Origin of the sequence: Halomonas sp. AOP13-D3-9 (assembly GCF_052379125.1) — a bacterium.
In the GTDB taxonomy this organism is placed as follows: domain Bacteria; phylum Pseudomonadota; class Gammaproteobacteria; order Pseudomonadales; family Halomonadaceae; genus Vreelandella.
This window is the reverse complement of the sequence record NZ_JBQSYH010000023.1, coordinates 1-57537: the sequence shown is the minus strand read 5'-3', so window position 1 is coordinate 57537 and position 57537 is coordinate 1. Positions and strand designations below refer to the sequence as shown.

Genomic DNA, 57537 nt, shown 5'->3' with positions numbered 1-57537 from the left:
AACACTGCTATGGTTGCTGTTACCAAGCACAGTGCACACTTAAAGAGAGTTTTCATTATTTATTGTTCCTATCAAAGTACCCGCTGGGCAATCGGTCTCTACCCCCAGCTCCACTAACGCTCGGTAGCATAGTGTTGGGTAGTGATCTGCCACCGGGTATAAGTGAGTCAAGAAAGGAATTCCACATGCTGTATTCAAACTGCTCGGTATAAGCAATGCCTGAAGTAGTCAAGAAGGTAATCCTGCCGGAATAGACAACACTTCCATTGGGTGTAATTGTCCCCTCCTTAGTGCGGTGGCCATACGTATGGTAGGCGGGAGTGCCAGGAATCACTGTCGTCGGACTGGAGCCGTCACCCCAGTCGACAACGGCTTTTTCAACACTTCTAATGTTCTGCCCACCGTGTTCAAAGGAGGAGTAAGTGAGCGATACATCAAGCTGGGTTTCTAGGCCTACATACCCATTATTGGGCGTAAACATAAAAGGCCTATGCCCTGCGTTCTGCACCACTTCTTCAGAGCCGGCTGCTCCCGATGCTAGCGCTTCAGCTTGGGCAGTGATTCGGTCTACTGGGCTCCCGAAGGAACCCGTAGATGCCAATGCCATCACCACACAAGTAGCTTGAATAAAAGCTATCTTGCCCATGTCTGGTTGAACTCCGATTGTGCTTTTTCCGACAACGTTTCCACGTACTCCGAAAAGTCCATATCGCCGAGATCAAGTGCAAGGAACTCGTCAATAGTGAACCCGGTACAGTCTGGGTGGTACTGGCGATCGTAAGTTGTGGAGGCCTTGGTCACACAGCTACCCAAAACCTTGAGCATGCACGGCTCGTACTTCTTTTCTGAGTAGGTGTACCACGGCTTAGCGGTAAGAGTGACTTCAATTGAAGCTCTAAACTCACATTCCTCAACGGAACATCCTCCTGTGAGAGTCACAGGGGGACTGTTGCTGACATAGTGTTTCAAATTGGTGATGTCATTCTGAATGTTGACTTCATTCCACGCCGATTCGGGGCGGCATTCATAAGATGACCCGATACACATCCGCAGCCCTCTGGTAGGAGAGTCGGTGCCTAGTGGATTGGTAAATGCCTCGAAGTGAACATTGTTATGCGCCCAAGAAAACTCGCCCCATCCATCATTAGGGAAGTTGATTGGCCACTTCATATCTAGGGGGATGCGCATCTGGCCACCAGCGCCAGCTTTCCAAGCGTGAACTTTGTATTCACAGCTACCATCTTCAAAACACCCGCCTTCTACAACCGAATATCGGTTGATCGCACGGGTGTGGTGATCTTCCGCTGCAAGGCGATGGGTTTCCCAGCCCGGGCTAAAACCATAAACAGGGTGATCAGGCGGAGTCCCGCATGAGGATTCAGAGCAGACCGCAGCATAAATGTCTGGGCTTGAAGGGCAGTCGTATCCAGATAACATCGAATTGGTAAACCCTTCATCGGTAGAGCACTCCTCTTTCCATTGCCAGAACCGCACTCGATTGCCGTTAACATTTAGCTCGTTCGACCATCCTCCAGCAGCATTGTAAAAAGGAAACTCAATGCGCCTGGTAACAGCTCCACCTGCGTTTTGCGAAGCCAGCTCGGCAAGCTGTTCTCGACCCTGCTCTTGGATAATTCTTGCAAGCATCGAGTCAAACTCACACCAGCGCTGGTATCTATCTACCTGAGTTTGGGTGTTTGCAATCGACCATGGCCTTGTCCAATGGGCGCAAATTTGCTTCGCGTAGGACATGTCACCTTTTGCCGGCGCGTTATAAATATAATCTGCGAACGTGCATAGAGTGTTATTGGTAGGGACAAAGCCGGGTGTAACTTGGACGGCTCGTTTTGCCATGCGTGCAGCTGCAAGCTCTACATCTTCTAGGTCGCAGTAGTCAGCTCCGATTCCCGTTGCCATTGAGATAAAGGAGCTGGTCAACACAACGTCTTCGGGGTCTTCCTGGCAGCATTGCATGTGTTCAATAGCATTCAGAATGTCTGCCGATGCAGTACCGGCTAAGACAGCCCCAAGCGGTCCACCAAAATACGTTGCCAAAACGGTTGATACGGTCGCATTGAACTCCATCATGCGACGAAAATCGCTAGTTATGGCTTTGCACTCTCGCTCCATGCCAGAAAAGATACGCATGTTGTCATCAAATCCACCCTCGGCAGCGATCATGTCCATTACCCCTGCCGCGGCTATGGCGTCTGAAAAGGCGCCTTCGTCATCGCTAACTTCAGGCATAATCTCGTAGTCGCTTGGATCGCATTTACCATCCTCCCGACATGTATACGTCTGCTCCTGCCGAACGCATAAACCATCTTGCTTGCTGGTGCAGTCGTAGCTCGTGACATTGCAGTTGGGGTCGTTATTGCAGCGTGGTGTCTCACCTATGTAACAGCGCTTAGTTACCTTCTGGCCGACAACATTCCCAGAAGCATCTTTTATATCTGTGCTGGTTATATCAGGGCCACAGCCAAAAGAAGTGTCAGCACTACATGTGGATTCACTCTTTTGCCATTCTTCGATCCAGCTGTCAGGAAGAATGCGTGAGTATTGCGAATAGGTCGCTGGATAAGTTTCTCCAAACGTGTTTACCAACTCCCAGTCATCATCGTTCTGTAGTGCTTCGAGGTTGCATGTGTGGCTATATGGATCGCCGTAACATCTATAAGTAACGGCATATTCCCAGCATTCTCGTCTGACTGTTTCACCCATTATTGTTCTAGGGGCAGAGTCAATACATGTCTCTCCGACCTTGTAGCACTCTTGATAGTCGCTTAAAGCCCCAAAGGTAACCTGAGGCATTATTAGATAAATTACTAAAGCTATTAGATGAATATATTTCATAGTTTATAACTCAGGCCGTCTGCTTTCTAAACCAGTACATTCATCGATCACCCTATCTGTGAACTCGATTCTCATTGGTATAGGGAAGCTATTTGAACCTGAATAGCTAATGTTCTTGCAGGGGTTTTCAAAGTAAGCTGTGACATTGCAGGTAGTGCCATTACAGCTCTGCTGGTAAGCTACTCGAAAGCATTTTCTTCCGCTGAAGTCCTCTATAACAGTTGTTTTAGGTACATTGGTATTTAACCCGCCACTGACGACATTTGAGTGAGGGCCTGTATGACGTGAACCATCTGACTTCTTTACCGTGTCATAGACAACTCGGTAGCCTTGGTCTTGGCAGAAAAAGTTATATCTGAGGTAATCGACGCAGCTAGGGCAGGGGTCGCTTGTTATAGTTAAAAGGTGATCGCCATTTTCACATGTAGGAATTTTAATTCCCGTCACTTCAAGTTTTCTAGCGCAGCTAAACTCTTCGGAGTCTCGTTTTACCTCACACTCCCGCGATTCAGGTTCACATGTAACGAGTCTTGTCGGTATATCGACTACGCATGAATCTGTTGTAATTTTATCCGGCTGACATTCGCCACCTGCATTGATATCAAGAAAATCAATTGTCCTTGGGTCGTTGGGGTCACATGAGACTGGAATATCACCTTCACTGAACAGTTGGTTTATCTGATTACCAAGACATTTTGAGCGATCATCAGCAAAGTTACTGCCACGCTCAAAAGTAGGGTTATCCCGAACATCGCTAATTGTATTTGATGGATGATTGGGATCTTGATTGACCCTATCATTCCCTTTCTGACGCATATCATTGCCACCCCATGCATCCCCGTGAAGTTGGTGCATAGTCATGGTGCAAGACGATGAAGAGCATTCAGCCTCGACTCGATATGCTCCGTACAAGTTGCCTCCGCTGAAGGAGGCTTCTCCTCCAGACGGTATTTCTCTTGTGACCGTATAGCGATCATCGCTACACCGTATCCCCTGAGTTAGTGCGTCACATACGGATACGCTGATCCGCTCAAGCTCACCATTGTTGCTTTGTTCACACTCTTCGATAAAAACTCGGATGCCTCCTGCCGTGAGCCGAGCCCCGTCGCGACATCTAAAGTTTCGCTGCTGTTGCTGCTTAACCTGGAGCCCCACCTCTCGTCCAAGTTCACCAGATGTTTTCGTATCCTCAAGCCCCAGATTCGATGTAGCAGAGCGGAACGCATTGCTTGGGTTGAAATCTCGAGCCCAGGCCCCCCCAGCGTTCATTCCCGCTTGGTTAGGGGTGGCCATTGCCACGTCGCTCAAGGGCACGAGGGCCGCAAAAGCGGCCCCCATGGCAAACAGTTTTAAGCAAGAGCCCTTCGGCATGTCAGTCCTCCCAGAGATGATCAGTATTCTGTCCCGCGGGACCAACAGCCGGCCCCATTGGCGTGTCGTAAACTTCGCGATCAGTGCCTTGATACCGCTCACGGAGTCGTTGTGCGTTGCGCTCAGCTAGCTCGTCGCTCAGCGACTCCCACTGAGCTGATGCAATGCCTCCCTGCTCAGGAGCACTTTCGGCGCCCTCGCCCTTGAGCGCGTTGATGTAGACCTCAGCATTGCTGGCACCGCCTTTGTTGAATTGCTCTAAGGCATATAGGGCAGTTACTGACCCTTCTGCCTTCCAGTAATCCTCTGGGTTGCCCTTAGGGCAGCCCTGGTACTCAAGCTGTTGGCCATCGATCTCGCCGATTTGGCGCTTGGCGGTCTGACACACGCCCATGGGATCTTCCTTAGCAAGGACAATCGTGGGTACGGTCTCAATCTCGTAGGTGTCGAATAGTCGCGGGTCGATCTGAATCGGTGCAGTCATGCCTCCAGGACGTAGTACCTTCAGCAAGCGTTCCATGGTGAAGTCACGGAGGGTCATACCCGGCTCCACTCCGCGCAGAACTAGCTCACCTCCAGCTCTAGCTGCATCAAGCGCATAGCCACGGATCAAGCTCTCGGGCATAGAGAATGAGATAAAAAAATACAGCCGATCCTGCTCACCAAGGTCTAATGATTCCCTCAGTGCTTGCCATTCAGCGGCCATTTTCGGGTCGGCAATTCCTCCCGTCTCGCCTTGAGCCCGGACGTTATCAAGCATATCTGTGGCGGCTGTTCGGCCTGCAGTTGAACCACCTGATCCAGTTCCCATCGCCTCGAGGATGGCCTCTGGGCTCCCCTGTCCAGTGAACAGGCCACTAGGTGCCTGTGTGCCTTGTAGAGCGGAGAAGGCGCCCTGAGCGGCCTCTACGGGTGATTGTTGGCATAACGCCGATGTGCTTATTAGCGACAGAGTAATAGCGGTCAGAGTGCGCAGCATTGCTTACCTACCCAGATTAAAAATGCGGAATCAGTACGAACGGCGGTGTTTGCGGGTGGCAGCATCCCCCAGCGGAACTCAGACATTCCAAGGACTGCGGTTTGGTTGCTGGCAACCGGCGCCACTGGATCAATACGGTATTGGCTGCGAATCATGTTCGGTAGGTAAACGGATTGGCATTCAGCCCATGGACCGGTAGTTGATAACAGGCCCGCCATGCGCGTCTTTCGCTGCATGTACTTTCCAAGGACGTGTAGATTGCCTCCTTGGGGGGAGCTGTGAGTGGTGCTTGAGCCAGTTAGGGGATACACGACGCCCTGAGAGCCCTGGCACCAGAACATCATGTCTAGGGGACGACCCGCTGCAGAAGCAACGGCGTCAGGGATGCACGAAAGAGCACCAACTGGATTCGCGAAGAGAGCAGACTCTGGAAATGCGATAGATGTCCATGTGTCATCTTGCCAAGTAGCGTCGACCTCAGTGAGGTCTGCAAGATTAAACCCGGAGGTGTTCATACACCCCAGCGAACTCATCATGTTCAGTGCGCTGAACAGAGGGTAGATATACCAATGGATCTGCATCCTGGTAACGCTGCTATCTCCACGTCCCGAGCCATACGTTTGGTTTGAGGTCAGGGAGTCGTACCCGGAAAGCACCTGCGTGCCGCCGAGAGTCGACATACAGCCAGGTGTTCGCGCCACTTCAGCCAGAAACGTTGGCTCCCAGAACGTCATGCCGATCCCTGGCATGTCGATGCCATAGGGCCCTGGACACAAGCAGATTGGGTCCATGTGCATAAGGGAAGGATTTGACCCACCGCCCATGGAAATTCCAGCTACCGTTACCGGAAACATGTTGTTCCAGTTCGGGTCGTTGATAGGATTGAAAACCTCTCCCCGACATGCGGCTGAACCCGATAACGGCGATGCACTATAAGCGCTTCCCGTTGTGAGGGCTGCAACAGTCAGAACAGAGAGTAGTAACCTCTTCATGGCAGGTGTTCCTCCAGGGTAGTGACATCGTAGGGATAGGCGAAATGGGTCACTTCGATAACGTTTGGTTGACTGTCCCGAACGCCTGCTAAAGAGGGGGTGTGCGTGATGCCCAGCCGGTTGAAATGCCACTCCTCGGCGAAGTACACGGCATGGCCAAGCTCCGAAGCCAAATTGCCAGGGTCTCCGGCTGTGACGATCACTGTTAAGTTGGCTGGGTGGCGGGCCTTTAGGGTCATGGCCAGCTCACGTTGTTCATCGGCTCTAAGGTCAACTACGAGGAGCCAGTTATCAGGCTGTATGTGCTCAAGGGGGTTGACCTTGGTGCCGGCCTCATAAATGACCCCCCACTGGTATGAACCATCGGGTTGTCGCTTCAGGGCTTCGATGTCTTCTTCCAGCGTATAGGAGGGATCTATGAAATTGGTTTCGGTGTGCTCGGCTATCGGGACGAACCAGTCAGGGATGTCTTGAGTATGACTCTGCGCCTGGCCTGTCATGCGCTCATTAATGGCCCCCCAGTCGACACCATGGGCCTCGGCCACTATCGCAAGCCGCATGTCTGGCTCTACGATTTCCCAGGTAGGACCAAGTACACCCAGATCCTGGTCGGAGGCAAATGCGTTCGCGGATAAAGCAGCTCCTGAGAGCGCTACCGATAACGCTGCAATTTTACTATACTGTACTACGATTTCCATTTTTAAGGCGTTCCAATCTGCGGTAGACGCTGCGCTCGGTCATGTTCGCTGCGGCTGCTATCTCAGCAGGCGATAGGCCTTCGCAGTGAAGAGCCAGCAGGTTTTCATGAGACAGCTCTGATCGAGCTGAGCGTTTGGGGAGGTCGATAAGATGCGCTGAAGCCATCGAAGTGGCCTCAACGTATGCCTCAGGGTCAACGTCGATTTCGTCGTTGAACTCTTCAGTGAAACCAGGAATCTGTTCAGCCATCAGATCAAACTGCTCAGCCCTGGGTTCGCTATCAGGCTGTCCAGCCTTGTGAACAGTAACTGGTAGGATGGTGTGGCGGCGCCATGTACTGACCGCCAGGAAAGCCGCCTCACCAGCATATTTCATGATCGCATCATGGGAATATGAAGGGTCATATTCCTTAGAGAACCAGGCTACATAAATTTCCTGTTTCATGTCCTCCTGCCACTGTCTGGGGATATGCAATCGGGCTGCCGTCCAACCAACAAGTCGCTGCATCTCAGAAGGCGGGTGACTTGCCAAATATTCATAGAGGTTAGTCATGCGTGACGAACTCCTGAACGATCTGATCAACACGCTTGAAAGGCATGGTTGCGAGATCAAAGTCAGCATTCCAACAACCCGAGGGCGTGTTGTACGCAGCACTACCGACAGTGATTTGGCTCGACGCATTGCGACTCTGCGAGACGATTACGGCATGACATTGGCCAAGATAGCTGAGCACTTGACGGCGAAGCTCGAATGCTCGATTTCTGTGGCATCCATACATACCTGGACAGGGGGAGCGATCCCAAGAAAGGTGGCCTATGACAAAGTGCTCAATGCCATTGATGAAATCATGGAGGAGAACGACGCCATTGAAGGCGGTGCTTGGGTGGACTCCAACGAAGTAAAAGAGACTGTGGATCGCTGGATGGAGATGATGACCCCTCGCCAGATAGCCGTAGCTGCAGACGAGGCTGTTACCTCTGTTCGCAGTTGGGCCACAGGCAATCATCGTGTTCTGCGTACCAAGTGGAAGCGGGTTGTCCCCAAGGTTGAACAGATGTGTGAGATCATCCAAGCACAGCATATCGAGACCTAGAGCCCTTATACCTGGCGTTGCTCACGCTGATGGCTTTTACCCTCAGCGTGAGTACCTGCCTCAACTTGGCCAGTTGAGGGGCTATTTTCAGAGCCACTTTGTTGCTGCTTTCCTTCCTGTTGTTTCGCCTCCAGCTTTTTCTTACGCTCTTCCTCCTTCACGAACCGTCTGAATTCGCGGTCTCTGTCCATGACATTCGTGAGCATCAGGTCTACCAGATCGTTATTGGTAACCTTCTCGCCGAAAGTCTGTTGGTACAGTTCCTTGTACTGCTCAAGTCGACCGAGCGTTGACTCTGGGAGATGCAGGGAAACTGTTTTTTTGGGATCGTGCTCGATGCGGCCGATGAGCATTGCTTACTCCTGGGTTAAGATGTACGGATGCAATCTTGCCGCTGACAAAGCGGCGCTGGATAGGCGAAAAGTATTAGAATTTGTTATCCGGTATAGTTCTATTTGACTAGAAGACATGCCAGCTGGCATATGGGGAGAGAGACTTGGATCAGGGAAATAGAGATAAAGACCTCAGTAAGGTCATCGAGGCAGGTAAACGAAAGAGTGGATCAGGCCCTAAGGACGGACAGAAGGGAAAGCCCAAAGGACCTAGATCCGACTTCCTGCAAATAGGGCCGGAAACACCCGGCTACAAGCTCGTTCAGATAATCTTTGAACGAGCCGTAGGCGAAGGACTGCCTTCTACGGACTTGGCTGACCACCTTGGCATTGCTCCGAGCACGCTTAGTCACTTGAAAACTGGGCGAAGAGTTGCCAGTAGCCTAGGGCGGGATGTAATTGAAAGATTCGCAGAGTGGCTTAACTATCCGGTTCTAGCCGTTATGATCCTGGCCGAACAGGTACATCTCGGGGATTTTTATTCACCACAAAATGATCTGGATCGCGCCATTGATCGGGCTCTCCAGTTTATGGCTGATGACCCTGAATGGGGTGGGATGATGCCCAAGGACTTAGAGGGCGCTTCCACGCACATGAAGTTATGGAGTGTGTGGATGTATGAACGCGCCACAAAGACACGGCTAATTACGGGCGGAATTGATTACCTGGACCTACTGAAGAGCATGGATGAATTCAGGGGGGAATATCCCAAACAACAATAGCTATCCCCTTTCCATGATAGCTTGCTGCTGGCGAGGCGCGTGGCGTTTGGGCCATAGAGCAGGCTTGAATGAGTTGAGGACAAGAGCGGCTGCTAGCCAGGACTAGGGAACCTCCCCCCGACTACCCTGATTTGATTATAAGGCCGTGATCCGTTCGAGTTACAGCGAGCAATTTTACTAGCTCCCTTCGGCCATCTCAATAACGGCCAATTTCCAGGCTTCCCTTTGTTTGCATATAAGCATCTAATTTTAGGCGGTATTTTAGCATTCTTGAACATCGTTTTGTGCGCATCTTTTCCGCTTTATGAATGAATAAATGTGGATCATCGCGAGTGTTATTGTTGTGTTCACCGTTGCAGTTATTCTTCAGGTCAACGAGATCACATGAGCCGCTTCGCGGCTGAAAAAGAAGCAGGCCACAACATGCCTAGTTTTGCGCAATAAGAAGGCGAAAAACCGCCCCCAAGTCACTTCGTAGAATTGGGCAAGGGGGCCTGCAGAGTTGATGATATGATCCTTGCAGATAGACCGCTCTTGCACGCCACGAAAAGCACATGGGCCGCTTCGCGGCAGAATACGAGGCAAGCCTCGAAACGCCTAGTATTTGCGTTCACTTAATCCGAAAGCCGCCCCATTTCAACTTCGTTCTTACCTTCTTTTTCCTCCTAGCGCTCACGCCTCGAAGGCGCCAGCATTGAGCGCGGTGGCAAGGCTCCCCTACTCCCCGAAAAGGACATTATCCCCGTTGCTGCTCACGCCTCGAAGGCGCCAGCATAGAGCGCGGTGGCACGGCCTCCCCACTCCCCGAAAAGGACATTATCCCCGTTGCTGCTCACGCCTCGAAGGTGCCAGCATAGAGCACGATGGCATGGCCTCCCCACTCCCCGAAAAGGACATTATCTCCGTTGCTGCTCACGCCTCGAAGGCGCCAACATCGAGCACAGTGCCACGGCTTCCCCACTCCCCGACAAGGACATTATCCCCGTTGCTGTTCACGCCTCGAAGGCGCCAGCACTGAGCGCGGTGGCATGGCTACTAAACCGCAAGATAATCGTTTACATGTCGTAATTGTGGTTGCAATCAAGCGGTTGCTCCCTGCATACCAGAACACCCCTGCCCTACCCTTCGTTGGCTCTGGCCACGGACGTTTGGTTATATCCTCCTCTAGGTACATAGATGCACATAGAGTGCTTACTTAGCACGCGGTTCTACCTCTCTGTTATGAGGGGAGAGTATATAGCGAGTGACCATTGCTACGAGTTGGAGCATCGCGGAATAGTTGCCATTGCGGTGTGCCTCTATGCACCCCCACTAGGCAAAAAAAATGGCTCATAGAGTGAACCTACGAGCCATATACAAAGGTGCTTTCGTGCGCTTAAAACAGGCGTCTAGTTATCCTCATTACGTCCTTGTTGGCCTAGCTCTGGTCTATAGTAGCGTGCAGTGCCAATGGCCTTGTTGATGCGTTTTAAATGGTCAATAAAGCGTGCTCTACGCTCAATCAGTACGAGTGCTTCAGCTATCAGTTCGCGTGCCTCCTGCGGCACGGTTTTCGCCCTTGCAGCAACCCCGGGACGCTGTATCCTGACGGCGTGCCAGGTTGAGGGTGCGTGCCGACTATGTTGTTGTCGGTTGACCCATTTACGCCATACCGGGTGGGGGCATCCCAAGCATCCATAACCACACCGGCTAACATCTAAAAGTACCGCCCCATGGGTGCGTGGCTGGGCCTGTCGGATGCGCTCAACGATGTCCAGTAACTGCCTTGTGTACTCCCCCATAATTGCCTCTATATCAGCAGTCAATGCGCCCACCATTAGCTCTGCCTCGTGAGCTAGCACCTCCCTATCTACAGTGCGACGTGATCGACGTTGATTGGTGCTCGCTTCCTGCAATTCATCGTCGTCGTGATGTGCTTCGTACATAGTGATTCCTATCGTCTTCTATGACTCTTCAGGCATGTTGCTCTGATTGAATTAAATTGGTCTGAATGGGTAGGTCTGACAGGTATTTTAATGAACGCCTTCCTTGGCGAGGGGGGCCTTGTTCGGTTCCTTTTGACGCGCACGGCCTTGAGTTATAGCCCCGTCCAAGGGGTGGCCGGGGTGCCTCTCGGCGCGGCTAGCGTGGGTGGTCGTTGAGGAACACTCGGCACTCCTGCATTGAGGTGCGGGCAGCCTCGGGTAGCGGCACTTTGTAGCGCTTCGCTGCGGACTCTGCGGCAGCTATCATTTTCGCGGTTGGGGCCTGGATCTGCATGTACTTGTCGATGAACGCTTTGCACTCCCTGAAACAGGTCAGCTCTCCGTTCAATGTCACCTCATTCTCATCAGCCAAGCGCATTGCTAAAGCCTTCATCCTGTCAGTAGGGGGCGCTGCCTGCTGCATTACCTCGTCCAGGAATGAACGACACAGATCGAAGCTATTTTCGATTCCCTCTGGTAGCGAGAGGCTGCGTGCAGCGGCTAGCTTGCGTGCAGCGGAAATCATGTTTTCTGTGGGGCCATTGGCTGTTGCCATAACTGCCTCAGGTGCATTGTCCATGATGTCGATTGCCTCTTTGATGCGGGTGGTGATGAAGTCGCGTTGAGCGGTTATGAAGGTGTCGCGGGCGTGCTTAGCCGCTGTGTCGCTGGGGGCGTTCTGGATTGCATCAAGCTGTCGCTCCCAGGCGGCTGTCACACGCACATCGGAGAGTTCTGCGGGGGTGTTGTCGATGAATGCGCGGCCTCGCAGGGTGGAGACAATTACCTGCTGTTTTCCCTGTCGCTTGGTGGCGATGTATTCGCGATCGAACAGCGTCTGGATGACCGTATCCCGGGTGGCTGGTGTGCCGATTCCTTCAGCCTTTCGTAGGGCTGCGGCATCTTCTCCATCGACATGCCGGCCTGCATTAAGCATGGCGCTCAGTAAGTCGTGAAGCGTGAACGGTTTGGGCGGCTCGGTGCGTGCCTCGTGGAGTCGTACAGCCTCGACGGGAATGTGGGCGCCGGCCACCAGTGGAGGCAGGTCATTCTGTTCTTTGTGAGCCTTGAAAGCGTTCATCCAGCCGTGGTCGATGATGCGCTTGAAGGTGCCAGTGAATAGCGCTGGCTGGCGCTCTAGCACGTCCTCAACATCAATGCTGGCGCTGACACTCAAGGACTCAACAGTTGCTGCTGGCAGGAGGGCCTGAATGAATTGCTTGGCACATGCCAGGTAGACCTTTCGTTCGGCCTCTGTGCGAGCTGTAAGGTCGGGTGTCTTGCGCGTTGGGATGATCCCGTGGTGGTTCATCGACTTGTCGGTAAAGCAGCGTGGCCGTGGCGCTTCGTTGTCCTCCATGCAGTGCCGTCGACCGGCCTGACGTGCTGGCGCCATGAGCGAGTCGTCAGCCTTTGCCGCGCCGCCCAGGATCGCCAGTAAATGGTTCCGGTTATACATGCTGGCGGGGAGTTCGCCGTGCTCTGTCCGGGGGTAGGTCAGGTAACCATCACTACGCATTGAGTCGGCCGCTTTGAGCGTCTGGGTGGCCGTGAGGCCGTGCAGTTTGGACATGTCACGCTGGAGCGCTGTGAGGCTGTATGGCAGCGGCGGATGTTTAGCCGTCTGCTTTGTCTCAGCCTCCAGAATGGCGGCAGTATCGGCAGCCTCGAGGCGCTTGGTGAACGCCAGCATGGCAGCGCGATCCAGAAACATCGGCTTGGCGTCATCCTGCAACTGGATGCCGCTGGCGCCAGCTATTGGTGGGGCTGGCGAATAGGTCAGCTCTCCCCCGCCCAGGGTGATCTTTGCCTGGTAGTGATCCACTGGAACGAAGGCTTCAATTGCGCGATCGCGGGTGACAACTAGCCCAAGGGTGGCGGACTGTACGCGGCCAGCCGACACGAGCCCAGCCTTGCCCTTGCCTTTGGCTAAATCGCTACCCATGAGGCCTACGCGAGCGGTTGCCGTGTATGCACGGACAAGGTACTGCCAGAACCCATCTGCGTTGGCGCGGGCCTGTTGAGCCCGCCAGAAAGAAATGGTTTCCGCGGCATTTCTTAGACGCTTGGCCGCGGCTTGAACATCGGCCGCTTCCATAGAGCCGGTCAGCCACATCCGCTTCACTGTACCCCTGTACTTTGCGTACTGCAGGATCTCGTACCCGATGGCTTCTCCCTCTCGATCAGGATCGGATGCTAACCATACTTCGGATATTTGAGAGAGTTCTTTTTTTAGGTTTCCCAGGTATTTTTTGCCGCGCTCGGTAGGTGTCTGGGGGAATGCGGTAGGAAGTGGCAATAGACTGCTAGGGTTGCGCCAGTTGGCCTCTGGGCTCACCACAGAAGGCTCAACAGGCCCCAGCAAATGACCAGCTGCCCAGACTAGGGTAAGGGTTACACCATTCCAGGTGCCGGTGTAAGCGTTTCCGCTGCGGGTAAGACTTAAAGCATGGGCAATTTTGTCGGCTTGGTCGGAGTGTTTCTCACACAGAATGAGTGCTCGTGATGTCATCCTGAATATCATCCTTCGGTAGAGGAAAATGAGCGGAATACGCACCGCTCAGAAGCAAGCCGACAATACGTGGTCTTACTATTCAAAAGTGTATTGCATAAATAGAAAGTGTCGTATAGTATAGCAAAACATAGGCACGAGAAATAGAGATACACCCTCTGCCAAACGAATTAAGTGGAATGCGCCCGCTATCTCCTCTCTCCCCTGACACGGCTTCGGGGATGCGCATCAGCCGTCTGGTCGTCTCGGTAACGGGGCTACCGGGGAGCCTTCTGAGTTAGCCCTGATCCGGCTTCTCTCTCTCTCTCTCAACTCAGAGAACTCAGAGAACTCAGAGGGCTCCCCAGTAGCAGATCCAGAGTTTGAAGTCGGGCACGGCCCGGGCGTGCTGACATGCCGCGCTCCCCTTTAAGAGCCTGTTTCCCTGTACCTCACCCGGCCTCCCCAGCCGGGTTTTTTTTATTTGCGAGGGCGATTCATGGACAACCTGGAGGAATTGAGCGGTGTGGTCTGCGCCGTTCGTTTCGTTGGCGAAGAGGGATTTCAGATCCTGACTGTGCGCGATGTACAGGAGCAGGAGGTGGCACTTGTGGCCGTTTGCCAGCCGCTGAACGAGGGAGAGTATGTGCAGGCTCGAGGCGTGTGGAGCACTCATCCCAAGTTCGGTAGGCAGTTCAAGGCCGAACGCCTCATAACCCAAATACCTCATGAGTCCAAAGCGCTGGGCGCTTACCTCGCAAGTGGCAAGGTAGCCGGCATTGGCCCCAAGTTCGCCGCTCGACTGGTTGCTCACTTTAGGGATGGGCTGCGTGATGTTCTCGGCGATGAGAAGGCATTGCGGGCTGTGTCGGGCATCGGGAAGAAGAAGGCAGCGGGGATCGTGGCAAGCTGGAGCGAGCATCAGGAGGCGCGTGACGCACTGATCTTCCTGCAGAGCCATGGCCTCGGTGCTTCTCGTGCGATGGCTGTCTTTCGTCAGCTGGGCCAGGAGACCATCAAAAAAGTATCCGCCAATCCCTACCGTACCTTGTTGAAGACCCGTGGCATCGGGTTTCGTATTACCGACGCAATCGCGCAGTCTCTGGGCTTCGAATTGACCCATAGGGATCGACTCATCGCGGGCCTTCGCCATGTCGTGGATGCACGGTCAGCTTCAGGGCACACCCTGGCAACCTCGGGGGAGTTGGCCTCGGAAGGCGCGCAGCTCATCGGGGTCGATGTGGCACGCATGACCTCGGTTGTTGAGCTTTTGCTGGCGCATGAAAAGCTCATCAGCGTCGAAGGTGGGCTGGTGGGCCTGCCTTCGCTGGTGGAGGCAGAGAGAACCATTGCCGCGGCGTTGCTGGCGCGGGCAGTGCTGTGGGATGGCGACAACCTGGCACGAGTCGACGGTGAGCTGTCGGATGGGCGGGTACTCAGCGAAGAGCAGCGCCAAGCCTTGGAGACCTGCCTTGCGTATGGGGTGGCTGTGCTCACGGGTGGCCCGGGGGTGGGAAAGACCACTGTGACCGAGGTGCTGGCGCAGACGCTGGATGATGCTGGCCTTGAGCTGGCGCTGTGTGCGCCGACTGGCCGTGCTGCCCGGCGAATGGCAGAGGCAACCGGACGGCCGGCGTCGACTATTCACCGTCTCCTGGGTGCTGGCGCCAGCGGCTTTGAGTTCAATGCGGGCAACCCGCTCGAAGCGGACGTGGTGATTATCGATGAAGCGTCGATGGTCGATGTGCTGCTATTCCGGGCGCTGGTGCTGGCGCTACCTGACCATTGCCGGCTCTTCATTATCGGTGACCAGGATCAGCTGGCCTCGGTAGGCCCGGGGAACGTATTGCGTGATGTGATCGCCTCGGGCGCTATCCCAGTGGCTCGGCTCCTACAGATCCGCCGCCAAGGGCCTGGCTCGCAAATCACCGTCCAGGCGCATGCGGTCAACCAGGGCAACGCCCCCCAGTCTGTGGCAGAAAGTGACTTCGAGATTGTCGAGGTGCCGGAGGGCAGTGACTCCGAGCTGGTGTGTCAGGTGGCCTTGCGCGTGGCCACGGAAGACATGCTGGCGCATGGCTTCGATCCTCTTCATGAGGTGCAGGTACTGACGCCTATGCATGGTGGGCCGGTCGGTACCCGTGCGCTCAATGAGGCACTGCGTAGCTTCCATATCCCGGGTGACCGTGGCTCGGTAACGATCCATGGCCGCCGCTGGGCGCCGGGTGACAAAATCGTGCAGACCGAGAACGACTACAACCGTGATGTCTTCAATGGCGACCTCGGCTATGTGGTGACGGCTGACCCCGAGGAAAAAACCGTGCTGGCGCGGTTTGAGGACCGCGAAGTGCTGTTCACCAGTGATGCCCTCGGCAAGCTGCAGCTGGCCTATGCGATGACCGGACATAAGGCGCAAGGGTCAGAATTCCCGGCAGTGATCATTCCGCTGGCGCGATCGCACTGGCACATGCTGGAACGGCAGTGGCTCTATACCAGTATCACTCGTGGCAAGCGCCGTGTCGTACTGGTTGGCCACCCTTCTGCCATAAGGCGAGCAGCCCGTCATGTCACCGGGCGGCGCAGGCTCACCTCGCTACCTCTTTGGCTGCGACAGCCAGCACCACCTATACAACCGATTCATAAAGGAGTGACCCATGGCCAACGGAGCGCTTGAAAGCGTGGTGCGGAAGGGATATGAGGCGCGGGACCGTGAATCCCAGCCCGGGCACACTGCTGCGATTGTGACCGGGGGTGTGGCATGACCAGTTTCCTCTCCCTCCTCTGGGTCGGCGCTCTCGTTTATGCCGTCTTCCTGACTGTAAAGCTCATCATCGGCCGGGGCGATCTCAATGATCGCCGCTTTCTAATCAGCTGGATGATCGCCTGGTCGGCGCTACTGGCGCTGACGATCAGCATCCGAATGGCCACGTCTGAAACTAAACAGCCGCCGCCCTCAGCACCGAAGCTAGGGACGCCGATGGCCGTTGTCACCTCAACAACCGGCAAATCGGCGCCCAATACGGACTAAATGAACGGAGAAATCCCAGCTCTCTTGGAGAGGGGACTAGGGAAATTAGCAGTGTGTGAGCTTTGTGGAGAGTCAACGTAATGGGCAATCAGTCGCCGACAACTCGGTTCATCGAAATGGCACTACCGCTGCTGGTGCTTGCTGGCGCGATCGCGCTACTTCAGGTTCATGCTATTCAATTCTGGACTGAATTCATCGGGCCGATGGGGTGGGCATGGGCAGTGCTCCTAGAGGTCGTTGCCTTGTGGCTTTGGTATCAGCGCCAGCTGGCACGGCGAATGCTGGCCATGGTAGCCAGCGTGCTCACACTTACTGGCCCCGTTTATATGGTTTGCGAGCCCCTTATTGAGGAATGGCAGTCGTCGTCTCACGTCGACGCCGGCCGGGAGCTGCGGATCGAGAGGCTGACGCTGGAGGCCTCGCGCCTTGAGGAGAGTATCGAGACTTTTCGCGCTAATAGTGAGGCTCGTGCTGGCTGGCTCGAACCGATACAGGACGCACAGGTCCGTCTCGCCGAGGTCGACAGCCAGTTGGCGACTCTCGTGGCAGCGCCCCCGGCCGTGGCCTCGAACTGGCGCCAGCAGGCCGTGATCGGCATGCAGACGGTGGCGCTCCTGATTTTCCAGCTGGCCGCGGTGCTCGCTATCACCACTTTATCCAATCAGCGTCAGCAAGCAATCACAGAGGGTGTCACCCCGCGCCCTACCTCCTCTTGTGACAGGTTGCGCAAGGAACCGCCCGGCATTGGGCAGAACTTGGTTGTGGCAGGTGCGCTACAGACCGAGGCCGGCACATGCAACCTCGAACCGGAGCTGGGTGTGCCCAGTATGAGTGAAGCGAATAATGACAGTGAGCTGGGAAAGGGAGGGTTCGCGCATGCCGATATTGTCGTACTGCGTAATGTCCTGGAGCAGCTGCTCGAGGACCGAGAAATGACACAGGCCGCGTTTTGTCGTGAACACGATTTCTCGCCGAGGGATCTTTCGCTGCTGCGCCGACACGAGGCGCGCTGTGCAGCGGGAGAGCGGACGATCTCCATCACAGCCTTAGATCGGCTGGCCGAGCTTCTTCGGAGTCAGACAGCCAGCTGTGCTGCAACGTAGGGTGTAGACATGGGCTCTGCACTCCATGAATCAAACAAGCAGGATTTGCTCGCAGGCAGCGCGCTTGTGGGTGAGCTTCATGAGTACCTGCGTCATCGTGCCGTTATTGAGCAGGATCTGCGGCGTGTTGGCATCACTGATACCACCCCTCTTGAATTGGCCGATCGCATCATTGCCGATGCGATGCACTCAGCTTATGCCTGCATGCTCAGCGCCCATAAGCTGACCCATGCCGGTATAGCCAAGGGGAGAGAACACAATCACAGGAGACAAAGCGATGGCGAAACCTAGTCATTGCAAGGGCGAGCTGGTCGCACTCTCAAGCGGTGGGGCGACCCATTACCAGTGCAGTGGGCTATATCGTGCGCTGGTGGACATCAACCTGGGCGAGCTTGCCGAACAGTATTGCCGGCAGGCCCCTTATCGCAAGGCGACACTGGATAGTCTCAACAAGGGCATCGTAACCATTGACGACATAAACGCGATGGAGGCTTCCGGTGCCTATGCACATCGGGACATCTCGGATATAGGCTTTGGCCAATACTTGATTCATCGCGGCTATTTACAACTTGCGATGATCAATGAGGTTCACTGTGGCGCTGGTTTTTCTCCCGTTCTTGTGCGGGAGTCAGCTAATGCACGAGCACAGACGCTGAGTCAGCTTTCGGGTGGCCATGCATGAATGCCATCGCCCCGCCCCCCATTCACTTTGATACGCCAGATAGCACTATGACCGAGCGAGCCTCATGCCCAGTTTGTGCCTGTCAGGACAGCCCAGACTATCTAAAACGAAACACCGACTGGTTTCATGCCCACTGGCTGGTGTGCCAGCGGTGTGGTTACCAGACCACCACACATTCCTCCTACGAAGCGGCCGAACGTGACTGGGACAAGGCTTCACTCGGCCGACAAGCAGAAGAAGCAGGACTGCTTGTACCGGCCATTCAGGTCTTTTCGATGCGTGACTTGGAGCTGTTGGAGTCGCTTCAGAAGGAATCCTCAGAGGGTGATTGTGCGCGTACCTATCTTGTCTCCCGTGACTCACTGGTGCGGTGGAAAGAGGTCGCCCGCCTGGGTCGTGACGAAGTAGACGAAACACTGCAACCAGCAGTCGCGTCTGTCGAGCGGGAAATAGCTGACTTACTTCAGGCTCAGTGTGACGAGGACTGATGTCACCTCGCTGTTGCAAGGAGTGAACGATGCATAATCATCCGCGGGTTCGGAAAGAGGCTACCTGCCTCGCGAGGCAGGTAAGTCAACAAATATGCCAAGTCAGAGGGCTTAACCATCTCTTTACCCACTACTCGATTTTGCAGCAGCTAACGAACGCCAATGAGTGGCTGCTTCGTTTGGCGGTCGATGATTGGAAATCGATAAATGATATTTACATTGAGTTGCCGAGACTGAGTTTCCCCGTTGCGTTTCTCGCGATCAGAGATGGTATTGTTAAAGCGCTTTGGGATCGTCTCGTAGACTTGATTGCACTTGAGGCCGGTAAAACGGTGCCAGTCACCATGAGTCAAGCAGATGAAGCCACCCGACAAGCCCTGCTGCCGGTAGTGAGTCAGTCGGAGTGGTTGAAAATGTGTAAATCCACACCGTACTTCAACGTTAAGCGTCGATTCATGGGGCAATACGTGCTCGAAGCCTTCCCCAATGAAGCCGCAACTACAAGAGAGAGCCTTCCCGCTCATTTGAAACATACCATCCCGGCTCGTTAGCGCTTCACTATCGCGGAAGGTGCTCTATCTCGCACCCATTAACTACAGAGGAACCCAGCATGGCCGAATACCTTCATCACGTCACCTCGCCGCAAGCGGCGCATCACATACTGTCGAGTGGGGTATTCCAGCCATTCTCGCATGACGTGCTGTGTGCTGATGCCTGTTTGAATATGCTGTTGCTCAATGCTGACGGCGAGCGATTGCCTCAAGCTGGGCAACAGCAGATTTTTGGAGGATATGGCGTTGTCCTGGGGATTAAATGGGAAGGGCCAGTCGAGACCCTGGGTTCGTGGAGCTATAGCCCTTCAGCTAACGTCCTCTACCACCAGCCGTGGAATCAACTTAGCGCCGCCTCTGTTCTTGAGCCTGATGCGTATTACCGTAGTTTGGTGAGGACTGGCACAAACCAGCATCTATCGATCACAGAGATCAGGGTCGATCCCGATGTGATGGCTGAGGAGTGGGTGAAAGGCTCCCTTCCCAAGGACTTGATGGGCGCCTGGCGTTTCATCCCTGCGTTTGTGCGCCGTCTATTTCGTGCGCATGGCGCCAGCCAGGCTGCCCAGGCGTTATCTCGGCAGGTTGGTAGCCATGGACGCCCCCTGATCGTGGCGGGGCCAGCCGAGGCACTGTAGCTCTATGGCAAAAAATGTTGTTCGAATGTGTTGAGCAAGGCTTTATCGTTCAAACCTTTGACTAAAGCACGTAGCGCCTCTCCCTCTACTACAAAGAGTTCGAATTTTTTGGCATTCGCAAGCCGCGTCTTTTCCACCCTCTCATGCGCCTGTGTTGACAACGCCCCGCTAGTCCAAAGTTCAAAACGTGGAAGCGGATCTGACCACCCAAGGCTTTGCAGATGATGACGGACACGAGTAATGCGTGTGGTCAACCATAATCCTACAGCCTCATCATCAACGAAGGTGTCGGGTGCGACACCTTTGCATTCAATCATTTGTGCCGTGATGCCTTCGTTTAGATGATAAACATCCACTTCTGCATCGCCGTCTGCACCCTTGCATATTTTATTTAACTTAACTTGTCCCGCTGCCGTTTTTCGTACCACCTCGGCCACTAACAACTCGAAGAAAGCGCCCCGCATGTTGCCGACAGCACCTTCTAATTTACCGAACGTTGAGAAAAGTTGATCAAACTTAACAGGGTCGATGACACCTTTGGCAGCCTGCTTGAGCGTTTGGATAAGTTCCCGAAAGCCAGTGGCTATGTCTTCTCCGAAAAGAGATTTTGGGGTGGCTGGGATGATGCCAGCCGAGCGCAAAGCTCTGAATGCATCCGTATCGTAGCTATGTGCGACCAGAATAAACATGGTCCGCCCGATATTTTTGAGCGCATTTAGTGACCGGACTTTATGCAAAAAAGGTTCAACATGTTTAAGCTTTGCGTGGTCGATCAATAATATATCGCATACTACGTAGCCTGGCTTAATCCCTTCATCCTTCTGTCGAGTGATTACGGATGTTAGGTAGCTTGGAGCAGTCAAATCCCAGTTAAAGGTGCCTACACGCGGCATCTCCGACTCACGTGTCCGAACAGAGTTGTAACTCACCATAGCCAATCTTCGCAGCCATTCTCGAACACTATCCAATAGGATGCTCTCTGCGATGAGACGAGATCGGGTAGCAGCCGCTAGTTTATCCAATTGGTTCTGATAACGTTCATACGTCTCCTTGGTCATCACGCATAGCCCCAGCCCAGGGAGAGGTTTCTCAACTAACACATTCGCGGAGACCATGCGATCCAACAGTGTTCTTGCGGAGATTTGCTTTTTCTGTGCAATAGGCGCACCGCAAGAGCCTTTAAAATGTTCCAGTGGCACAGCGCCACGTGCCTGGACAGCCCCTAAGGCCCTTGCATAAGGGCCGTTTACAGTGAAGATAGCTTTATAAAGGTTTTCCCAATACAGGGGAGATGCGAAGTGGTCTTCGTGATAAAGAAATTTTACCCCTCGACCAAAAGGAAGATGCGCTAGCCGCTTAATCCGTAAACCACCTCGGCTGACGCGCTGGCGCGCCGCCTGTTGAGATAACCCTAAGTGGGTTACTAGGTAGTCTGTCAGGTCAGTGCTCAAGCACGGACCAATAGCTTTCAGGGTATCGGCTAACATGTATCAGAATCCAATGTCACAGAGCGCTATTTATAACATTCCACTACGTGGCAGGGTCGTTTTTTTTCATGGTTAAACAAAGGTGTTTAAAATCAGTCTTTTAAATTCCATAAAAGTTATTGATTATACGGTTTTGTCACAGTGCTGATGTGATCGTAGTTTTAGTATGGCTATTTCCTCGACTACAACAGTCCTATAACTAACCGTTGTAGCGTAAATAGCTGTGCCGCATTCAGCGGGTTATCTGCGGCTTCAAAACCGCTTGAATCTGCCGCGTGTTTCTCGCTCGTGGCGCCAGCCAGACCGCCCAAGCGTACTCGGCAATGGTTGGTAACTTTGCCGCCCGATGGACGTGGCGGGGGCCAGTAGAGGATTCCTTACAACCCCCTTCCCTGGCCAGGGGAAATTGGGTTGCCCCTCCCCTTTTCAGTTGACACCCGACCAAAGGCCCTACAGGCATCTTCCTACACCTGCTACATGTCGTCATGGTGCCCTGCCTATTGCCGTAGAGCGTATGCATGATCATTCATATCGGACGGTACGCTGGTTTAACCCTTGAAACCGCCTATCCACTTCAATCGTAGGTTGAACTGCAATTAATCGATCCAATATCTCGTGAACCTCATATAGATCTCGTGTACTACCAGCACCAAACATTGTCCACAGCAGAGTCAATGTCTCGCTAGGAAATGTCTCGGGTACTTGCGACTGGGAAATTGAATGTATGACATAATGATTTTCGGCTTCTTCAAGAAAAGGATGCAGCACTTTAAGCGCCTCTGGGAAGGCATCTCCTGAATTTACGGCCAACTCTGCGAAATTGGGAGTAAGCTCCTTCTCACGCAGAGACCGTTCGCGTGGCCACACTGCAGCTATCAATGGCTCAATGTAGCTTCGCCATGCCGTGGAAGGATCTTCCTTAAACTGAGCAATCCACTGCGTCAAGTAACTTGCTGCACCCACGCGCAAAGCTGGCGGCCCTTCTCGCAGAGCCTCAGCGATGTCAGTAAGCGTAAAGCCCCAGTCCGTAGACTTTGACTCACCACTTACAATAGACAGCGCAGGCGAAATGATCTTGGAGGCGACAACATTGGCGTTCCCTTCGCTATTGACCTCAGTAACACCGCGAAGGATATGCATGCTAAACGCTCTATAAGCAGATGGTGATAGGCGCCCACGCTCGACGATAACCGATCGCAACGCAACGGCTTCGCTAGTATCTCCTCTAAGAGCCGTATCAAGGGCCTTAGCAATCCGGCCCTCCTCAAGCGAGTCGACAAATCCAGCGGACACTACAAGTATTGCACGCGCCATCACACCCTGTCGGCCGACGGCTAAAGCGGCTTGAGTTATCGCATTGAGTAGAGCCTGGTCGATAGGCTTGCCTGATTGCTTTTGTTCACTGATGTCGCTTAATGCCGCTTCTGTCAGACGCCCTCCGGGAGAGTTGATAGCCTCATCAATTAGATCAGAAGCCGGCTCAAATGGAGTCGAGTCATTATTCACCGCAATGGTGAATAGCTTCGGCCACCATTTGGGATCGATAGACGTGTTGCGGTGTTGAGAACTGAAATAAAGGGTTGCAAGAGAATCAATAATCAGCGAGAGAAATTCGTTGGTTGCAGGCTGTAGCGCTGAGAAGATGTCAGTCACAAGACGGCTTTTGCGAGGATCATCATCATTGTTCGCATGCGACAAGGTGTCGATAAAACCGCTCCAAAGCAATGCGTTCGGCTCGTCGAGTTCTTCTTGCATTAGTGTGTCGTATGCGCCATAGGGATCGGCTTGGCAATAGGCTCTCCAACCCTGTTGTTGCTCTATGTCTTGGCTGTGAATAGCTTCGCGTGCGATTTCAAGCCGATCTGTGTCAGAAGCGTCGATTATTGGCTGAGCGTCACCCTTGACCCACCGCACACCAGACGAGTAGGAGTCAAAAAAGTCCCGGTCATTGATCTCCCGAGCAAGATAGTCGCGCCGCCTCTTAATTTCCTCTAACTCCGCCGCACCCGCATCGGAAAGTCTACCAGCAACCTCTAGCATATTGAGCCGCAGCCACACGGCGGTATCGAGAGCATGATCACGCCAGTCGGCTTGCCCTAGCTCTATTTCGTATCGAGCGAAGTAATTTTGACCTTCGGTGAGAATGCGGTGTTCGATGAGGGCTAACGAATCCGCATCGGCATTCGTTGAGCGGTCTCGCAATACGAGGGCTAGTTCGCGGCGCAACGTCCAGAAATCGGTGAGAGTAAGAGACATCAGGCCTTCAATTGCTTCATTCGCAGTGAATAACTTGTTATTGCGCAACGCATGGAGCCAAAGTCGGGTACCGAGCTTGCCTGGCATAGCTGCCCACCCGGCAACAAGATTGCGCGTAGCAAGGCAATCCGCGTCTGCCGCTTCAGGGAGTTTGCTAGCCAGTAGTTGTACGAGGTAGATCAAGCCATCACGATGCGCATTTTGTTGATGCGGCTCAATCGAGGGCACGTTGTTACTACTTCTGTCATAGTCCCCGCTGATCTCGCCGATGTCGAGCAAGAGTCTGACCACCGACGCTAGTTGCGCGGTTGCAATGGACATAATGACCTGAGGCTGTGGATACTCGATAAGAGCATTCATTAGCCTTTCTGCGACGACTTCATCGCGCAATTCAAGCCTCGCCCATGCGAGATGATCAATTCTTTCAGGTGGCTCTGTTGCAGGTTCATTATAAAAGCTGGTGAGTTTTGGCCTCAGGTCGAGCACTGGTGTAAGAAGCCTAACAGCCCGCTCCAAGTCGTCATTAAGCACTACTGTACTTCGGAGCACTCGTTCGAGCATAAAGGACGGCATCGCCCCATCGAATTTGTTATTAAGTCTCGGCTCGCTGATTGAAAACAAACGCCACGCACGTACCCAGAACTCCGGGAGCGCTTGAAGCTGCTGAAAGTAGCGAGATATTTCATTTGCGAACGGCTTCCCTAACGTACTTAACCATTCTATCGCCAACTGAAATCGGTCAGCTGATTTGAAATCACGAGCGATCCACGCGGCAAGAATCCGGGGAGCCTCTTCATCACTCCATAGCTTGCGAGCAGCCAAAAAGTCGAACCAATCCGCATCCCCAATCGTTGCTATGGCAACCCCCCAAAGGTCGCGATGTCCGCGGTACAGCCAAGCAATGCGATCAAGCTCAAGAGGATCAGCATCGGCAAAGGGTTTTGCGAGAATTTCACGTGCCCATTTGTGACGTGTCACACTAGGCCGCTCGATTACTTCGGCAAGTTTTTCAAGATCGTGCCAAAGAGCGCTGTGACTTTCTTCATATTCATAGACAATCGGCTCTACAGCCAGTGCCTCCCAGCGAGCATCTACATCCTCCTGCGCGTTTACGGCGTCAAGGGCGTAAACTCGATGCAAATCGGGAAAACGCTGGCGGTCAGCCTCAAGCACATTCAGAAAGTATCTAACGGGTGCATCACCAGCACGATACCCAACCAGAACAATTGTCTTACATCGACACAGATCAAAGAGGAACCGTGAGGCCCACCCCGCTCGCATGTAGGCCTCACCATAATCTGCGCTTGTAATAACCAATGGTGTAGCATTGAGTCCGAGGTTTTCATTCTTGACGCGGCCGTGGAGGTGGATAATGCCACCAAAGTTAGAATGACCCGGTGGGGGGAGGTCTTGGCCAGCAAAACTAAGTGATATTATTTGCTCAGGGTCTTCTTGTTCTGATAGTGCCTGTTCGAGCATCGTGTCGAAATTTGTGGTGATGATTAATGGCTGGTTATTGAGATTACGAGACAGTTTTAAGATGGTGCGATGGTGGTCAAGAACAGGGTCAGGAGGCGAATCAAGCAATCCCATGATCGTGCGTGTTAACTCGGCTGGGTCGACAATTCGGCGACTGCCTGATCCTAATACTTCCTCGTAGCGTTCATCCTTATAAGATTGTTTTTCTGATGCGCTCATATTTAAGTGAAGGTTTTCAAAGCACTGATCTACCAACTTTTTAAAGGTGGGAAGTTGGGGGGCACTGATGCCAGCACCACATAGAAACACTACGTCGCCAGCTAACATGGCATTTACCAATTGGCCTGGGAACGCTGGGCCTTTATCGGAAAACTTTAGGCTTTCCATCTGCATTTCCTCTCCCGCTAGTTTCGTAGCAGGCTATCACGCAGATAGGCATACCTATTATTTTTTCCTAAGTGGTCAGCAACCACTTGCCTCGCTGGGACAAATTAAATCGCCGCGGTTTTGTGGGCTGATAGCCCGTGGCGCTCCACTTCGGCCTTTTTACAATTGTTGATGTTTCGCTTGCGTAACAATTAGGTTAGCCGGGATATACACTCCGTGAGCAGCGGTGGCTGCTCAGTTGGAGGAGGTCTTTAATATTCAGGTGTTTGGTGTCGTAATTTCATATCGTTATTTGGGGGCGGGCAGAATGCCCCCTAACCACGCAATGACCCGCAACCGCTCTCTATCTGTCAGACGGTCTAGTTGCCCCCGTATTTGATCGGCAGCCCTTCCAAGAGCGTCCTCCCGGGTCTGGGCAAATTTGCCCCACTTAGGCAACGGCCTGTACCCGCTCTCGCTGCCGTTTGAAGAGTTGATCGATACTGCCCACATCCACCGGCCCTCATGGGGCTCAAGCTGGATTCGTGCCAGCGCCAGCTCCATTTCTTTTGACCCGCCGAGCGCTATCATCCGCTAAGTACGCATGATTGCCATGTCGTTCACGTTCAAGTCGGCGTTGAACAACATATCCAGTTGAATTTCAGCAAGCATGCCTACCCCTTGCTAGCAAACGAACAGAGTGCTGGTGCCTGCCAGGAATGAAATAGCAGTCACCACCATGCCAATAATTGTCATAACAAGATTGCAACGCTTGGCTTTTGGCAAATCGCGAAACCCCTTATCCCAGCCGCTATCGTTAACGGTTTGATAAGCGGGAAGGAGGATAGACAAAATGGTCGCGCCATAAATCAAAGAGGCGTTGAGATTTATAGTGAAGACAAAATACAACACTAAAATGGCTAATAAAGTGATGATAACCAAATAGTGAAACATGAGTTGCTTTACCGTTTCCGCAAATGTTTTTTTTCTGTCTGGCATGTTTTTGGTGGGCTTACTGGAGGTCATCTATTTGATCCTTTTTTTTCTTAGGTCAGTTGAAGTGGGCGTTTCCAAGGATAGGGCGTCGATCGGCATGGTCTTCAGCAGACTATTCCCCCCTAGGTTTTTCCCAAAGTTACAGCGTACCTGGATGCCGGCCGGAGTGCTCCAATGGCGGACTACAGTAGCTTTATTGCCAGGCGCGCTGTCCGCATAGAAATAGCGTGTTTGAACCTGTAGGCCACGCTTCAGGGTTTCCGGCAGGACTGCAGGCGAATTGAGCGGAGGGTATATGCTATGGCTGTTCATGGTTGATACCTGGCCATTGGTTAGCGTTTAGAGGCGCTTTACGATGTCGTTACGAGTCTCGGAGGTCGCCATAATGCGGCCTGTTTTATGCCACCGCTCAGCTGTACCGCATTCCGAATAGTGCCCCACGCAGTTCAAGTCATGCCGTGCTGAAGTGCGTTCAATAGTGACCCGCTCCCCACCGCGAGTGAGATAGTCACCAGGCCCTTCAATGATTGTTGGTAGCGAGAAGAGTGGAATGAAGTAAATGGACATTTTGGCTCCCAATAAGGCGTCGTTGACTAAGCAACCCTATAATAGTGTGCAAAGCACACTTTATGCAATTATTTTGCACACTATTTTTATGCCATAATTCGGCTGAAAACAGGCAGAAAGCCATATCGCTCATGCGATTGCAGGGGGTGGTCAAGAATCGGGGGAGTGTGCGAAAGGTTACGGTGCTACAGGCCCCGGCTCTCGCCGGGGGACGGCTTATGTCAGCTGGCCATTTCCAACTGAAAGTCATCACTATCCAACGTGGGACGGCCACCACTGAATGCCCAGCTCATCACGCCCTCTTCACGCAACCTTGCGACAGCTGTGAGGCGACGGTCGATCTCGCTGCGACGGCCTGCCGGAATACTGACTACGCCTCGGATCAGCAGAGAGTTAGCCACGCTCTCCGGTGTCTTCGTGTTTTCCATCGCCAGCCAATCGCCTTCGATCGACAACATTTCCATCGCCCCTTCTGGATCGACTTCAAGACGAGCGCTGGCGGCGACTGTGACGCCTGCAGCTGCCATCAGCGGAGTGGTGGTAGAGCCCATGGTTTCCCCTGCCAATGGATGCAGAGCCTGTCCGCCTGCTTGTACCGGCTGGTTTGTGCTGGCGCTGGGGATCGGAAACCGTTTTCCCTGGTGGTAAACCTCGACCCAGGCACGGGTAGCCTCCCAAGGGCGAACCTGGAGACCGCGGATAGCCCAGCTCCACTCGATCGCGACCAGCTCTTGAGGTGTGATGATCTGAAAGGCGGGCTGGTCCGAACGCTCCATCTCCTCGGCGTCTATGGTCAGGCAGGCTCGCAGCAGGTCGAGCAGCACGCGACCACTGTAGCCGGCAGCACTGATATTGATGGCGCCGCTATCCTTGATGTCGGTACCAACGAAATTACGGGCACTGGCGTCATGTCGAAGCGAGACGATGTACTGACGAAGCGCCAGCAACGGCCCCATCTCGGGATTGTCCTTAGCCATGTTGCTCAGGCTTTCGTCAGAGCGGCCCGCATACGGGCAGGCCCAGCATCCTGTTCGCGCCCCACACGGCGTCCGCTTGCCGCTGTCGCCGACAATTGAGCATTCACCGTTTGCGCTGTTGTAAACCTCAAGCACATCGGCCAGAGAGTCGGTATAGCTCGGGAAAGGGCCACCCTTACCAAAGGGTTGAGAGAACAGGATGAAGTCCCATACATCGCTGGTGGTCCAGCTGGCGATAGGGTAAGTGAGCAGACGCCCCTGATGCTCGACTACCTCGGTGCTGGCGCCCTGATCTTCCATGTTGGCCGCACGACGAGCGGATTCCTCGAACCGGCTGCCCAGCAGCGTGATTTGACGCACTCCCTTGGGAAGGGATTTGGCGTGCTGGCGCTTGAGGGTATCGATCGGTTTGATCTTCCAGTCAACCGAGCAGTATTGGCTTTGACCTTCACTTGGCCACGCCATTTGCCGGCGCCCACCAAGTACGCTGACCTGCCAGCTCTCGGCCAAGCTGGGCATGGCCCATTTGGCTTTAAGGGGAACGCCAGCCTCGGCGACGAAGGCCCGCATAGCCTGGAGGTGTCGACCAACGTGGCGCTCGATCACGGGATTCTTGATGCCGGTGTTTGATGACACTGCTAGGTGCTCAATGTCAGCTGGTAATCTGCCTTCTTGCGCCAGCTCGGCCAGCGCCGCCAGTGCAATGCTTGTGACCACGGTTGAGTCTTTGCCGCCAGAGTAGGCAATCACAAGCGAGGTAGGTTGGTCGGTAACAATAGCCTTCAGAAGATCGATGGCCTGACGAACGCGCTCGGGCAGTGGTGGCGAAACAGGCTCGAATGTGGCCGGCATAGCGGTGTCGGTGTCGAGGTTGATCGCTAGGTTCATGTTGTGCCTTTAAGTCGTGTAGCCGATGACCCCTATAATAGTGTGCAATGCACACTTTATCAAGCAAGGCGCACACTTTTTTAAGGATAGGATGGGTGGCCGGTGAGAGCTTTAGACATACTTTATCCTTGCCCTCATGGGTTCTTGTTTGTGCTTCTGGACGATAGGCAAGTATTGAAATGGTGTGCATTGCACATTAAACTGTCATCAGTACCTATGAAAATGGAGGCCTCATGACGTCAACCGCGCAGCTCGAGACAATCAAAGAGCATCCTGAGATCCAGCGGCTGATTCGTGACAATGAGTTCATTGCCCAGCTGGAGCCCTGGTCTGTCGTGGAGATACACCAAGCGGTCGATGTGCTGGTGGGGATCGACCTCGACTTGCGAGACTCCACGCTGTTTGGCGATCTGCTGGCGCATTTCAACCAGGACAGCACCTCTGCCCTTCCCGATACGTTCGTCCGAGAGAGTGCCAGGGATCGCGCCAGACGCTGTTGGGGTTTAGAGGCCTAGTCTTCCCCTTAAAGCGTCATTCAAGAACTAGCGCTGCTGGCATTAGCCTGTGGCGATATATAGAGAGACATTCATGAGCACTTCCGAGACACCAACGAATGAAGCCCTCCGTCAACTTATGGAGAGGCATGGCTTGAACCAGACCCATGTGGCCACCCTGACTGGGTACAGCGTGGAGACGGTGAAGGGTTGGTTCGCCTCGCCTGGCTCGACCCGCTACCGCGCGGTGCGCAAGCCCGTATTAGAGTCGGTGCGCCGCGCCATTGAGCTAGGTGAGCACTACAAGCTGGATGGGATAAAGATTCCTAAGGCGAAGAGCTAACGCTGATAGACATGGAGCTGAATGAGATGCCCCCGGAAACATCTATGACTACAAGCAACATGGCAATTCAGATCGACCTTGAGTACACGGCCGATCGCAAGTGCGTGATGCGCCTGGTGGCAGTAGTGAACCAAGATGGGCGACTGCAGGCTGAAGAGATATATGGCTATTCAAAAGAACGTAGCGACCCTGGCGAGTTATTGACCCTCTACCCTCTCCTGCTCACAGACGTGAACAAGGGCTGCCGTTGCTACCAGGCAGAGTGGAGTCACGGCGATTCCACAGAGACTTTCATCGACTTCCTTGACCGGCCCTTAGCAGAGGGCCAGGAAATTGAACGTGTCGACACCTCCGAGGGTGTATCGGAGCGCTCGGTTTATGCCATTACTTCGATTACGCCCTGGCTGGGAGTGGGCTGAAAATCGGAAGTGGCCATCACTAAGGGGACTCTGAAAACGTCCCTGACTTCAGCGATAATACGGCTATCGTCAACTGCATAGGGTTCAATGCTGCCATTGATCAAATCACCTTTTCCGAAGCCGAGTACCAGAACAAGAAGCGAGAGACTCTTCACGAAATCTTTCTGAAGCGGATGGACAAGCTGATTCCCTGGCAGCCGCTGGAGAAAAAGGTAGCCCGTTATTACCCCGAGGGTGAGAGCGGCCGGCTTCCGTATTCGTTGTCTGCCATGCTCCAAGTCCACTGCATGCAGTTGTTCTACAACCTGAGCGATCCGGCCATGGAAGACGCCCTCTACGAGATTGATTCCATGCGGCAATTCGCCGGTTTGAAGCTGGATCGGTTGCCGGACGAAACGACGATTATCAAGCTTCGTCATTTTCTGGAACGACACGCCCTTAGCAAGGTGCTGTTCCAGGAAGTGAACAAGCACCTGGAGAAAAACGGCCTAATGTTGCGCGAAGGCAGCATTGTTGATGCCACGATCATTTCTGCGCCGAGTTTCACCAAAAACAAAAAAGGCAAGCGTGATCCAGAGATGCACCAGACTAAAAAAGGGGGCTCTTGGCACTTTGGCATGAAAATGTACATCGGTGTCGACGATAATCTTGGGTTGATTCACAGCATTGAGACCACAGGTGCCAATGTGCATGACATTGTGCCTGCCGATCAGTTGCTTCAGGGAAGAGCAGCGCGTCTTCGGTGATGCCGGTTATCTGGGGATTCAAAAACGAGATGAGCACACGCACCGCAACGACGATATCCTCAGTCCGAGCCCAGGCAGATGCCTCTGCCACGTCACGGCGCAGCTCGTTTCGCTCCTCAGGAATCAACTAACGCACTCCGGATTCGCCCCCTCAGCCTGGTCCAGAGACCAACGCATACTCTCTGCCTTGACTGCTTCTGCCGATGCCTGTGATGCTCGGCACTCTTGCTCGCTCATACCACCCCCTCAAACTTATACTAAGAGTAAAGTGCTCAGTGTATATTTTTTTCGCAAATGAAGAAATTATGTTGATTTATGATAACTGGTAGATTGTCAATATTAAATGGTAAAAGGAGCTCTTCATGATCATGACAACAGATGAAATTAACAATTTAAGTGAAGAAGCTGATTTACATATATTAAACAGAGACTATGAAGCCCTAGAAAATCTTATTGAGAGATTGACATCAGAAGAGTTTGAATTTGAACACCCTTTTTATGAGGCTCATTACCTTTACACAATAGCAAACTGCTATTCCTTACTCTACGAGGCTCGAAGAGTTGAATGGTACTCAGACGACCTAATGAAAGCCATAATCTATTATAGAAAATCTCTTCACAAAATCCCAAAACCTGACTGGAATCAAAAGGCTGAAAATACTCAGGCATTTAATAACCTCAAGTCAATGGTTCTAACCAACTTGGCTAACCATCTTTCTTCTCAAGGAAGGGCTTTATGTTGCATACCTCTTTATGATGAAGCCATAGCTATAAATAAAAAAATAGAAGCGATTGCATCAAAGGCTAGAAACCAGCTCTTTCTTGGCGAATCGCTATATGACAACGGGCACAAAGAGTATCACTACTTTATCGCCTACAGGCTTACCAAAGAGGCAGTAGAGAATATCGGAGAACTATATCCTGAACATAGAGTAGACTTAGAAGGTGACGGGTATCTAATTAAATTTAAGGAATGGTTCGAGGAAAACTTTGAGGAATCTTCATTCGATTACTTTTCAGAAGAGTATAACAGCTCAAAGACGAGAAAAGAAAAACAATACCTGCAATGGTGCGCAAAGAATAAGCTATTTATTAACGATCTAAATGATGTCTGCGATTACGAGATATCCCATCAGGATGTTCTTGCTCTTCCTTCTTTCTCACAATCTATAAATTCAACTCTCACCATGCATGAAGAGCTAGCGTATCATGGCAACTTTGATGAAATAAAAAATGACTACTGCTACGCACGCTACTTATTTTTTACTGCCCACAGCATACCTGATGAAGAACAGCACTTCTACAACTCAACATACCGACATGTTGACGACATGTCTCACTCAATCAACAACCTAAAAACAAGTCATTACAAAACCTCATTCCGGATACTTTATTCATTATTCGATAAGATAGCTTATTCAATAAGTCGCTTTTTTGATCTTAATAACATAAAAGATGACAACATGATAAGCATTGACAACCTATTTCGAGACTTCAAGTCAAATAACTGGAGAAAGAAATGGAAGCCAAATAAAAAGCTAGAAACTAGCGACAATCATTTCATTCATGCCTTATTTTACATATTAAAAGACATTCGCGACGTTAAACACACTTCATCTGTATCAAAATGGATAGACCCAGACGCTAAAGCATTTTCTGAAATAAGGAATGCCATGGAGCATAGATCACTTAAAATAGTAGATGATTTTGGTTATGAGCTGACAACCTCACATAACAGCTATCATGACAGTGAAATAGAAAAACTTAACTTAGAGATTGAAAAAATAAAAGAGCAGTTAAAATCCTCCTTACCTCCCGAAGAATCCAGATCGCTAGAATCTGACCTGGAAAAGCTCGAATCGAATCTTTATGAAAAGAAAAAACTAAGCTCGCATTCTCTATTAATGCCTTTGAGTCAATTTGAGTCCCGGCTGATGACGCTAATAAAACTGGCAAGAAACTCAATCATTTATCTGTCACTATCCATCCACCTCGATGAAATAAAGCGCCCCAATGATAAGATATACTTGCCAAAGAGTGTCCCCTTAAAAGATTAAATCAAAAATAAGGCCGACTGTACCGGCTTATCGTAATATTAGTTCCATTCTCAGCTTCATAGTTCTGATCTCGGCTAAATAATGGAGGAGGACCTTTTCATGGTACCTGAATCCGTGAAGCCGGCGCCGACACTTTCCCTATCACCGCCAGCGAGCACTTTTTGATCATTCGCCCCGTGCAAGTTGGCTTTCGCAAGCCCGTTATTGCCAAAACCCACCGTGCTGATCGGTGCTGACGGCCCGTTTTGTCATGCCTTTCCACCCGCCAGGCACGACATATCTGGCGATCGCGTGTCGCTTGGAACTGCTTGTGGATAGAGTGTCGCCGATTGACGGTCAGCATGGCGTTCCTCGTGGATAACGCAGTCGGCTCCGCAGCGTCTTGAGCACCGTCATGCGCCCGATATCCTGCCCGAAGTCGAGGATGATCTGCCGTGCCTTGTGAATCACGAGAGCCGCACGGTGCACCAGCTCTTGTAGCACGGTGCGCAGCCGGCGCCGCTTGGCCGGGTGGCGAACCGGGCTCAGCTCGCCGGTCATGCCCAGCTGTCCCATCAGGCGCAGGATGTTGTAGGCCAACTGGGCGAGATGCAGGATCAGATCGTTGGTGGCGAACTTGCCGGACGGCAAGCGCTCCAGGTCGAGATCGGTCTTGATCTCGCTGTGAAACTGCTCATGGGTGGCATGCGCCTGGTAGCGTTTGATCACCGCCTCCGGCGCCTCGTCCAGGCTGGTCCACCAGCCTTCCAACTCATAGTCCGGTTCGAGCAGCAACTGGCCATCGCCATCGGCGGTGCGCTCTACCAGGCGCATCACGCGTTGGACGACGTATTCGGTCTTGTTGTCGTCGTGGATCGAGACGGTCTGCGTCCACAGCGCCTGGCGCTTGCCAGGACGCAGCTCTTCCCAGTAGTCCGCCGCCACCGCCAGCCAGGTATCTCGATCAGCCGTGGCCGAGCCACGCGGGTTCCATTTGACGACATAGTCGAGCCGGCGCCCCTCGTCGGCAAAGACCTGGCGTTGCTGTTCGAGAAGCGCCAGGTGCGCCTGGCTGTCGAAGCCGCTGTCCTCGCGTAACAGGATCGGTTGCTTGGTCAAGCATTGGGCGCGAGGCAGTACCCGCTCCAGGAAGGCGTTGCTCTCCTTCATGGTGTGCTGCTTGCCAGGCCGCAGTTCCAGACCCAGGCACCACCCTTCGTTGCCCAGATAGGCGGCGATCGGGGTGTAGCCATCGACCTTCTGGTAGGTCCGCGAGACGCCTTCCTTCTTCGAGTTGCTGTTGTCCATGACGAAGGTGTCGATGTCCAGGCAGACGTGCGTCGTCTCGGCGGTGATCGGTGCTTCGATCAGTGACAGCAGGGTCGTGGACCAGGTGGCGGTGCGCGCCTGCAGGTCGTTGGCGGCAAGTTTTTCCAGCCGCTGTCGCAGCGTCGCCGCGCTCGGCACCTTCTGCAGGGTCAGCAGTTGTTGGAAGGGCTTGTCGCGGCGGAAGTTCTCGACAGCGTCATAGTCGCTCATGCCCAGACACAGCAGGCCCAGGTAGCTCTTGATCACGTCACTGGTGCGCATGCCCAGCGTGGTGGGGAAGCGGCTGTCGATGCTGTCGACGCCAGCGATCTCGAAGCATTGCCCGATGATGGACAGCCCGGCGTGGCTGGTGAGGGTGCGGCGACTGGCGCGGAACTTTATGTTGGGCATGGCACTGTCTGGGTGAATGGCGATAATGGCTATATTGCCATGCAGGTCAGTGGGTTAGCCCGGATGTTGCATCGGGTTGGTCAGCAGCACCCAAATGCCAGGTTTGGTGGCGATGATGCCGCCCAGAGCTGGAAGTTGGCTATATATTGATCAATTTCCTGAGCTCAAGGCGCATTTCCCCCTACCCCCATGTGTTTTCTGTGCCGGGGACAGCACGCCGCGGCGCTATCCCGGCACCAGCTTGCTGGCCAGCTTCAGGAAGAGGTCCTGCTCCGGGTACTGGCTGCTCAACATCAGCCGAATCGTGCGCGTGTTGCGGGTGATGACAGCGCCGATCTTCAGCAGCTTCAGGCGGAGGGTGTTGACCTGGGCCTGGGCGAAGGCGGTGCGCTTGAGGTAGACCCGGCGCAGCCGCTCCAGCAGCAGGTAGGCCAACCCCGACAGCAGCAGTCGGTACTGGTTGGGCCACCATTCGTGGCAGCTGGTGCGGTCGGAGAACAGGAACTGCTGCTCCTTGATACGGTTCTCCATCTCGCCCCGAGCACAGTAGCGGTGGTCATAGAGCCACTCGGCGCTGCAGCCGCGCAGGCTGGTGACCACATAGCGGGTGTTGAAGCCACGCCGGCTGGTCTCGGACTTGACGATGACCTTTCGTCGACGCTCCTTCCAGCTCTTGGCAGCGTACTCGATGAAGCCGAAGACACGCTCCTTCTCCCAGGTCTTCTCGAAGCGGATGGCCGACGCGTAGTCGATGTTCAGAGCCAGCTTGGCCAAGCGCTTGTTGCCGGCGAGGCCGATGATGTAATCGACGCCGTGGCGGTCACACCAGTTGAGGATCAGTGGACGGCAGAAGCCGCTGTCGCCTCGGAAGACGATCTTCACCTCAGGCCACGCCTGGCGCAGCCGCCGGACCAACAGGGCGAGGATGGCACCGGCGTGGTGAGCGGCATCCAGCGAGGCCGGACGCAGATAGCTGACCAGCAGCTGGTCGCCACAGAATACGAACAGCGGCAGGAAGATGTAGTGGTTGTAGTAGCCGTTGAAGTGCCGCCCGAGCTGCTGGCCATGCACCCGATCGTCGGTGGCATCGAAGTCGAGGTAGAGCGGTTTCTTGGGTGGCCGCCGGAACGAGCGGATGAACTGCTCGATCATCTCTTCGTGGATGGTGATCGCCCAGTCCCGGTCGGCTTGCTGCTCGAAGCGGCACAAGGTGGACTGACTGGCCAGCACGCCATCGGTATCGACGGCGGTCTGCAGGGCGATATCGTGACGCAGGGCCTGGTGGTCATTGAGATCCTCATAGCCCAGCGCCAGGCCGAACACGCGCTGCCGGACCAGGGTTTCGGTGCGATGCAGGCAGCGCTGAGCGTCGCGCTCGTCGCTGAGCCGGCGAGCGACGGCGCGGGTCAGGCCCATCTCGCGATCGAGCTGCCGCAGCAGCAGGATACCGCCGTCGGAAGTGAGATCACCGCCATCGAAACGGGCGATGACCTGACGGCCTTTGCAGCGTGGAAAGGAAGCGGACGGCGTGGTACATTTTGTCATGGCGGCTGAGGCGGTTGGTTCTTGTGTAGGAGCTTGAATTATAACCGATTTTCAGCCGCCTTTTTCATGTCTTATGCAATATCCAGGTTAGAAGTGCTTCCGGGGGCCGGTCTCACGGATTCAGGATTAAGTTTAGGGTGCATCCAGTACTGGAAAATCTCCAGCAACAGCAACATCGTGGACGAACTGAAAAACCAAGGCGAAACGGTGGACGACGACACACTGGCACACAACTCATTATTGCCTTACAAACACGTGCTGCCCAAAGGCACTTATTTCATCAACAAAAAGGAAACGCAATCCCTATGAGACAAAGAAAACTTTGGCCCCACATTCCCGCTTGCCATGACGAAACATTGGCGTGGGAGGTTTGATGGAAGTAGTTCAGGCCTTCTGGTTGGGCATCATTCAGGGCATCACTGAATTTTTGCCGATTTCCAGCTCCGCGCATCTGATTCTGGCTCCGGTGTTGGTTGGCTGGGCTGACCAAGGTGTCGCTTTTGACTTAGCGGTACATGTGGGCACTTTACTCGCCGTGATGTTGTATTTTCGTCGCGATGTTGGAGATTTGACCAAGGACAGCGTTACTTCGCTGATTCAGCGACGCTTTATCGGACAAGGCCTGATGGCAGGCTACCTGGTTATCGGCACCGTTCCAGCTGCACTGGCCGGTTTGCTCTTGCTGGATCTGATTGACACCCAACTGCGTTCTGTCGCGATCATCTTTTTCACCACGTTAATTTTTGGCTTGTTGCTGGGCTGGGCGGATTGGTGTCCCAAACAGAGCCGGAAGATCACCACATTGACCTGGAGAGATGTGCTGTTAGTCGGTGCAGCCCAAGCACTGTCACTCGTTCCCGGCACCTCCCGTTCGGGTGTGACCATCACTGCTGGGTTGATGTTAGGCCTCAGTCGAGAGGCAGCAGCTCGCTTTTCCTTCCTTCTGGCCATTCCCATTACCGCGCTGGCCGCTTCCGCCAAATTGCTGGAGGTGGCCACTGGTGATATTGCAGTGGATTGGATCGCGTTCCTAGTGGGCGGACTGACCTCCTTCGCTATGGCGCTAACAGCCATCCACTTTTTTCTGAAATGGCTCAACCGCTTTGGGATGTGGCCCTATGTGGTCTATCGCCTGGGGCTGGCTGCCCTGATTTACTGGGTTCTGATGAGATAAGGAGTACGATGGTAATTGTTTCAGTGGCTATTCAGGGGCTTGGCACAATAGCTGGGAAAGCCTCCAGATTGGTCAGCATGAGGCTTAAATGGCCTGTAGTGTTTGCCATCGCTTCGGTGCTATCAGGATGTGATTCATTCGACAATCAGGTGCATAAGCTGAGTGGTGCCGCTCAGGGCACTACTTGGCATGTCAGCGTCTGGCAATCTGAAGGCGTGGACGTTAACGCGCTCCAGCAACGGATCGATGCTGAATTCAATCGCCTGGATCGCTCGTTGTCGAACTACAAACCGGATTCAGATATTGAACGTTTTAACGCCACGGAGACTACCGCTCCGATTGATGACGGCTCCGAGATCGTCGAACTGGTAGAAGCCGCAAAGCAGGTCAGTCAAGCCAGCCAGGGGTGCTATGACCTGACCATCAAACCATTGTTTGATCTTTGGGGATTCTCGGGCCAAACGCTGACACCACCGGATCCGGCTACCCTGATGCAGCAGCTACAACACGTCGGTTTTAGCAAACTAGAAACCCCGACACCCACCCAACTGCGCAAAACCGACCCGCAGATTCATGTGGATATTTCCTCCATTGCTCAAGGCTACAGCGTTGGTCGGGTTGCCACCGTAGTGGAAGCTGCTGGGATACAGAACTATCTCGTGGAGATTGGCGGAGAGCTGCAAACCCGGGGGCATAAGCCGGACAGTTCTTCCTGGCGTATTGGCGTCAAGAGGCCTCTGCCCGGTGGTCATTCGGTGCAAAAAGCCCTCACCATCCGTCAGGATGCCCCAGTTTCCGTTATGACGTCGGGCACCTACCGCCATTACTTCGATGAACAGGGCAAGCGCTACAGCCATGTCCTGGATGCCCGCACGGGCAAACCGGTCACTCACAACACGGTCTCGGTCACTGTCACTGTCATCAATGACAATCCAACCCTAGCGGACGCCTGGTCCACGGCCCTTCTCTGCCTGGGACGGGAATCCGGTATGCCGGCCGCGGATGATAATGGTATCGCCGCCTTGTTCATCACTACACACAATAACCAGTTCGAAGAAGCCGCAACCTATCGCTGGCAATCACTGAAAACAATAGAGATCCACTGATGTTGAGATTGTTTAAAATTGAAAACGGCCTGATCCACGAAATTAAATGCCCCCTCGAGGAGTTGGGTAGCCATCTGATCCAAGCCGACTGGATTGATGCCCACGAGCCGGATGAAGACGAACGTGCTCTCTTGCAACACATGCTGTGCACCGAGTTGCCCGAACCGGATGAAGTGGAAGAGATTGAAACCTCGGCCCGCTGCTTCGTGGACCAGGCCGGTATCCACGTCCACTCACTGTTTCTCGCCCAAAGCGAGGGTCGCCACACAACCGTATCCGTTGCCTGTATCCTTCAAAAAAATTGCTTGATCACCATTCGTGAAGGAGATTTGGCCGATTTCCGCCTGCTACGTATGAGAGCGCACAAGGGACAGGTGGAAGTGCAATCCCCACAAGACCTGTTGGTCACGCTGTTGGAGCAGAAAGTGGAGAACCATGCCGATGCTCTGGAAGATCTGCATCGCCAACTGGAAAAGATCAGTTATATGGTTCTAGAGGACGAGGAGTCGGAGTTGGAAGACGCCATCGGCAAACTGGCCCGCCTGGAGGACAGCAACGGAAAAATCCGCCTTTGCCTCATGGACACCCAACGGGATATTTCGTTTTTGCTGCGTCATCTAAAAACCCAACCGGAGCAGTCGGAAAGCCTACGTGAGATTATGCGCGATATCGAGAATCTCATGTCCCATACCACTTTTCTGTTCGATAAAATCAACTTTCTGATGGAGTCGACTCAGGGCTTTATTAATATCGAACAAAACCAAATCATCAAGACTTTCTCGATTGCTGCCGTAGTGTTCCTGCCGCCTACTCTCGTTGCCAGCATCTATGGAATGAATTTTGACTACATGCCGGAATTGAAGTGGTTGCTCGGCTATCCCTGGGCACTGGGGCTGATGGTTATGTCAGGCATCGCACCGTATTGGTACTTTAAACGTAAAGGATGGCTCTGATGGAAGGAAGCGAGCCGTAGGTGAAAATCGTTAAAGAATTTAAACTGGGTATCCTGATTAAATGGTTGACGATCCATTCTGATCCACCAAAGACTTAATCTCCCTAGAAGGTTGATAGATCGACGCCGCAGTTCTTCTCGACTCGGGGAAACCCCTGTTGTAGGTCATGGTGGCCTTGCCTAGGAACGGGGGACAGCTTGGTCTGCGGCGCCTTCTGCTTGTGCTTGGTGGTATTGAATATTACGCACGCATCAGTGAATCATATCGAACAACCTCAGGCTGCCGTGTAACAGTGCTACAGAGACACCACTAGCCAATACCGCAAGGCTCATACCAACCAATACTGCAATCCCATCTTGCCTCGCGAGGCCTAGCGATAGAGCCAGAATCGCCAAGCCAGGCAAGGTATTTCCAAATGGGATGGGCAATGCAATCAGTAACGCCATAACAACAATAACCCCTCCGATAACTCGCATGGCCAAAGGGGACATCAGCCCGGCCAGACGGATGCTCAGGCGGCGTTCTAGCTTATCTATAAGTGGCGTAGCGCGCTGGAAGACTTGGCGCAGCACTTCTTGCCCAATACGCCGCTGAGCGATGAAAGACGGCAAGCGGACACGCTTTGCACCGACCACCATTTGCCCACCGAGCAGCGCAAGCGCCGAGCCGAATATCATGCCAGCTGGAATGCCTGGTGTCGGAATAATGGCTGGGATCGAAAAAATTAATAGAACGAGCCCAAGTCCACGATCCCCCAGAGCGCTCAGGATATCATTCAGCGTCGGACGCCCAGCTGGCAAACGGTCAGGCAGAACACGCAATGCAGAAGCCAGGCTTGAGTTGTCACCGCTCATGGCGAAATGGTTCCCGTCTCGTAAAGGTTAGGCCTTTAGGCTTACTAGGCGTGGTCAGTCGCTTCTCCCACTCTTGCCCCGCTTAGAGAAGCACACTGTCAATTAGACCGCTGAATCCTACAATAATCAATACGAGCCAAAGCGGAATTTTCCATGCTGACGATCTCGACCTTGTCGTGATCGGTCATGCTCCGAGTTATTGTCAAATTCTGTGTATGGCCGGTCAGGCGGCAGTCCTGTCTGACTGATCGGTCAAGGGTTCGCCGTCCTTGAACTGGACGTTGTTCACGACCAGCTCCAGCTTGTTGAACCCCTTGATCCGCTTCCAGCGCTTCTGGGCGCTCTGAAGCAGCTTGAAGACCATCGCCAGGGTCGTCGCTCTGGAGCCGCAGTTCCGGCTGCGCTTGCTCCGCAGGCGGACCGTGGCGAAGGTCGACTCGATCGGGTTGGTGGTGCGGATATGCACCCAGTGTTCTGCCGGGTAGTCATAGAACGCCAGCAGCTCCTCCCGATCCTTGGCCAGGCACTCCATGGCTCTGGGGTACTTGGCCTCGAAGCGTTTCACCGTGCGATCGAAAGCCTTGTGCGCCTCATCGCGGGTCTCGGCCATCCAGATCTCATGGAGGTCGGCCTTGACCTTGGGCTGCACGGATTTCGGCAGTTTATTCAATACGTTGGCAGTCTTGTGGACCCAGCAGCGCTGGTGCTCGGTCTCTGGATAGACCTTGCTCAACGCCGCCCAGAAGCCCATGGCGCCGTCGCCAACCGCTAGCTTGGGGGCCGTCGTCAGCCCGCGCTCGCGTAGCCCCGTGAGCAGCTCTTTCCAGCTGGCCTCTGACTCACGCTGCCCATCCTCGACGACGACCAACTCCTTGCGGCCCTGCTCAGTGACGCCGATGATCACCAGCAGACACAGACGGTCATCCATGCGCACGTTGCTGTACACGCCGTCAGCCCACCAGTAGACGTAACGCTGGTCTGCCAGGTCGCGCTTCTGCCAGTCGGTATGCTCGTCCTCCCACTGCTTCTTGAGACGCGACACGGTGTTGGCCGAGAGTCCCTTGGCCTGGTCACCCAGCAGGGCCGGCAGGGCCTCCTGGTAGTCGCCGGTAGAGACTCCCTTCAGGTAGAGCCAGGGGATCAGCTCCTCGATGCTGCGGGCCCGCTTCAGGTAGGGCGGCAACAGCGCGCTGCTGAAGGTCACCCCGTCGCCACTGCGGTCACGGACGCGGGGCACCTTGATCTCGACGTCGCCGATACCGGTTTGCACGGTGCGCTCCGGCAGGTAGCCGTTGCGGACGACGACACGGCGGCCGTCTTCCAGCGTCTTGTCGGCATATTGCTCCAGAAACGTGCTCAACTCCGCCTCCACGGCCTTGGCGATCAGGTCTCGGGCCCCTTTGCGCAGCAGCTCATGCAACGGATCAGTAGCGCCGGTGTCTGGCTGCGTCACGGCTTGGAGAGTAGAATTGCTCATGGCGTATCCGTCCTATGTTGGTTGTGATCTGGCGAGATCAATCAACAGGATACGCCAGCGAGCCTACTCCCGATGATGCTTGTGAGCGCGGCTCATCAGGTAGAGGGCCCCGGCCAGGGCCAGCACCGAGAGCGCCAGGTAGATGGCATCCAGCGGTGTCTCGAAGGTGATATCCACCACCGCGCGAAAGAACTCGATGATCACCGCCAGGATCACCACCCGGGCGATCTTGTCCTTGAGCTCATCGAAGGACGAGACATTGAAGGGGTTCGAGGCCGGGTGCGACTCGGCCGGTTCGATCGGCGACACGAACAGCCGATACACCCCCAGGCCGAAGATCAGCAGCACGATCGCCACCAGGTAGATGTCCACCGCCATCACCACGCTCGGCACCACCGTCTCGTGAATATCGGGCTGCCCGCCGACCAGGTAGTAGGTCGCGGCGGTCACGGTAAGCTTGAGAATATCCAGAGTACCGATGATGAACAGCACCAGTGCCCCCAGCAGGCTCGGCACCACCGCCAGCATCACCAGCAGCCGGCTGTTCCACAGGAAGCGCTCGAAGATGCGTTCATAGCGCTTGCCGCTGGTGGAAGGCACCGCTGTATCGGGTCGAGGTTCGGGAGGGGTGGGCTGGCTCATGAGGGCTCCTTGCGATAGTAGATCGAGGCCCAAGATAGCACCTCTCTCTACTGCCCTCCATACACAAGAACTGAGCTTAACTCTTCGAGAATTGGCTTGTGATTAACCATCTATTTCATCGCTGGCGCTGGATCGGCGCCTGGACCCTCGCTAACTTACTGCTTGCCTGGCTGATCTCGCTGCGCTATGTCGCCTATATCCAACCCGAGGGAGCTGAGCAGTGGGGCTACCTGCTATTGGTCTTCCTCGGCCATCTCTCATTGCTAGTGTGGCTTGGGGCGCTACCACTGTTCTTGCTGGCCACGTTGCTCCGTGGTATCGGACTATGGATAGTGACTACGCTGTGGGCGAGTGCTTTGCAACTGCTGCTCCTGCTGGATACCTTCGTCTATGCTCAGTACCGTTTTCACTTGAGCGGCTTCATCCTTGATCTGTTGCTCAACGCTGGCGGTGACGTCTTCAGTTTTTCTTGGATGGCTTGGGCGCTTGCCATCAGTGGCGTGCTGTGCATGTTGGTTCTGCAGGGCGGTATCGGCTGGCAACTTAAAAGGAAGCCGTTACCACGGATGGCGGGGTCAGCATTGGTGGTAAGCGTCATAGCCTTATTAGGCGTTCACGGCTGGCATGCCTGGGCAGACGCCCACTATGATCGCGACATCACCAGTATGACGCGCCATGTGCCAGTTTTCTATCCGGCCACGGCTAAGCGTTTCTTTGTTGAACAAGGCTGGGTAGATGCCCAGGCAGTGCGTGACCGCGTAGACTTGGAAGTGGTAGAAGGTAAGGCACAGGATCTGGTTTATCCGCAGTCGCCGTTGAGCTGTGAGCCGCCGAGCTCTCCGCATAATCTTCTGTTGGTGGTGGTGGATACCTTGCGCCATGACATGCTTAACCCCGAGGTGATGCCCAACCTCAGCCGCTATACCAGTCGACCTGGCTGGTTTCTGGCTAGCGAGCATAGCAGTGGCGGTAACTCCACTAAAGCGGGTGTATTTAGCCTCTTCTACGGTTTGCCGGTTACTTACTGGGATGCCTTCACCGCTAGCCAAACGCCGCCAGTGCTGATGGAACGATTAGAGGCCGCTAATTATCGCTTTCAGGTACTTTCGTCAGCGACGCTTGTGAGCCCCGCTTTTGACCGTAACGTCTTTGCTGGCCTCAAGAACATCTCGCTGCAGCCAGCCGAAGGAGAGCCCTGGCAGCGCGACCAACAGATTACCGATAACTGGCTGGCCTGGATGGATCAGGAAGATGTGGTACAAGAAGAGACCCCCTTCTTCGGTTTCCTATTCTATGATGCCGTGCACGGTTATAGTCATTCGCCTGACGTCGAGCGCTTCACACCCTATTGGGAGAGTATCAACCATATGAGTTTGGGGCCGAACTTTGATCGCGAGCCCTACTTAAACCGCTACCGTACTGCAGTGCGCTATGTGGATCAGCAACTGGGGCGGGTGCTCGATGATCTCGAACGCCGAGGACGACTTAAGGACACCGCGGTTGTGATCACCTCAGACCATGGTGAATCCTTCAACGAACACGGCAAGAATTACTGGGGGCATGGCAGCAACTACACCCCAGAGCAGGTTCAGGTGCCGCTAGTGATGCATCTGCCGGGGCGGGCCGGTGGCGTGCTAGAGCGTCGAACCCACCACGCCGATATCGCACCGACGCTGCTGGAAGAGCTATTGGGCTGTGAATCGGCTCCTCAGCGTTACACTCTGGGCCAAAGCCTGTTGGATGCAGTACCGCGTCGTGACTGGATGCTTTCAGGCAGCTATATGGGCTATGGTATCCTGATGCCCGACTATCAGATAGCTGTCCATCCTACCGGGGCCTTTGAGGTCTATGACTATCGCATGAACGAACTTGACGATGTTGAGCCTGAGGCTCGGGTGTCGAGCGAGGTGCTCCGAGCACTGTCGCGATTCTACCGTTAAGTGCATTAAGCATAAGGCGTAGCAGGCTTCAGTTAACGGAAGGAAATAGCTAGGCCCCCGCGACAACTCTTCAGCAGGGCATCATTGGCAAACGCGCCTGCCGATAAGCCCTCCTGACATCAAACGTCAACAGGCAATACATAGAGAGAACCGGACTAATGACAGAGAGCCAGCCACCATCAATCAAAGCATTAATGAGCGACAACCGCGTAAGAGTGATCGCAGGCATTGCGGTGATCGCGGTCATCTGGGCTATTGTGGCGCACAATATTGCAGGGTCGCGGGCGGAGAATGTTGAAGTGCTAGAAGCGCAGATGGCCAGCATGAATCGTGAGCAACAGCAGATTAAAGCGCAGCTGTCTGAGGTTGAAGCTGCGGAGCTTGATTTAGCAACATTGCAGCAAAAAACGAACAACCTTGAGGTTGAGCAAGCCGAGGCTGAAGCCTTGCTTGCTGCAACGCAAGCAGACATTGCGAACGCCAACAATGAATTGATGACACTGGCGGGAGAGCGTGAAACACGCCAAGAGAAAGTAGATGAACTCAATGCTCAGCTAAAAGAAATGCAGAGCGCCCTTAAGGAGCTTCGTGAAACATACGCTGAGCTAGAGGCAAAGAGACAGGATGCCGAGACCGCACGCGATACTGCTGAGCAAGCTCGTCAAGAAGCGGATGAGGCACGCAAGCAAGCTCAAGCTGATCTTGAAGCGCTGAACACGGAGATAGAAGCGGCCGATACGCAGCTTGCATCGCTCAATGAACAGGTAAATGCTTTGAGAGAAGAACGTAATGCCATCAGTAGTGAAATAGAGTCTTTTGAAACGCAGCGTAGCGAACAGACATCGCCTTGAAATCATTCACAATGTGAACCGCCACTTCGACCTTTATGGCAACGTTAGGCCAGCGATCAGCTTTCCTCGCACCCGTTCATGCTACGATGACATCGACCTGATCACGGAAAACAGCGCAGGTGCCTATCTCGCCGATGGTCAGAGTCTCTCTGAGGATGGTGAGGGCGCTCTGTCGAGTATTCGCGTGACTCGTCTAGGCTCTGAGCGCATCGTGCGATATGCCTTTGAGCTGGCCAAGCAGAACGGTCGTAAGATAGTCACCGCCAGACATAAAGCAAACATCATCAAAACCAGCTCTGGTCTGTTTTTAAACGTGGCTCGCGAAGTCGGCAGCGAAGATCCCAACATTGAATTCCAAGAAATGATTGTCAATAACGCATGCATGCAACTGGTAATGAACTCTCACCAGTTTGATGTTGTCGTAACTACTAACTTGTTTGGCGATATTCTCTCTGACCTGTGCGCGGGCCTAGTAGGCGGTTTGGGTTTAGCCCCTGGGGTAAACATCGGCGAAAAAGCGGCGATTTTTGAAGCGGTACACGGATCGGCACCGGATATTGCAGGCAAAAAACTGGCCAACCCTTGCGCTTTGTTGCTGGCAGCGGCTCAGATGCTTGACCACTTAGAGAAGAATGAAAAAGGGGATGCTATCCGTCAGGGGATCCACACCGTACTGGAGAATCGCTGCGATATGGTCACTCCTGATATGGGCGTCACCGGTACGACCGACATTTTCGCTCAAGCGCTGGTGGAACACCTGAAAAGCTCCTAATAGGTTCACGCAAAATATGTATATCCTGAATCCGTGAAGCCGGCGCCGACACTTTCCCTATCACCGCCAGCGAGCACTTTTTGATCATTCGCCCCGTGCAAGTTGGCTTTCGCAAGCCCGTTATTGCCAAAACCCACCGTGCTGATCGGTGCTGACGGCCCGTTTTGTCATGCCTTTCCACCCGCCAGGCACGACATATCTGGCGATCGCGTGTCGCTTGGAACTGCTTGTGGATAGAGTGTCGCCGATTGACGGTCAGCATGGCGTTCCTCGTGGATAACGCAGTCGGCTCCGCAGCGTCTTGAGCACCGTCATGCGCCCGATATCCTGCCCGAAGTCGAGGATGATCTGCCGTGCCTTGTGAATCACGAGAGCCGCACGGTGCACCAGCTCTTGTAGCACGGTGCGCAGCCGGCGCCGCTTGGCCGGGTGGCGAACCGGGCTCAGCTCGCCGGTCATGCCCAGCTGTCCCATCAGGCGCAGGATGTTGTAGGCCAACTGGGCGAGATGCAGGATCAGATCGTTGGTGGCGAACTTGCCGGACGGCAAGCGCTCCAGGTCGAGATCGGTCTTGATCTCGCTGTGAAACTGCTCATGGGTGGCATGCGCCTGGTAGCGTTTGATCACCGCCTCCGGCGCCTCGTCCAGGCTGGTCCACCAGCCTTCCAACTCATAGTCCGGTTCGAGCAGCAACTGGCCATCGCCATCGGCGGTGCGCTCTACCAGGCGCATCACGCGTTGGACGACGTATTCGGTCTTGTTGTCGTCGTGGATCGAGACGGTCTGCGTCCACAGCGCCTGGCGCTTGCCAGGACGCAGCTCTTCCCAGTAGTCCGCCGCCACCGCCAGCCAGGTATCTCGATCAGCCGTGGCCGAGCCACGCGGGTTCCATTTGACGACATAGTCGAGCCGGCGCCCCTCGTCGGCAAAGACCTGGCGTTGCTGTTCGAGAAGCGCCAGGTGCGCCTGGCTGTCGAAGCCGCTGTCCTCGCGTAACAGGATCGGTTGCTTGGTCAAGCATTGGGCGCGAGGCAGTACCCGCTCCAGGAAGGCGTTGCTCTCCTTCATGGTGTGCTGCTTGCCAGGCCGCAGTTCCAGACCCAGGCACCACCCTTCGTTGCCCAGATAGGCGGCGATCGGGGTGTAGCCATCGACCTTCTGGTAGGTCCGCGAGACGCCTTCCTTCTTCGAGTTGCTGTTGTCCATGACGAAGGTGTCGATGTCCAGGCAGACGTGCGTCGTCTCGGCGGTGATCGGTGCTTCGATCAGTGACAGCAGGGTCGTGGACCAGGTGGCGGTGCGCGCCTGCAGGTCGTTGGCGGCAAGTTTTTCCAGCCGCTGTCGCAGCGTCGCCGCGCTCGGCACCTTCTGCAGGGTCAGCAGTTGTTGGAAGGGCTTGTCGCGGCGGAAGTTCTCGACAGCGTCATAGTCGCTCATGCCCAGACACAGCAGGCCCAGGTAGCTCTTGATCACGTCACTGGTGCGCATGCCCAGCGTGGTGGGGAAGCGGCTGTCGATGCTGTCGACGCCAGCGATCTCGAAGCATTGCCCGATGATGGACAGCCCGGCGTGGCTGGTGAGGGTGCGGCAACTGGCGCGGAACTTTATGTTGGGCATGGCACTGTCTGGGTGAATGGCGATAATGGCTATATTGCCATGCAGGTCAGTGGGTTAGAAGTGCTTCCGGGGGCCGGTCTCACGGATTCAGGATGGTAGTTAATATTAAAAAAGGAGTATCCAATAGTATGATGAAAAGCATTTTGATTAACGCCTGTGTTGAGAGGCTTGAAGGGTTTAGAAAGTACACTGAAGAGCTGGATGCCAAGTTTCAAAGTGACAAACGAGCGATTGTCGAATCTTATGACTTGTCGCCAGATAAGTATGGTCAGGATGAGGACGATTACAACGATATAATCGAGTTTATATCCGACGATATACACGAGATAGAAAATACTTTCATCGACACATTCAGGAAGTCGACCCTCGTATCTCTTTACTCATTCCTTGAAAGACAGATGAACCTGCTGTGCAAGCGAGTTGAGAAGCAGAACCGCCTGCCGATCGCGGTGACTGACCTAAAAGGGGAAGGCGTTGTTCGGTCTAAGCAGTACCTAGAAAAAATGGTCAGCATAGACTTCAGTTCTGGCGGTATGAACGCTCTTTGGAGCGCTATAAGTGATTTGAATAAACTTAGAAACCAGATTGTTCACGAAGAGGGGTATGTGAAAAGAACGAATCCGACTTCGCGTATAGAAAACATTATAAACACCACTCCCGGTCTCGATTATGGTTGGAGCAACCAGCTGAAGATCGAGATGAGCTATATAGATTCTACTATCCACACTATTGAGCAGTTTTTGTCTAATCTTTACAACCAAGCTCTATAAGCCATGATCTGCACAATTTCCCGCCAAACATGTCAGCATTACCCTGGGTCCTTGAATATTAAGCCAAGCCCTAGGGCCTGGGTTCAGCCTGTAGTCGATCAGCTGGATACTGACGCATGAACGCTTTGCTCTCTGACGCTGGCGCTGTCAGCCAGTCCTTGAGCGCCCCGTTCGGTAAGACCACGACCATCCTTTTCTCGCTGCCCTGACGATGGTAGTTTCGCATCATTGGGTGGTCATCTGCGTTGACCGTGAGCATCGAGTAGCTATGCACGATTTCACCGTCAGGATTGGTCCAGCGCTCCCATAGACCGGCAATACTCATGAGGCCCCCATCTGCTCGAGTAATTCGAGTCGGAACCGCCTTCCCAGAGCGCCAGTCGGGCTCGTAGATAGCCGTCGCGGGGATGATGCAGTGCTGCCCCTGACGCCACGCGGAACGGAATGACGGCTTGCTATCGGCCGTTTCTGACCTCGCGTTATAAGTTCTCCTCGCCAGTTTAGTGTCCTTAGCCCAAAACGGCAGTAGGCCAAATATTCCAACCAGTGCCTCTAACGGGGGAGCTGCCTCGTCATGGGGGTCGCTCGATTGTGGCGCACGGAGAAACGGGCCGGAATACCCTGGCCAGAGTTCGCTTTGCATCTCTTGTTCTGGCGTAACTTTAAAGTCATGCAACAGCTGATCGGCATCAGGCGCCTCATATCGACTACACATGTCTTCTCCCTCCAAGTGAATCGCATTGAGCTGTGTTGCTAGGGATAACTGGTGTATCCAGCGTAAGTTTAGCAAGTGTTCACCGAGTATTGGCTGGTCAAGGATGCGCTGGTGGACAAGGCTAATTCTGGTGGCACCCTGCTCAAAGTCTTCGCGGACGCCTAGGCCAAGGCAAAATCAGCTGCTCTCTGCTTGAGTTGGTGCTGATGTCATGATCGCCAGCTGTTAGCAGGCTTGGGTATGAACGCAAGTTCATCCAGCTTGGCTGCTAGCAGATGAATCATATTGAAGTTGCTCAATTCGCCAACGAATTCTGCAATCGCGTCCAGGGGCCTTGGAAGCTGTTCCAGTGTCATTAATGCAGGATCATCTGAGAGAACCTGGTAGTAACGAGCAGTATTCAGCAACTGCTCAGCACGCTGAAGAGCGACAACTGGCTGATATCCGAACTCCCTGAGGCAGCGCTCAATGGCTTGGATTGAGATCCAATAGCGGCTATGGATGCTCTCACGGGTATAGACGACGCCTAGCAAGGCCACGAGTTTCCACTCACAAGACGGCACCCCGAACATCCAGTCATATTCTGTGCGTGTTTCAACCGCGGTAGGAATGGCTTCCAGGTCCATTTTGTGAATATCTCGTTCGAGGTTGTGCCGGGCCATCGGCAAGCAGAACCGTGTTGATGTGGCCACCTTGCCAGACCTGGCATGAATACGCTGACAGGACGCGAAAAGTTCCATGGCGAGATGGCGCATCTCATGAAGATCGAGTTGCTGACGCTCTTGCTCCCAAGTTTTCTGTTGCCGATGCCGCTCGGCTTTAGCTTCGAGTTGACGTGCAACCTCGGCTTCGCGTCGTCGGTTTTCGGCCTGCTCGGTCGCTTTTTCTTTCGCCCGACGCTGCTCCTCCTCCCGTTGGCGTTTTAATTCAGCGTGTTTCTGTTCCTGAACTTTAAAATAAGCTTCCATCCGGGCATGTTGTTCACGTTGACGCTGCTCCTCTTGTTCCCTTGCGATATTCGCCTGTGCTATTCGTTTGTTGGCCTTCTCGATCTGCTGCTGGAGTCTTGGGCGTAGCTTTTCCTGCTCCGCTTCGATCTTGGGATTTACGATCCAGTAGGCCCGTTGATAGTTAAATACATGCTCTTCGAGATCGGCCGGTGTTAGATTCCGTGGTATGTCCCCCAGGTCGATTTCGATGCAGCGCTGGCCACGGGACTCAAGCCGCTGCTGCTTTTCCGCGTCGATGAAATGGGTTACGGCCACCTCGACTAGGATTTCTATCTGACCCAAGCTCACGATAAGGTCAGGGCGGATGTCCCCCAAGCTGAACTCAAGTTTTGTGTCATCCACCGGCTGCCGATCGTGGCCTGGGAAAATGACCTTAGATTCGGTGTGCTTGTAGCCAAGGCTATCCTTCGCCTCAAGTACCGCCTGAAGCAGAGGAATGGGTATTTCCTTTCGGTCTGCGATCAACTGCTTTGCGGCTAGATGTATTCCTGTTTCAGTGCCCCCAGCGCATGGTCGGGTCCCTCTGGCATGTGCGAAATAGTGACGGACAATATCCCCCATTCTCGCTTCAAGCGGTGTTCTGCATTCAGGACAGACACAGCCGCAACGGCCACCGCGTTCGGCCCTTGTGAGCTGGCTGATATGCACCAACCTGTTATTGCGTATGCCGTAAGGGATTTTTGCGCTGTTTTTCATGTAATTGCCACAAGAGAGGCCGTGCTGTGGGAGCGTGCTCGATAGCTCTACCCTGGTAAAGGGATTAGTCGGCGTGAATTACAGTGGGAAGCAAACCGCCTTGCTCGATAGTGGTGAGCTGTTGCATAAAGTAGTCGCCGTTAGTCAGGGGCTCAAAGAGGTCAGCTTCGAGATGAGTTGATCATTCGTCGTTATTGCAAAGCATTTCGCAATGATACCAACGTGGTCAGACGGGATCGCGGATATAAATCAACGATACAGTCACCTCGGCTTGGTTTACAGGTCTCTTCAAGAAGTAAGGCCAAAGCTGATAAAAAGCGATGACTACTTGCAGAGAGGTTTACTCTTCTTCGATACTGTACACAAATACAGTAAAAAGGAGGGGCTATGCTTTATACACCACGATTTGAAAGGCCAGCCTACGAAAGCGGTCAGCAGGCTGAGGCCATTGTCATATTGGGGCAGTCTTCTGACCGTTCACGCCATTTGCTCCCTTTGATGGCCGGTGAGGTCAGGGCTGGTTTCCCGATACATGCAGAGGCCGAGGTTGACCGCATCCTCGACCTTACCGATCACCTTATTCCACGTCCGAGCGCCACCTATTTCTGCCGTGCAAAGGGGGACAGCTTAGAAAAATTCCACATCCTGGATGGAGATTTGCTCATTGTTGATCGCTCGCTTGAGCCACTGGATGGTGACATTATCGTGGTGTGTCTGGATGGTGAGCTTACCTGCAAGAAACTTGGCAAATGGCAGAGCCAACCAGCGTTATTGTCAGGTAACCCCGCCTATCAGCCGATCGCTCTCAGTGGAACCGATTGCGAGACTTGGGGAGTCGTCATTCACAACGTTCATACGCATCGCCGCAGGGGGTGTGATGATTGGCCACTGTGATTGCAACAACTTTTACGTCAGCTGCTTTCGTGTCTTCATGCCGGAGCTACGCGGTCGCCCAGTCGGGGTCTTGGCGGGGGGTGGCGGATGTATCGTGGCGCGGTCAAATGAGTTGAAAGCCCTTGGCGTGCCTAATGGCTTGCCCGCCTTCCAGCTCTCCCCTGATGTCCGTCGACAGACAGTGCTGCTTAGCTCGGCCTATGCCCTGTTTGGCGAGATGTCGCGACGGGTTGTGTCCACCATGCAGGCCCATACCGGCCCAATATCGGTGTACTCAATTGACGAGCAATTCATTGACTTGTCAGGACTGTCTACCGATGAGCTGCAAGCGCATATAACTGAACTACGGCATGTGGTCCAGCGCTCGACCGGGATACCTGTGTCGATCGGGGTGGCGCCGTCTCGCACCCTCGCGAAGGTGGCCACCGGCATTGCCAAAAAGCAGCCTGCCTTCAAAGGGGTCTGTGTCCTTGAGGCTGATCATCCCGCTACACTTGGCCACCTGGAGCGCATGCACATAACCGACCTGTGGGGCGTGGCCAAGCGAACGGGTGAGAAGCTGGAGCGTATGCGTATCCGCACCGCATTGGATCTTCGCAACGCGGAGCCAAGGGAGATCCGCAAGGGCTTTGGAGTGGTGCTCGAGCGTACCGTTTGGGAGCTACGTGGGGTTGATGTGATCCGGCTTGATGACATCGACCATAAACGTCAGAACATCATGACCAGTCGCACTTTCGGGCAGGCAACCAGCAACATGGAGGATCTGCGCGAGGCGGTGCGATCGCATGCCCAGGCTGGCGCGGAGAAGGTGCGGCGCCAGCAGTCGGTGGCACAGGCCATCATGGTCTTTCTCTCGACACCAAGGTTCCGCAGTGATCTTCCTCAGGACTACCCCAGCCTTACCCTGCCACTGCCGATGCCAACAGATGATAGCCGGGTAATAGTAGCCGCGGCCCAGCGTGCCCTGGAGATGATCTATCGCCGAGGTTATCAGTACGCCAAGGCAGGCGTCATGATGGTTGACCTGGCCGACCGTGATGGGTTGCAGATCGATATGCTGGACACCCAGGAGACTGAAGAGAGGCGTCAGCAGTCGGCAAAGCTAATGGGGGTGATGGATGCGCTCAACCGTGAGTTTGGCCGCGGCGCGGTCACGCTTGGGGGCATGAGGAAGAACGAACGATGGAGGCAGAGGGATACACGGCAGACACCGCGGTTTCTGACCTCTTGGAATGAAATACCAGAAATTAAGATGGGGTGAGGCCTGGCAATCCAAGGCTCCTCCCCGAGGCTGCCTATTCGCGGCCCTTCTTCCTTGGCGGGGGGAGAAGTCGGCTCACGAGGCGTTCGGCGAATTCCTCTGCGTCTACTGGCAGCGTGCCCCCCTCCTCCTCGATCGCGTTGGCGATAGTGGCACGCATCATGTAGGCCTGGACGTGAGGAGGAACCGGGTAGGTGCCGGCCCGCCATTCGTAAAGCCTGTTGAGGCGGTACTTGCTCCCGAGGTCATGATTCAGGAGCGCCAGCGCCTCCGCGTGCCGGCGATCGCTTCCGCTAGTGGTGAACAGTAGCCAGCTTTCTACGATGTTGATGGGTCGACCTCACTGTACGGGTTATTGATCGCGAAACGTCTTGGCCAGCTTGAGATGGTTGTCGAGGTAGTCTTGAGGGAGCCCCGCGGACATCATGGCGGCCTCCCCCGGCGTCAAAATGCCTTCCTCGGTTTCAAAGTCCTCTGCTATGCGCAAAAGTCCTTCCATGTTAAAGGGAAGCGCTGCGCCACGGAAGATGGCCGACAGGGTGCCTTGAAGCTCCGAGACGGTCGTTATTTCCTCGTGAGTGGTGCCAAAAATCCAAATGCCATCCAGGTTGAAGAAATACGTTTCCAGGGGCTCGTCATATCCAGCGACACCCCTCGCAATCCAATCGTATATGTCGTAGCCGAGCAGATCGAGGAAGCCTTCCTCCTCGTCGCTGGGTGAGTTAAGTACGTTATGAAACCCGTGTCGAGACATGTTTTCCTCCTAATTTTTGTAGAGCATACTGCATCAGTAGATCACTCGTAATCTCGTTCTTGACTCGCCGCCTCTTTGGTTTCGCATCGAGTCTCCCAGTCCGCCTCGGCAACCCAATCATTGACCCGTTGGGCTACCTTGTCCCAGCTTTCACCATTCAGCAGCTGATCGACCGCCTGCTGCTGCGCTTCCGGCTCTAGGTGGTTAAACAGAGTGCGCTGGCGAAGCTCGGCACGCGCTTCATTTGAGATCATGGCCATGTTTTCCTAGATCAGTTTCGATTATCAAGGTGCTTGCGAATCGTGAGGTAAGACAGCAAGCCGGTTACTATCCCTACGGGTGCGAGTAGCCCTATATTTGCTTGCTCTCCCAACGTCGCAACCATGTACAAAATCAGGGCACCTTGGATTCCAATTGCAACAGGGACGGCAATTAAAAACGCTTTTAGTTGGTTACCAATGACTGTCTCCTTTTCCTATGAGTCTGTTGTGTGTCAGCCAGAATTAGCAATTTTCACCATTGCTATGATTAACGTTGCTACTGCAACGCCAACCATTGCCACTGCGCCTCTTTTTTGGCCAAGATCATTTCGGACATGCGGCGCTCTTTTTACGGCTGCCGCGTGTCACGCTGGCGAGCTTCACCTACCTCTTTTCTCTTGCCAACATTTATACTGCCCCCTATTATATGTAATATACTATCCTCCAGTATAGTTCTAGCTTCATAAGAGATAGCCGCATGCATACGATCAAAGACAAATCGAAGTTATTAACCCGCGTTCGTCGCATTCAGGGGCAGACGGCCGCATTGGAAAGGCAGCTTGATGAGGAAGGCGATTGCACGGCCGTGCTGCAACAGATCGCGGCGATTCGCGGGGCGGTCAATGGACTGATGGCAACGATCATTGAGGGGCACTTGACTGATCACGTCGTCAAGGAACCTGAGCTGGAACAGCGACAACAAGACTTGGAAGCGGTGCTGCAGGTCATCAAGTCCTACCTCAAGTAGAACATCACGGAGCCGAAGCCTTAAGCAGAGCTTTGCCATCAATCGCCACCACCTTCATTGGTCGTTCTGACCATAATTTTTATCAACTCGGAGTACCGCAGGATGCATGGTCACAGGCTCGAAGAATGGCAACACAATCATGTTTTTGGTCAAGACCGTAAAAAATCCGGTGAAATACGCTCACTGATCGTCGTCGCTCTAACTGTCGTCATGATGGTGTGGGAAATTCTGGCCGGCGTCCTATACGGTTCGATGGCCCTCTTGGCCGATGGCCTTCACATGGGCTCTCATGCTGTGGCTCTGGGTATTGCAGCCTTCGCCTATGCATACGCTCGCCGCAATGCAGGCAATACACAGTTCTCATTTGGCACTGGGAAGGTCAATGCGCTAGGCGGTTTCACTGGTGCGGTCCTACTGGCAGGCTTCGCCCTGTATATGGTGATCGAAAGTATTGACCGATTCATCCACCCGGTCGACATTTCGTTTAATGGAGCTATATTCGTCGCCGTCATCGGCTTGATCGTCAATGGAGTATCAGCCTGGATACTAGGTGGGGAAGACCATGGGCATGGGCATGGGCATGAGCATGAGCATCATGATCATAACCGTCGAGCGGCTTACTTCCACGTACTTGCCGATGCCTTAACTTCGGTGTTGGCGATTGCTGCCTTGCTGGCCGGAAAGTATGCGGGCTGGAACTGGATGGACCCGATCATGGGGATCGTTGGTGCGTTACTCATCACTCGCTGGTCATGGCATCTATTGAAGGACACCTCCCGCGTGCTGCTTGATCAACAGTGCAGCGACTTGGAGCACGAGGTCAGAAAATCCATCGAGAATGACGATGTACGCATCAGCGATCTGCATCTCTGGGCCATTGGCCCAAATATTCACGCCGCCATTGTCTCGATCGTTTCGCATGCTCCCGAGTCGCCTGCCTTCTATAAGCAGCGTATTCAGGCTCAGTGCCCGTCGTTGGTACACATTACAGTCGAGACACAGCGCTGTCTCACTGGTTCGGAGAATACTGACCCCATTATAAGATGAGTTGATTGAGCGGGCTGGACCGAGATAGTCGGTTTTGGTCCGGGCGAGAAAGTGGCTATGCATTTAGCTTGGCCTTGCCCTCTCTCCAAGCCATGTAAGTGCCATTGTCCATACACGTTCCAGGCTTTGTAGGTACCTTAATGGCCTGAGAGACATATCAACCAAGAAATCCGACGAAGTGGGGAGTTGTTACCTCCCCATGATGCCCAGAGATCAACCAGATATTACGGATACCCTTTATAAGTAGGCGGTGGCTTTTTTGTCGGTAAGAGTAACCTGTACACACCGTATGCAGGTTGCTCTTCTGACGGAGAGCCGATACGGCCATCCCTTCAGTGGCGGGCGAGGATCTTCGCTGCGATGGGCGAAGTGATCATTTGAATCACGGCAAAAAAAGCGGCTGGAATCGCAATTTCTGATGGCAAACCGGAAGCAGCGACAAACGCTGCGGCGATGCTGAATTCCTTTTTACTGACCGTGAAAAGATAGGTAATCACCTCTTTGCGATCGGAAGTGAGTAACCGTGAGGACATACCTACCAGGTACCCCATCAAATTGAGGCACAGGGCCGCCCCCGCAATCACAAACGCATACCAACCATAGCCAATGATCGTGGAGGCATTCGGCCCAACCACGGCGAGTAGGATCAGCAGATACAAAATTGACCCTATCCCTGCATACGCTGAATCATGCCGTGCAAAGAAAGCTGAGAACCTTGTCCGCAAGCTGACCCCAATCACGGTAGGAACAAGCACGATTAGTGTTAATTCAAGAATAATTGATCCAAGTGGCACGTCTAACTGGAGGCCGGTAAGCCATAAAAACAGGAAGGGAACAATAAACGGACATAACGCAGTGTTGACTGCGTTGAAAACAGCGGCAAGCGCCACATTGCCTTTCGCCATCAGTACCAAAAGAGGAGAGGACACATCCGTCGGCAGAGTGCCGAGCAAGGTTTGGCCAGCAGCCAGCGGGCCGCTTCCAAAAAATAGACGGCCCGTTAGCCACCCGGCAATCGACATTGGCCCATAGACCAGCCCCAATGCCAACAACTGCCGTGACGGCTTACGTAACACGATGCGCACTGCATGCGCATCAAATGTGAGGCTGATGATCAACATCAGTAATGCTAGTAATGGCCCAATCGCGAACTCAAGCATTATTCCGGTGGCCGGAAAGAGTAAACCTACCCCCGCGACGACGATTACAAACCAGACAAGGTGCGCCTCGACAAAATAAATGAATCTACCCATGGTGGATTGGACGTTCCCGGTTGAAGTGGATTAAGCCCCGCACCTAAAACATGATCACCTTCGGCCCAGCACACAAAGGCTCGCTTGGGAGCTAGGAACGTGCTTTCCAATCCAGGGGTGCAAATAGACAATGCTCAAGGGTTGAAGCTTTAGTTGCTAGAGGTTTTATAGTACCAAGCACAGATAATTCGAGAGAGGGTAACAGATGGGACATCATCATGATCATCCCCACATTGATCCTGCCTCTGGCGACCGGCGCGTCAGCATCTCCATTTGGGCCAATGGGCTCTTAACCATCGCTCAAATTGTCGGTGGCATTATGGCGGGAAGCCTATCGCTGATCGCTGATGCGTTACATAACTTTTCAGACATGGCAGCG

The 57537-nt window shown here is 53.8% G+C and carries 52 protein-coding genes (1 of these 52 only partly in view); 27 read left to right on the top strand and 25 right to left on the bottom strand.

Features of this window, described 5'->3' with window-relative positions; genetic code table 11:
- The 7 genes from ACT3UM_RS21350 to ACT3UM_RS21320 form a co-directional block, all read right to left on the bottom strand.
- On the bottom strand, positions 1-56 hold the beginning of the coding sequence (locus tag ACT3UM_RS21350) for a hypothetical protein (protein ID WP_498902064.1). It extends 358 nt beyond the left edge of the window; only the first 56 of its 414 coding nucleotides appear in the window; it begins with the start codon at positions 54-56; its stop codon lies beyond the left edge, outside the window.
- Positions 57-633: 577 nt separating this feature from the next.
- Positions 634-2721, bottom strand: coding sequence for a hypothetical protein (locus tag ACT3UM_RS21345; RefSeq protein ID WP_498902063.1), 2088 nt, complete (start codon positions 2719-2721; stop codon positions 634-636).
- Between the two features lie 135 nt (positions 2722-2856).
- Complete coding sequence (locus ACT3UM_RS21340) at positions 2857-4224, bottom strand: hypothetical protein (RefSeq protein ID WP_498902062.1); 1368 nt, start codon at positions 4222-4224, stop codon at positions 2857-2859.
- A 1-nt stretch (position 4225) separates the two neighbouring features.
- Positions 4226-4984 carry a type-F conjugative transfer system pilin assembly protein TrbC gene (locus ACT3UM_RS21335; RefSeq protein WP_498902061.1) on the bottom strand — a complete coding sequence of 253 codons (759 nt, stop codon included), beginning with the start codon at positions 4982-4984 and terminating at the stop codon, positions 4226-4228.
- Positions 4985-5187: 203 nt separating this feature from the next.
- Positions 5188-6195: a TraU family protein gene (locus ACT3UM_RS21330; protein ID WP_498902060.1), complete on the bottom strand. Its 1008-nt coding sequence runs from the start codon at positions 6193-6195 to the stop codon at positions 5188-5190.
- Positions 6192-6893, bottom strand: coding sequence for a hypothetical protein (locus ACT3UM_RS21325; RefSeq protein ID WP_498902059.1), 702 nt, complete (start codon positions 6891-6893; stop codon positions 6192-6194). The genes ACT3UM_RS21330 and ACT3UM_RS21325 overlap by 4 nt, the downstream gene beginning before the upstream one ends.
- Positions 6871-7446, bottom strand: coding sequence for a helix-turn-helix domain-containing protein (locus ACT3UM_RS21320; RefSeq protein ID WP_498902058.1), 576 nt, complete (start codon positions 7444-7446; stop codon positions 6871-6873). Before ACT3UM_RS21320 ends, ACT3UM_RS21325 begins: the two co-directional genes overlap by 23 nt.
- Here ACT3UM_RS21320 and ACT3UM_RS21315 point away from each other — a divergent pair.
- Positions 7445-7987, top strand: a complete 543-nt coding sequence (locus ACT3UM_RS21315; RefSeq protein ID WP_342583252.1) for a hypothetical protein — start codon at positions 7445-7447, stop codon at positions 7985-7987. The two genes, ACT3UM_RS21320 and ACT3UM_RS21315, sit on opposite strands and share 2 nt — an antisense overlap.
- A 5-nt stretch (positions 7988-7992) precedes the next feature.
- On the opposite strand, the gene ACT3UM_RS21310 is transcribed toward ACT3UM_RS21315, so the two are convergent.
- Complete coding sequence (locus ACT3UM_RS21310) at positions 7993-8340, bottom strand: DUF2274 domain-containing protein (RefSeq protein ID WP_498902057.1); 348 nt, start codon at positions 8338-8340, stop codon at positions 7993-7995.
- Positions 8341-8483: 143 nt separating this feature from the next.
- Between ACT3UM_RS21310 and ACT3UM_RS21305 the strand changes: the two genes are divergently transcribed.
- A complete protein-coding gene (locus ACT3UM_RS21305; RefSeq protein ID WP_342583250.1) occupies positions 8484-9101 on the top strand; it encodes a helix-turn-helix transcriptional regulator in 618 nt (205 codons plus the stop codon).
- Positions 9102-10489: 1388 nt separating this feature from the next.
- Here the strand turns inward: ACT3UM_RS21305 and ACT3UM_RS21300 are convergent.
- Both ACT3UM_RS21300 and ACT3UM_RS21295 read right to left on the bottom strand, forming a co-directional pair.
- Complete coding sequence (locus tag ACT3UM_RS21300) at positions 10490-11026, bottom strand: hypothetical protein (RefSeq protein WP_498902056.1); 537 nt, start codon at positions 11024-11026, stop codon at positions 10490-10492.
- Between the two features lie 196 nt (positions 11027-11222).
- Positions 11223-13577: a DNA topoisomerase gene (locus tag ACT3UM_RS21295; RefSeq protein ID WP_498902055.1), complete on the bottom strand. Its 2355-nt coding sequence runs from the start codon at positions 13575-13577 to the stop codon at positions 11223-11225.
- 478 nt (positions 13578-14055) lie between these two features.
- Between ACT3UM_RS21295 and recD2 the strand changes: the two genes are divergently transcribed.
- From recD2 to ACT3UM_RS21255, 8 genes are all read left to right on the top strand, one after another.
- Positions 14056-16230, top strand: coding sequence for an SF1B family DNA helicase RecD2 (gene recD2, locus ACT3UM_RS21290; protein ID WP_498902054.1), 2175 nt, complete (start codon positions 14056-14058; stop codon positions 16228-16230).
- Positions 16231-16314: 84 nt separating this feature from the next.
- Positions 16315-16584, top strand: a complete 270-nt coding sequence (locus tag ACT3UM_RS21285; protein WP_498902053.1) for a hypothetical protein — start codon at positions 16315-16317, stop codon at positions 16582-16584.
- A gap of 80 nt (positions 16585-16664) precedes the next feature.
- The gene (locus tag ACT3UM_RS21280) at positions 16665-17687 is read left to right on the top strand and encodes a hypothetical protein (protein WP_498902052.1); all 1023 of its coding nucleotides are present in this window, start codon (positions 16665-16667) and stop codon (positions 17685-17687) included.
- A gap of 9 nt (positions 17688-17696) precedes the next feature.
- Positions 17697-17978 carry a hypothetical protein gene (locus ACT3UM_RS21275; protein WP_498902051.1) on the top strand — a complete coding sequence of 94 codons (282 nt, stop codon included), beginning with the start codon at positions 17697-17699 and terminating at the stop codon, positions 17976-17978.
- Positions 17965-18369, top strand: coding sequence for a hypothetical protein (locus tag ACT3UM_RS21270; RefSeq protein WP_342583431.1), 405 nt, complete (start codon positions 17965-17967; stop codon positions 18367-18369). The genes ACT3UM_RS21275 and ACT3UM_RS21270 overlap by 14 nt, the downstream gene beginning before the upstream one ends.
- The gene (locus ACT3UM_RS21265; RefSeq protein WP_498902050.1) at positions 18366-18857 is read left to right on the top strand and encodes a hypothetical protein; all 492 of its coding nucleotides are present in this window, start codon (positions 18366-18368) and stop codon (positions 18855-18857) included. Before ACT3UM_RS21270 ends, ACT3UM_RS21265 begins: the two co-directional genes overlap by 4 nt.
- Before the next feature lie 29 nt (positions 18858-18886).
- Complete coding sequence (locus ACT3UM_RS21260) at positions 18887-19408, top strand: hypothetical protein (protein WP_498902049.1); 522 nt, start codon at positions 18887-18889, stop codon at positions 19406-19408.
- Between the two features lie 59 nt (positions 19409-19467).
- Positions 19468-20046: a hypothetical protein gene (locus ACT3UM_RS21255; protein ID WP_498902048.1), complete on the top strand. Its 579-nt coding sequence runs from the start codon at positions 19468-19470 to the stop codon at positions 20044-20046.
- A gap of 2 nt (positions 20047-20048) precedes the next feature.
- Here ACT3UM_RS21255 and ACT3UM_RS21250 read toward each other — a convergent pair whose 3' ends face one another.
- The 4 genes from ACT3UM_RS21250 to ACT3UM_RS21235 all read right to left on the bottom strand — a co-directional run bounded on the left by ACT3UM_RS21250 (position 20049) and on the right by ACT3UM_RS21235 (position 29062).
- Positions 20049-21533 carry a hypothetical protein gene (locus ACT3UM_RS21250; RefSeq protein ID WP_498902047.1) on the bottom strand — a complete coding sequence of 495 codons (1485 nt, stop codon included), beginning with the start codon at positions 21531-21533 and terminating at the stop codon, positions 20049-20051.
- 522 nt (positions 21534-22055) lie between these two features.
- Entirely contained in the window at positions 22056-25661 is a 3606-nt protein-coding gene (locus ACT3UM_RS21245; protein ID WP_498902046.1) for an SIR2 family protein, read from the bottom strand.
- 657 nt (positions 25662-26318) lie between these two features.
- Complete coding sequence (locus ACT3UM_RS21240) at positions 26319-26660, bottom strand: hypothetical protein (RefSeq protein ID WP_498902045.1); 342 nt, start codon at positions 26658-26660, stop codon at positions 26319-26321.
- Between the two features lie 758 nt (positions 26661-27418).
- Positions 27419-29062: a phosphoadenosine phosphosulfate reductase domain-containing protein gene (locus tag ACT3UM_RS21235; protein ID WP_498902044.1), complete on the bottom strand. Its 1644-nt coding sequence runs from the start codon at positions 29060-29062 to the stop codon at positions 27419-27421.
- A gap of 233 nt (positions 29063-29295) precedes the next feature.
- Here ACT3UM_RS21235 and ACT3UM_RS21230 point away from each other — a divergent pair, with 233 nt between their 5' ends.
- The 5 genes from ACT3UM_RS21230 (at position 29296) to ACT3UM_RS21210 (ending at position 33121) form a co-directional block, all read left to right on the top strand.
- Positions 29296-29577, top strand: a complete 282-nt coding sequence (locus ACT3UM_RS21230; protein WP_498902043.1) for a hypothetical protein — start codon at positions 29296-29298, stop codon at positions 29575-29577.
- 73 nt (positions 29578-29650) lie between these two features.
- Positions 29651-29899: a hypothetical protein gene (locus ACT3UM_RS21225; protein WP_498902042.1), complete on the top strand. Its 249-nt coding sequence runs from the start codon at positions 29651-29653 to the stop codon at positions 29897-29899.
- A gap of 44 nt (positions 29900-29943) precedes the next feature.
- Complete coding sequence (locus tag ACT3UM_RS21220; RefSeq protein ID WP_498902041.1) at positions 29944-30318, top strand: hypothetical protein; 375 nt, start codon at positions 29944-29946, stop codon at positions 30316-30318.
- Between the two features lie 65 nt (positions 30319-30383).
- On the top strand, positions 30384-31064 hold the full coding sequence (locus ACT3UM_RS21215; RefSeq protein ID WP_498902096.1) for an IS5 family transposase: 681 nt from the start codon (positions 30384-30386) through the stop codon (positions 31062-31064).
- 362 nt (positions 31065-31426) lie between these two features.
- Positions 31427-33121, top strand: coding sequence for an LA2681 family HEPN domain-containing protein (locus tag ACT3UM_RS21210; protein ID WP_498902040.1), 1695 nt, complete (start codon positions 31427-31429; stop codon positions 33119-33121).
- Positions 33122-33457: 336 nt separating this feature from the next.
- Here the strand turns inward: ACT3UM_RS21210 and ACT3UM_RS21205 are convergent, their stop codons facing one another.
- Both ACT3UM_RS21205 and ACT3UM_RS21200 read right to left on the bottom strand, forming a co-directional pair.
- A complete protein-coding gene (locus ACT3UM_RS21205) occupies positions 33458-34819 on the bottom strand; it encodes an IS1380 family transposase (protein ID WP_172416000.1) in 1362 nt (453 codons plus the stop codon).
- A gap of 225 nt (positions 34820-35044) precedes the next feature.
- Positions 35045-36364 (bottom strand): IS1380 family transposase, encoded by a 1320-nt coding sequence (locus ACT3UM_RS21200; RefSeq protein WP_031218338.1) that lies wholly within the window; start codon positions 36362-36364, stop codon positions 35045-35047.
- 373 nt (positions 36365-36737) lie between these two features.
- Here ACT3UM_RS21200 and ACT3UM_RS21195 point away from each other — a divergent pair, with 373 nt between their 5' ends.
- Genes ACT3UM_RS21195 through corA form a run of 3 tightly spaced genes read left to right on the top strand, consistent with a single transcriptional unit; the run spans position 36738 to position 39597 of the window.
- Positions 36738-37538, top strand: coding sequence for an undecaprenyl-diphosphate phosphatase (locus ACT3UM_RS21195; protein WP_023006435.1), 801 nt, complete (start codon positions 36738-36740; stop codon positions 37536-37538).
- A gap of 8 nt (positions 37539-37546) precedes the next feature.
- Entirely contained in the window at positions 37547-38644 is a 1098-nt protein-coding gene (locus ACT3UM_RS21190; RefSeq protein ID WP_197671990.1) for an FAD:protein FMN transferase, read from the top strand.
- Positions 38644-39597: a magnesium/cobalt transporter CorA gene (corA, locus tag ACT3UM_RS21185; protein WP_498902039.1), complete on the top strand. Its 954-nt coding sequence runs from the start codon at positions 38644-38646 to the stop codon at positions 39595-39597. The genes ACT3UM_RS21190 and corA overlap by 1 nt, the downstream gene beginning before the upstream one ends.
- Before the next feature lie 251 nt (positions 39598-39848).
- Here the strand turns inward: corA and ACT3UM_RS21180 are convergent, their stop codons facing one another.
- From ACT3UM_RS21180 to ACT3UM_RS21170, 3 genes are all read right to left on the bottom strand, one after another.
- Positions 39849-40451 (bottom strand): exopolysaccharide biosynthesis protein, encoded by a 603-nt coding sequence (locus tag ACT3UM_RS21180; protein ID WP_081712043.1) that lies wholly within the window; start codon positions 40449-40451, stop codon positions 39849-39851.
- A 223-nt stretch (positions 40452-40674) separates the two neighbouring features.
- On the bottom strand, positions 40675-41928 hold the full coding sequence (locus tag ACT3UM_RS21175; protein ID WP_498902038.1) for an IS256 family transposase: 1254 nt from the start codon (positions 41926-41928) through the stop codon (positions 40675-40677).
- A 63-nt stretch (positions 41929-41991) separates the two neighbouring features.
- Positions 41992-42570 (bottom strand): YqhA family protein, encoded by a 579-nt coding sequence (locus ACT3UM_RS21170; protein ID WP_023006438.1) that lies wholly within the window; start codon positions 42568-42570, stop codon positions 41992-41994.
- Positions 42571-42668: 98 nt separating this feature from the next.
- On the opposite strand from ACT3UM_RS21170, the gene ACT3UM_RS21165 reads away from it, so the two are divergent.
- The 3 genes from ACT3UM_RS21165 (at position 42669) to ACT3UM_RS21155 (ending at position 46133) form a co-directional block, all read left to right on the top strand.
- Complete coding sequence (locus tag ACT3UM_RS21165; protein ID WP_498902037.1) at positions 42669-44510, top strand: DUF3413 domain-containing protein; 1842 nt, start codon at positions 42669-42671, stop codon at positions 44508-44510.
- A 158-nt stretch (positions 44511-44668) separates the two neighbouring features.
- Positions 44669-45361 (top strand): hypothetical protein, encoded by a 693-nt coding sequence (locus ACT3UM_RS21160; protein ID WP_498902036.1) that lies wholly within the window; start codon positions 44669-44671, stop codon positions 45359-45361.
- Complete coding sequence (locus ACT3UM_RS21155; RefSeq protein ID WP_498902035.1) at positions 45327-46133, top strand: isocitrate/isopropylmalate family dehydrogenase; 807 nt, start codon at positions 45327-45329, stop codon at positions 46131-46133. The genes ACT3UM_RS21160 and ACT3UM_RS21155 overlap by 35 nt, the downstream gene beginning before the upstream one ends.
- 255 nt (positions 46134-46388) lie before the next feature.
- On the opposite strand, the gene ACT3UM_RS21150 is transcribed toward ACT3UM_RS21155, so the two are convergent.
- Positions 46389-47750, bottom strand: a complete 1362-nt coding sequence (locus tag ACT3UM_RS21150) for an IS1380 family transposase (RefSeq protein ID WP_498902034.1) — start codon at positions 47748-47750, stop codon at positions 46389-46391.
- A 128-nt stretch (positions 47751-47878) separates the two neighbouring features.
- Between ACT3UM_RS21150 and ACT3UM_RS21145 the strand changes: the two genes are divergently transcribed.
- Positions 47879-48520 carry a hypothetical protein gene (locus ACT3UM_RS21145; protein ID WP_498902033.1) on the top strand — a complete coding sequence of 214 codons (642 nt, stop codon included), beginning with the start codon at positions 47879-47881 and terminating at the stop codon, positions 48518-48520.
- Between the two features lie 70 nt (positions 48521-48590).
- Here the strand turns inward: ACT3UM_RS21145 and ACT3UM_RS21140 are convergent, their stop codons facing one another.
- Together ACT3UM_RS21140 and ACT3UM_RS21135 are read right to left on the bottom strand one after the other, a co-directional pair.
- Positions 48591-49235 (bottom strand): SOS response-associated peptidase, encoded by a 645-nt coding sequence (locus ACT3UM_RS21140; protein WP_498902032.1) that lies wholly within the window; start codon positions 49233-49235, stop codon positions 48591-48593.
- A 209-nt stretch (positions 49236-49444) separates the two neighbouring features.
- Complete coding sequence (locus ACT3UM_RS21135) at positions 49445-50941, bottom strand: competence protein CoiA family protein (protein ID WP_144816036.1); 1497 nt, start codon at positions 50939-50941, stop codon at positions 49445-49447.
- Positions 50942-51328: 387 nt separating this feature from the next.
- Between ACT3UM_RS21135 and ACT3UM_RS21130 the strand changes: the two genes are divergently transcribed.
- A complete protein-coding gene (locus ACT3UM_RS21130) occupies positions 51329-51835 on the top strand; it encodes a LexA family protein (protein ID WP_008958454.1) in 507 nt (168 codons plus the stop codon).
- Positions 51819-53096, top strand: coding sequence for a Y-family DNA polymerase (locus tag ACT3UM_RS21125; protein ID WP_008958453.1), 1278 nt, complete (start codon positions 51819-51821; stop codon positions 53094-53096). Before ACT3UM_RS21130 ends, ACT3UM_RS21125 begins: the two co-directional genes overlap by 17 nt.
- Positions 53097-53448: 352 nt before the next feature.
- Here ACT3UM_RS21125 and ACT3UM_RS21120 read toward each other — a convergent pair whose 3' ends face one another.
- Both ACT3UM_RS21120 and ACT3UM_RS21115 read right to left on the bottom strand, forming a co-directional pair.
- A complete protein-coding gene (locus ACT3UM_RS21120; protein ID WP_008958451.1) occupies positions 53449-53850 on the bottom strand; it encodes a hypothetical protein in 402 nt (133 codons plus the stop codon).
- Between the two features lie 41 nt (positions 53851-53891).
- Positions 53892-54104, bottom strand: a complete 213-nt coding sequence (locus tag ACT3UM_RS21115) for a hypothetical protein (RefSeq protein WP_008958450.1) — start codon at positions 54102-54104, stop codon at positions 53892-53894.
- 484 nt (positions 54105-54588) lie between these two features.
- Between ACT3UM_RS21115 and ACT3UM_RS21110 the strand changes: the two genes are divergently transcribed.
- Entirely contained in the window at positions 54589-54858 is a 270-nt protein-coding gene (locus ACT3UM_RS21110; protein WP_008958449.1) for a metal/formaldehyde-sensitive transcriptional repressor, read from the top strand.
- Positions 54859-54960: 102 nt separating this feature from the next.
- Positions 54961-55905 carry a CDF family Co(II)/Ni(II) efflux transporter DmeF gene (gene dmeF, locus ACT3UM_RS21105; protein WP_443604083.1) on the top strand — a complete coding sequence of 315 codons (945 nt, stop codon included), beginning with the start codon at positions 54961-54963 and terminating at the stop codon, positions 55903-55905.
- 332 nt (positions 55906-56237) lie between these two features.
- Here dmeF and ACT3UM_RS21100 read toward each other — a convergent pair whose 3' ends face one another.
- Complete coding sequence (locus ACT3UM_RS21100) at positions 56238-57158, bottom strand: bile acid:sodium symporter family protein (RefSeq protein WP_008958447.1); 921 nt, start codon at positions 57156-57158, stop codon at positions 56238-56240.
- A gap of 205 nt (positions 57159-57363) precedes the next feature.
- On the opposite strand from ACT3UM_RS21100, the gene ACT3UM_RS21095 reads away from it, so the two are divergent.
- On the top strand, positions 57364-57537 hold a 174-nt coding region (locus ACT3UM_RS21095; RefSeq protein ID WP_498898776.1), incomplete at its 3' end, for a cation efflux transmembrane domain-containing protein.

Coding starts and splice junctions, on each gene's coding strand:
- ACT3UM_RS21345 (WP_498902063.1), bottom strand. CDS start 2,721: ATGGGTGAAACAGTCAGACGAGAATGCTGGGAATATGCCGTTACTTAT.
- ACT3UM_RS21340 (WP_498902062.1), bottom strand. CDS start 4,224: ATGCCGAAGGGCTCTTGCTTAAAACTGTTTGCCATGGGGGCCGCTTTT.
- ACT3UM_RS21335 (WP_498902061.1), bottom strand. CDS start 4,984: ATGCTTGATAACGTCCGGGCTCAAGGCGAGACGGGAGGAATTGCCGAC.
- ACT3UM_RS21330 (WP_498902060.1), bottom strand. CDS start 6,195: ATGAAGAGGTTACTACTCTCTGTTCTGACTGTTGCAGCCCTCACAACG.
- ACT3UM_RS21325 (WP_498902059.1), bottom strand. CDS start 6,893: ATGGAAATCGTAGTACAGTATAGTAAAATTGCAGCGTTATCGGTAGCG.
- ACT3UM_RS21315 (WP_342583252.1), top strand. CDS start 7,445: ATGCGTGACGAACTCCTGAACGATCTGATCAACACGCTTGAAAGGCAT.
- ACT3UM_RS21320 (WP_498902058.1), bottom strand. CDS start 7,446: ATGACTAACCTCTATGAATATTTGGCAAGTCACCCGCCTTCTGAGATG.
- ACT3UM_RS21310 (WP_498902057.1), bottom strand. CDS start 8,340: ATGCTCATCGGCCGCATCGAGCACGATCCCAAAAAAACAGTTTCCCTG.
- ACT3UM_RS21300 (WP_498902056.1), bottom strand. CDS start 11,026: ATGTACGAAGCACATCACGACGACGATGAATTGCAGGAAGCGAGCACC.
- ACT3UM_RS21295 (WP_498902055.1), bottom strand. CDS start 13,577: ATGACATCACGAGCACTCATTCTGTGTGAGAAACACTCCGACCAAGCC.
- recD2 (WP_498902054.1), top strand. CDS start 14,056: ATGGACAACCTGGAGGAATTGAGCGGTGTGGTCTGCGCCGTTCGTTTC.
- ACT3UM_RS21285 (WP_498902053.1), top strand. CDS start 16,315: ATGACCAGTTTCCTCTCCCTCCTCTGGGTCGGCGCTCTCGTTTATGCC.
- ACT3UM_RS21280 (WP_498902052.1), top strand. CDS start 16,665: ATGGGCAATCAGTCGCCGACAACTCGGTTCATCGAAATGGCACTACCG.
- ACT3UM_RS21275 (WP_498902051.1), top strand. CDS start 17,697: ATGGGCTCTGCACTCCATGAATCAAACAAGCAGGATTTGCTCGCAGGC.
- ACT3UM_RS21270 (WP_342583431.1), top strand. CDS start 17,965: ATGGCGAAACCTAGTCATTGCAAGGGCGAGCTGGTCGCACTCTCAAGC.
- ACT3UM_RS21265 (WP_498902050.1), top strand. CDS start 18,366: ATGAATGCCATCGCCCCGCCCCCCATTCACTTTGATACGCCAGATAGC.
- ACT3UM_RS21260 (WP_498902049.1), top strand. CDS start 18,887: ATGCATAATCATCCGCGGGTTCGGAAAGAGGCTACCTGCCTCGCGAGG.
- ACT3UM_RS21255 (WP_498902048.1), top strand. CDS start 19,468: ATGGCCGAATACCTTCATCACGTCACCTCGCCGCAAGCGGCGCATCAC.
- ACT3UM_RS21250 (WP_498902047.1), bottom strand. CDS start 21,533: ATGTTAGCCGATACCCTGAAAGCTATTGGTCCGTGCTTGAGCACTGAC.
- ACT3UM_RS21245 (WP_498902046.1), bottom strand. CDS start 25,661: ATGCAGATGGAAAGCCTAAAGTTTTCCGATAAAGGCCCAGCGTTCCCA.
- ACT3UM_RS21240 (WP_498902045.1), bottom strand. CDS start 26,660: ATGACCTCCAGTAAGCCCACCAAAAACATGCCAGACAGAAAAAAAACA.
- ACT3UM_RS21235 (WP_498902044.1), bottom strand. CDS start 29,062: ATGAACCTAGCGATCAACCTCGACACCGACACCGCTATGCCGGCCACA.
- ACT3UM_RS21230 (WP_498902043.1), top strand. CDS start 29,296: ATGACGTCAACCGCGCAGCTCGAGACAATCAAAGAGCATCCTGAGATC.
- ACT3UM_RS21225 (WP_498902042.1), top strand. CDS start 29,651: ATGAGCACTTCCGAGACACCAACGAATGAAGCCCTCCGTCAACTTATG.
- ACT3UM_RS21220 (WP_498902041.1), top strand. CDS start 29,944: ATGACTACAAGCAACATGGCAATTCAGATCGACCTTGAGTACACGGCC.
- ACT3UM_RS21210 (WP_498902040.1), top strand. CDS start 31,427: ATGATCATGACAACAGATGAAATTAACAATTTAAGTGAAGAAGCTGAT.
- ACT3UM_RS21205 (WP_172416000.1), bottom strand. CDS start 34,819: ATGCCCAACATAAAGTTCCGCGCCAGTCGCCGCACCCTCACCAGCCAC.
- ACT3UM_RS21200 (WP_031218338.1), bottom strand. CDS start 36,364: ATGACAAAATGTACCACGCCGTCCGCTTCCTTTCCACGCTGCAAAGGC.
- ACT3UM_RS21195 (WP_023006435.1), top strand. CDS start 36,738: ATGGAAGTAGTTCAGGCCTTCTGGTTGGGCATCATTCAGGGCATCACT.
- ACT3UM_RS21190 (WP_197671990.1), top strand. CDS start 37,547: ATGGTAATTGTTTCAGTGGCTATTCAGGGGCTTGGCACAATAGCTGGG.
- corA (WP_498902039.1), top strand. CDS start 38,644: ATGTTGAGATTGTTTAAAATTGAAAACGGCCTGATCCACGAAATTAAA.
- ACT3UM_RS21180 (WP_081712043.1), bottom strand. CDS start 40,451: ATGAGCGGTGACAACTCAAGCCTGGCTTCTGCATTGCGTGTTCTGCCT.
- ACT3UM_RS21175 (WP_498902038.1), bottom strand. CDS start 41,928: ATGAGCAATTCTACTCTCCAAGCCGTGACGCAGCCAGACACCGGCGCT.
- ACT3UM_RS21170 (WP_023006438.1), bottom strand. CDS start 42,570: ATGAGCCAGCCCACCCCTCCCGAACCTCGACCCGATACAGCGGTGCCT.
- ACT3UM_RS21160 (WP_498902036.1), top strand. CDS start 44,669: ATGACAGAGAGCCAGCCACCATCAATCAAAGCATTAATGAGCGACAAC.
- ACT3UM_RS21150 (WP_498902034.1), bottom strand. CDS start 47,750: ATGCCCAACATAAAGTTCCGCGCCAGTTGCCGCACCCTCACCAGCCAC.
- ACT3UM_RS21145 (WP_498902033.1), top strand. CDS start 47,879: ATGATGAAAAGCATTTTGATTAACGCCTGTGTTGAGAGGCTTGAAGGG.
- ACT3UM_RS21140 (WP_498902032.1), bottom strand. CDS start 49,235: ATGTGTAGTCGATATGAGGCGCCTGATGCCGATCAGCTGTTGCATGAC.
- ACT3UM_RS21135 (WP_144816036.1), bottom strand. CDS start 50,941: ATGAAAAACAGCGCAAAAATCCCTTACGGCATACGCAATAACAGGTTG.
- ACT3UM_RS21130 (WP_008958454.1), top strand. CDS start 51,329: ATGCTTTATACACCACGATTTGAAAGGCCAGCCTACGAAAGCGGTCAG.
- ACT3UM_RS21125 (WP_008958453.1), top strand. CDS start 51,819: ATGATTGGCCACTGTGATTGCAACAACTTTTACGTCAGCTGCTTTCGT.
- ACT3UM_RS21120 (WP_008958451.1), bottom strand. CDS start 53,850: ATGTCTCGACACGGGTTTCATAACGTACTTAACTCACCCAGCGACGAG.
- ACT3UM_RS21115 (WP_008958450.1), bottom strand. CDS start 54,104: ATGATCTCAAATGAAGCGCGTGCCGAGCTTCGCCAGCGCACTCTGTTT.
- ACT3UM_RS21110 (WP_008958449.1), top strand. CDS start 54,589: ATGCATACGATCAAAGACAAATCGAAGTTATTAACCCGCGTTCGTCGC.
- dmeF (WP_443604083.1), top strand. CDS start 54,961: ATGCATGGTCACAGGCTCGAAGAATGGCAACACAATCATGTTTTTGGT.
- ACT3UM_RS21100 (WP_008958447.1), bottom strand. CDS start 57,158: ATGGGTAGATTCATTTATTTTGTCGAGGCGCACCTTGTCTGGTTTGTA.